This is a genomic window from Pectobacterium sp. IFB5596 (assembly GCF_021432585.1).
GTDB classification, from domain to species: domain Bacteria; phylum Pseudomonadota; class Gammaproteobacteria; order Enterobacterales; family Enterobacteriaceae; genus Pectobacterium; species Pectobacterium punjabense.
In genome coordinates this window covers 115,343-173,013 of sequence record NZ_LXFY01000001.1, presented here as the reverse complement: position 1 = coordinate 173,013, position 57,671 = coordinate 115,343, and the positions used below count along the sequence as shown (strand labels likewise).

At 49.3% G+C, this 57,671-nt stretch carries 58 protein-coding genes (1 of these 58 cut by a window edge); 33 read left to right on the top strand and 25 right to left on the bottom strand.

All coding sequences use genetic code 11. The annotated features are described in order from the left end of the window. Positions 1 to 110 precede the first annotated feature (110 nt). From fadD to A6301_RS00855, 4 genes are all read right to left on the bottom strand, one after another. Positions 111 to 1,796: a long-chain-fatty-acid--CoA ligase FadD gene (fadD, locus tag A6301_RS00870; protein ID WP_234256888.1), complete on the bottom strand. Its 1,686-nt coding sequence runs from the start codon at positions 1,794 to 1,796 to the stop codon at positions 111 to 113. Between the two features lie 246 nt (positions 1,797 to 2,042). Continuing rightward, positions 2,043 to 2,666 carry a Slp family lipoprotein gene (locus A6301_RS00865; protein WP_275900148.1) on the bottom strand — a complete coding sequence of 208 codons (624 nt, stop codon included), beginning with the start codon at positions 2,664 to 2,666 and terminating at the stop codon, positions 2,043 to 2,045. A 101-nt stretch (positions 2,667 to 2,767) separates the two neighbouring features. After that, entirely contained in the window at positions 2,768 to 3,469 is a 702-nt protein-coding gene (gene tsaB / locus A6301_RS00860; protein ID WP_234256887.1) for a tRNA (adenosine(37)-N6)-threonylcarbamoyltransferase complex dimerization subunit type 1 TsaB, read from the bottom strand. A 114-nt stretch (positions 3,470 to 3,583) separates the two neighbouring features. Then, entirely contained in the window at positions 3,584 to 5,503 is a 1,920-nt protein-coding gene (locus tag A6301_RS00855; protein ID WP_234256886.1) for an ATP-dependent DNA helicase, read from the bottom strand. A gap of 186 nt (positions 5,504 to 5,689) precedes the next feature. On the opposite strand from A6301_RS00855, the gene A6301_RS00850 reads away from it, so the two are divergent. Then, positions 5,690 to 6,034, top strand: coding sequence for a RidA family protein (locus A6301_RS00850; RefSeq protein ID WP_234256885.1), 345 nt, complete (start codon positions 5,690 to 5,692; stop codon positions 6,032 to 6,034). A 39-nt stretch (positions 6,035 to 6,073) separates the two neighbouring features. Here A6301_RS00850 and A6301_RS00845 read toward each other — a convergent pair whose 3' ends face one another. Next, positions 6,074 to 6,316, bottom strand: coding sequence for a YoaH family protein (locus A6301_RS00845; protein WP_205542347.1), 243 nt, complete (start codon positions 6,314 to 6,316; stop codon positions 6,074 to 6,076). Between the two features lie 130 nt (positions 6,317 to 6,446). On the opposite strand from A6301_RS00845, the gene pabB reads away from it, so the two are divergent. From pabB to sdaA, 3 genes are all read left to right on the top strand, one after another. Next, positions 6,447 to 7,877, top strand: coding sequence for an aminodeoxychorismate synthase component 1 (gene pabB, locus A6301_RS00840; RefSeq protein ID WP_234256884.1), 1,431 nt, complete (start codon positions 6,447 to 6,449; stop codon positions 7,875 to 7,877). Next, the gene (locus A6301_RS00835; protein WP_107170577.1) at positions 7,874 to 8,467 is read left to right on the top strand and encodes a CoA pyrophosphatase; all 594 of its coding nucleotides are present in this window, start codon (positions 7,874 to 7,876) and stop codon (positions 8,465 to 8,467) included. Before pabB ends, A6301_RS00835 begins: the two co-directional genes overlap by 4 nt. Positions 8,468 to 8,807: 340 nt before the next feature. Beyond that, a complete protein-coding gene (sdaA, locus tag A6301_RS00830) occupies positions 8,808 to 10,172 on the top strand; it encodes an L-serine ammonia-lyase (protein ID WP_107170578.1) in 1,365 nt (454 codons plus the stop codon). A gap of 151 nt (positions 10,173 to 10,323) precedes the next feature. Here the strand turns inward: sdaA and A6301_RS00825 are convergent, their stop codons facing one another. Beyond that, positions 10,324 to 11,265 carry a LysR family transcriptional regulator gene (locus tag A6301_RS00825; protein WP_234256883.1) on the bottom strand — a complete coding sequence of 314 codons (942 nt, stop codon included), beginning with the start codon at positions 11,263 to 11,265 and terminating at the stop codon, positions 10,324 to 10,326. Between the two features lie 102 nt (positions 11,266 to 11,367). Between A6301_RS00825 and A6301_RS00820 the strand changes: the two genes are divergently transcribed. After that, the gene (locus A6301_RS00820) at positions 11,368 to 12,000 is read left to right on the top strand and encodes an NADPH-dependent F420 reductase (RefSeq protein ID WP_234256882.1); all 633 of its coding nucleotides are present in this window, start codon (positions 11,368 to 11,370) and stop codon (positions 11,998 to 12,000) included. A 30-nt stretch (positions 12,001 to 12,030) separates the two neighbouring features. Continuing rightward, positions 12,031 to 12,861: an isochorismatase family protein gene (locus A6301_RS00815; protein WP_234256881.1), complete on the top strand. Its 831-nt coding sequence runs from the start codon at positions 12,031 to 12,033 to the stop codon at positions 12,859 to 12,861. Between the two features lie 200 nt (positions 12,862 to 13,061). Here the strand turns inward: A6301_RS00815 and A6301_RS00810 are convergent, their stop codons facing one another. Continuing rightward, positions 13,062 to 14,618 (bottom strand): TerC family protein, encoded by a 1,557-nt coding sequence (locus A6301_RS00810; RefSeq protein ID WP_205542344.1) that lies wholly within the window; start codon positions 14,616 to 14,618, stop codon positions 13,062 to 13,064. A gap of 568 nt (positions 14,619 to 15,186) precedes the next feature. Between A6301_RS00810 and manX the strand changes: the two genes are divergently transcribed. The 5 genes from manX (at position 15,187) to mntP (ending at position 19,500) form a co-directional block, all read left to right on the top strand. Continuing rightward, a complete protein-coding gene (manX, locus tag A6301_RS00805) occupies positions 15,187 to 16,149 on the top strand; it encodes a PTS mannose transporter subunit IIAB (protein WP_107170580.1) in 963 nt (320 codons plus the stop codon). A gap of 177 nt (positions 16,150 to 16,326) precedes the next feature. Beyond that, entirely contained in the window at positions 16,327 to 17,124 is a 798-nt protein-coding gene (locus tag A6301_RS00800) for a PTS mannose/fructose/sorbose transporter subunit IIC (RefSeq protein ID WP_107170581.1), read from the top strand. A gap of 14 nt (positions 17,125 to 17,138) precedes the next feature. After that, a complete protein-coding gene (locus tag A6301_RS00795; RefSeq protein WP_107170582.1) occupies positions 17,139 to 17,981 on the top strand; it encodes a PTS mannose transporter subunit IID in 843 nt (280 codons plus the stop codon). A gap of 75 nt (positions 17,982 to 18,056) precedes the next feature. Next, a complete protein-coding gene (locus A6301_RS00790; RefSeq protein ID WP_234256880.1) occupies positions 18,057 to 18,515 on the top strand; it encodes a DUF986 family protein in 459 nt (152 codons plus the stop codon). A gap of 412 nt (positions 18,516 to 18,927) precedes the next feature. Next, a complete protein-coding gene (gene mntP, locus A6301_RS00785; RefSeq protein WP_107170584.1) occupies positions 18,928 to 19,500 on the top strand; it encodes a manganese efflux pump MntP in 573 nt (190 codons plus the stop codon). 66 nt (positions 19,501 to 19,566) lie between these two features. Here the strand turns inward: mntP and rlmA are convergent, their stop codons facing one another. The 3 genes from rlmA to A6301_RS00770 form a co-directional block, all read right to left on the bottom strand. Further along, a complete protein-coding gene (rlmA, locus tag A6301_RS00780) occupies positions 19,567 to 20,397 on the bottom strand; it encodes a 23S rRNA (guanine(745)-N(1))-methyltransferase (RefSeq protein ID WP_234256879.1) in 831 nt (276 codons plus the stop codon). A gap of 107 nt (positions 20,398 to 20,504) precedes the next feature. After that, positions 20,505 to 20,714 carry a transcription antiterminator/RNA stability regulator CspE gene (cspE, locus tag A6301_RS00775; protein ID WP_005968829.1) on the bottom strand — a complete coding sequence of 70 codons (210 nt, stop codon included), beginning with the start codon at positions 20,712 to 20,714 and terminating at the stop codon, positions 20,505 to 20,507. A gap of 41 nt (positions 20,715 to 20,755) precedes the next feature. Next, complete coding sequence (locus A6301_RS00770; protein WP_015730422.1) at positions 20,756 to 20,872, bottom strand: DUF2627 domain-containing protein; 117 nt, start codon at positions 20,870 to 20,872, stop codon at positions 20,756 to 20,758. 940 nt (positions 20,873 to 21,812) lie between these two features. Here A6301_RS00770 and A6301_RS00765 point away from each other — a divergent pair. From A6301_RS00765 to A6301_RS00745, 5 genes are all read left to right on the top strand, one after another. After that, entirely contained in the window at positions 21,813 to 22,727 is a 915-nt protein-coding gene (locus tag A6301_RS00765; RefSeq protein ID WP_107170586.1) for a metal ABC transporter substrate-binding protein, read from the top strand. Further along, a complete protein-coding gene (locus tag A6301_RS00760; RefSeq protein WP_107170587.1) occupies positions 22,724 to 23,614 on the top strand; it encodes a manganese/iron ABC transporter ATP-binding protein in 891 nt (296 codons plus the stop codon). The genes A6301_RS00765 and A6301_RS00760 overlap by 4 nt, the downstream gene beginning before the upstream one ends. Next, complete coding sequence (locus tag A6301_RS00755; protein WP_107170588.1) at positions 23,614 to 24,477, top strand: metal ABC transporter permease; 864 nt, start codon at positions 23,614 to 23,616, stop codon at positions 24,475 to 24,477. The genes A6301_RS00760 and A6301_RS00755 overlap by 1 nt, the downstream gene beginning before the upstream one ends. After that, complete coding sequence (locus A6301_RS00750; protein WP_107170589.1) at positions 24,474 to 25,331, top strand: metal ABC transporter permease; 858 nt, start codon at positions 24,474 to 24,476, stop codon at positions 25,329 to 25,331. Before A6301_RS00755 ends, A6301_RS00750 begins: the two co-directional genes overlap by 4 nt. 312 nt (positions 25,332 to 25,643) lie before the next feature. Beyond that, positions 25,644 to 26,504, top strand: coding sequence for a fructosamine kinase family protein (locus tag A6301_RS00745; RefSeq protein ID WP_107170590.1), 861 nt, complete (start codon positions 25,644 to 25,646; stop codon positions 26,502 to 26,504). An 89-nt stretch (positions 26,505 to 26,593) separates the two neighbouring features. Here the strand turns inward: A6301_RS00745 and A6301_RS00740 are convergent, their stop codons facing one another. Continuing rightward, positions 26,594 to 27,142 carry a YniB family protein gene (locus A6301_RS00740; protein ID WP_205542336.1) on the bottom strand — a complete coding sequence of 183 codons (549 nt, stop codon included), beginning with the start codon at positions 27,140 to 27,142 and terminating at the stop codon, positions 26,594 to 26,596. A 285-nt stretch (positions 27,143 to 27,427) separates the two neighbouring features. Here A6301_RS00740 and hxpB point away from each other — a divergent pair, with 285 nt between their 5' ends. Further along, positions 27,428 to 28,093, top strand: a complete 666-nt coding sequence (gene hxpB / locus A6301_RS00735) for a hexitol phosphatase HxpB (protein WP_215483844.1) — start codon at positions 27,428 to 27,430, stop codon at positions 28,091 to 28,093. A gap of 90 nt (positions 28,094 to 28,183) precedes the next feature. On the opposite strand, the gene A6301_RS00730 is transcribed toward hxpB, so the two are convergent. Next, positions 28,184 to 28,516: a cupin domain-containing protein gene (locus A6301_RS00730; RefSeq protein ID WP_005968848.1), complete on the bottom strand. Its 333-nt coding sequence runs from the start codon at positions 28,514 to 28,516 to the stop codon at positions 28,184 to 28,186. 366 nt (positions 28,517 to 28,882) lie between these two features. Between A6301_RS00730 and kduI the strand changes: the two genes are divergently transcribed. The 11 genes from kduI to A6301_RS00675 all read left to right on the top strand — a co-directional run bounded on the left by kduI (position 28,883) and on the right by A6301_RS00675 (position 41,240). Continuing rightward, on the top strand, positions 28,883 to 29,719 hold the full coding sequence (kduI, locus tag A6301_RS00725) for a 5-dehydro-4-deoxy-D-glucuronate isomerase (protein WP_215483845.1): 837 nt from the start codon (positions 28,883 to 28,885) through the stop codon (positions 29,717 to 29,719). An 81-nt stretch (positions 29,720 to 29,800) separates the two neighbouring features. Further along, a complete protein-coding gene (gene kduD / locus A6301_RS00720) occupies positions 29,801 to 30,562 on the top strand; it encodes a 2-dehydro-3-deoxy-D-gluconate 5-dehydrogenase KduD (protein WP_005968850.1) in 762 nt (253 codons plus the stop codon). A 272-nt stretch (positions 30,563 to 30,834) separates the two neighbouring features. Next, on the top strand, positions 30,835 to 32,466 hold the full coding sequence (gene pelW / locus A6301_RS00715; RefSeq protein WP_234256878.1) for a pectate disaccharide-lyase PelW: 1,632 nt from the start codon (positions 30,835 to 30,837) through the stop codon (positions 32,464 to 32,466). Between the two features lie 46 nt (positions 32,467 to 32,512). After that, a complete protein-coding gene (locus A6301_RS00710) occupies positions 32,513 to 33,403 on the top strand; it encodes a carbohydrate ABC transporter permease (protein WP_005968854.1) in 891 nt (296 codons plus the stop codon). Next, positions 33,396 to 34,301, top strand: a complete 906-nt coding sequence (locus A6301_RS00705) for a carbohydrate ABC transporter permease (protein WP_015840146.1) — start codon at positions 33,396 to 33,398, stop codon at positions 34,299 to 34,301. Before A6301_RS00710 ends, A6301_RS00705 begins: the two co-directional genes overlap by 8 nt. Before the next feature lie 13 nt (positions 34,302 to 34,314). After that, entirely contained in the window at positions 34,315 to 35,442 is a 1,128-nt protein-coding gene (locus A6301_RS00700) for an ABC transporter ATP-binding protein (RefSeq protein ID WP_234256877.1), read from the top strand. Positions 35,443 to 35,457: 15 nt separating this feature from the next. After that, positions 35,458 to 36,747 (top strand): ABC transporter substrate-binding protein, encoded by a 1,290-nt coding sequence (locus tag A6301_RS00695; RefSeq protein WP_107170596.1) that lies wholly within the window; start codon positions 35,458 to 35,460, stop codon positions 36,745 to 36,747. A gap of 247 nt (positions 36,748 to 36,994) precedes the next feature. Continuing rightward, positions 36,995 to 37,699, top strand: a complete 705-nt coding sequence (locus tag A6301_RS00690) for an oligogalacturonate-specific porin KdgM family protein (protein ID WP_107170597.1) — start codon at positions 36,995 to 36,997, stop codon at positions 37,697 to 37,699. A 343-nt stretch (positions 37,700 to 38,042) separates the two neighbouring features. Next, positions 38,043 to 38,999: a pectin acetylesterase PaeX gene (gene paeX / locus A6301_RS00685; RefSeq protein WP_205542332.1), complete on the top strand. Its 957-nt coding sequence runs from the start codon at positions 38,043 to 38,045 to the stop codon at positions 38,997 to 38,999. Positions 39,000 to 39,098: 99 nt separating this feature from the next. Further along, positions 39,099 to 39,674 (top strand): metal-dependent hydrolase, encoded by a 576-nt coding sequence (locus tag A6301_RS00680; RefSeq protein ID WP_234256876.1) that lies wholly within the window; start codon positions 39,099 to 39,101, stop codon positions 39,672 to 39,674. A gap of 171 nt (positions 39,675 to 39,845) precedes the next feature. Beyond that, a complete protein-coding gene (locus A6301_RS00675) occupies positions 39,846 to 41,240 on the top strand; it encodes an L-cystine transporter (protein WP_234256875.1) in 1,395 nt (464 codons plus the stop codon). 228 nt (positions 41,241 to 41,468) lie between these two features. On the opposite strand, the gene osmE is transcribed toward A6301_RS00675, so the two are convergent. Next, positions 41,469 to 41,798: an osmotically-inducible lipoprotein OsmE gene (gene osmE / locus A6301_RS00670; RefSeq protein ID WP_048260337.1), complete on the bottom strand. Its 330-nt coding sequence runs from the start codon at positions 41,796 to 41,798 to the stop codon at positions 41,469 to 41,471. 226 nt (positions 41,799 to 42,024) lie between these two features. Here osmE and nadE point away from each other — a divergent pair, with 226 nt between their 5' ends. From nadE to A6301_RS00645, 5 genes are all read left to right on the top strand, one after another. After that, the gene (nadE, locus tag A6301_RS00665) at positions 42,025 to 42,849 is read left to right on the top strand and encodes an ammonia-dependent NAD(+) synthetase (RefSeq protein ID WP_107170600.1); all 825 of its coding nucleotides are present in this window, start codon (positions 42,025 to 42,027) and stop codon (positions 42,847 to 42,849) included. A gap of 216 nt (positions 42,850 to 43,065) precedes the next feature. Continuing rightward, entirely contained in the window at positions 43,066 to 43,953 is an 888-nt protein-coding gene (gene yddG / locus A6301_RS00660) for an aromatic amino acid DMT transporter YddG (protein ID WP_205542326.1), read from the top strand. A 113-nt stretch (positions 43,954 to 44,066) separates the two neighbouring features. Continuing rightward, positions 44,067 to 45,785, top strand: coding sequence for an ABC transporter ATP-binding protein (locus A6301_RS00655; RefSeq protein ID WP_107170602.1), 1,719 nt, complete (start codon positions 44,067 to 44,069; stop codon positions 45,783 to 45,785). Positions 45,786 to 45,923: 138 nt separating this feature from the next. Then, entirely contained in the window at positions 45,924 to 46,301 is a 378-nt protein-coding gene (locus A6301_RS00650) for a nitrous oxide-stimulated promoter family protein (protein ID WP_205542324.1), read from the top strand. A gap of 47 nt (positions 46,302 to 46,348) precedes the next feature. Then, positions 46,349 to 46,795, top strand: coding sequence for a GNAT family N-acetyltransferase (locus tag A6301_RS00645; protein ID WP_234256874.1), 447 nt, complete (start codon positions 46,349 to 46,351; stop codon positions 46,793 to 46,795). A gap of 137 nt (positions 46,796 to 46,932) precedes the next feature. On the opposite strand, the gene A6301_RS00640 is transcribed toward A6301_RS00645, so the two are convergent. The 12 genes from A6301_RS00640 to A6301_RS00585 all read right to left on the bottom strand — a co-directional run. After that, complete coding sequence (locus tag A6301_RS00640) at positions 46,933 to 47,373, bottom strand: hypothetical protein (RefSeq protein WP_234256873.1); 441 nt, start codon at positions 47,371 to 47,373, stop codon at positions 46,933 to 46,935. A 1,129-nt stretch (positions 47,374 to 48,502) separates the two neighbouring features. After that, on the bottom strand, positions 48,503 to 50,155 hold the full coding sequence (locus tag A6301_RS00635) for a hypothetical protein (protein ID WP_234256872.1): 1,653 nt from the start codon (positions 50,153 to 50,155) through the stop codon (positions 48,503 to 48,505). Further along, positions 50,152 to 50,700 (bottom strand): hypothetical protein, encoded by a 549-nt coding sequence (locus A6301_RS00630; protein WP_234256871.1) that lies wholly within the window; start codon positions 50,698 to 50,700, stop codon positions 50,152 to 50,154. The genes A6301_RS00635 and A6301_RS00630 overlap by 4 nt, the downstream gene beginning before the upstream one ends. Continuing rightward, a complete protein-coding gene (locus A6301_RS00625) occupies positions 50,672 to 51,394 on the bottom strand; it encodes a hypothetical protein (protein WP_234257171.1) in 723 nt (240 codons plus the stop codon). Before A6301_RS00625 ends, A6301_RS00630 begins: the two co-directional genes overlap by 29 nt. Positions 51,395 to 51,407: 13 nt before the next feature. Further along, a complete protein-coding gene (locus tag A6301_RS00620; protein WP_234256870.1) occupies positions 51,408 to 52,484 on the bottom strand; it encodes a hypothetical protein in 1,077 nt (358 codons plus the stop codon). Between the two features lie 3 nt (positions 52,485 to 52,487). Continuing rightward, positions 52,488 to 52,793 (bottom strand): hypothetical protein, encoded by a 306-nt coding sequence (locus tag A6301_RS00615; RefSeq protein WP_234256869.1) that lies wholly within the window; start codon positions 52,791 to 52,793, stop codon positions 52,488 to 52,490. An 8-nt stretch (positions 52,794 to 52,801) separates the two neighbouring features. Continuing rightward, positions 52,802 to 53,029, bottom strand: a complete 228-nt coding sequence (locus A6301_RS00610) for a hypothetical protein (protein WP_234256868.1) — start codon at positions 53,027 to 53,029, stop codon at positions 52,802 to 52,804. A gap of 23 nt (positions 53,030 to 53,052) precedes the next feature. Then, complete coding sequence (locus tag A6301_RS00605; protein ID WP_234256867.1) at positions 53,053 to 54,345, bottom strand: phage tail protein; 1,293 nt, start codon at positions 54,343 to 54,345, stop codon at positions 53,053 to 53,055. Positions 54,346 to 54,354: 9 nt separating this feature from the next. Further along, positions 54,355 to 54,987: a phage tail protein gene (locus A6301_RS00600; protein WP_234256866.1), complete on the bottom strand. Its 633-nt coding sequence runs from the start codon at positions 54,985 to 54,987 to the stop codon at positions 54,355 to 54,357. Further along, complete coding sequence (locus tag A6301_RS00595) at positions 54,980 to 56,164, bottom strand: baseplate J/gp47 family protein (RefSeq protein ID WP_234256865.1); 1,185 nt, start codon at positions 56,162 to 56,164, stop codon at positions 54,980 to 54,982. The genes A6301_RS00600 and A6301_RS00595 overlap by 8 nt, the downstream gene beginning before the upstream one ends. Then, positions 56,154 to 56,489: a DUF2590 family protein gene (locus A6301_RS00590; RefSeq protein WP_234257170.1), complete on the bottom strand. Its 336-nt coding sequence runs from the start codon at positions 56,487 to 56,489 to the stop codon at positions 56,154 to 56,156. The genes A6301_RS00595 and A6301_RS00590 overlap by 11 nt, the downstream gene beginning before the upstream one ends. Further along, positions 56,489 to 57,671: the 3' portion of a phage tail tape measure protein gene (locus tag A6301_RS00585; protein ID WP_234256864.1), read on the bottom strand. It continues 830 nt past the right edge of the window; the window shows 1,183 of its 2,013 coding nt (coding positions 831–2,013); its start codon lies off the right edge, out of view; the stop codon is at positions 56,489 to 56,491. The genes A6301_RS00590 and A6301_RS00585 overlap by 1 nt, the downstream gene beginning before the upstream one ends.

Here is a 57,671-nt window from a genome sequence, read left to right as displayed (position 1 = left end):
TGGGGTAACGACGAATAAATCCGTCATAAAAAAGAACGCCGGATAAACCGGCGTGAAAACATCATATCGCGTCCTGCCTCTCTCTGGCAGTCGTTTTTCGCGGAAAATCGTCAAGCGGCAGCGTCTTTCTTCGCCTTCTTATCTTCACGTAATTCGCGGCGCAGGATTTTCCCGACGTTGGATTTCGGCAAATCCTCACAAAATTCGATCTCTTTCGGCACTTTATAGCCCGTAAGATTACGGCGACAGTGGGTGATGAGTTCTTCTTTCGTTAACGTGCGATCGCGCCTTACCACAAAGGCTTTAACTGCCTCACCGGATACTTCATTTTCGACCCCAATCACTGCCGACTCGGAGACTTTGGGATGACGACTAATGACGTCTTCAATCTCCGTAGGATAGACGTTAAAACCGGAAACCAGAATCATATCCTTCTTGCGATCGATCACCCGCAGGAATCCTTCGTCATCAGCCGTGACAATGTCACCTGTCGCCAGCCAGCCGTCTTTTAATACGTCATCCGTGGCAGCAGGCTGCTGCCAGTATCCTAACATCACCTGCGGCCCGCGCACCCACAGTTCACCGGATTCGCCCGGCCCCACATCGTTGCCGTTATCGTCAATGATTCTGACATCCGTTGATGCGACTGGCAGCCCGATACTGCCGCTGTAATGCTTGAGATCGTAGGGATTCACGGCCACCAGAGGGGAACTTTCTGTTAAGCCATATCCTTCAAGCAGATGTTTACCCGTGAGTTTCTCCCAGCGTTCTGCCACTGCCCGTTGCACTGACGCGCCTCCGCCAACGGATAACCGCAGTGTCGAGAAATCAAGCTCATGGAATTCTTTATTATTGAGCAACGCATTAAACAGCGTATTGACGCCAGTAATCGCAGTAAAAGGATATTGCTTCAGTTCTTTTACCACCGCGGGGATATCTCGGGGGTTGGTGATCAATAAATTCTGTCCGCCCAACTCAAAGAAAAGCAGACAGTTAGCCGTCAACGCAAAAATGTGGTACAGCGGCAACGCCGTGACCACCCATTCATTTCCTTCCCTCAACACCGGGCCATAAGCCGCAAGACACTGTGCCACATTCGCCTGCATATTGCGGTGCGTGAGCATCGCGCCTTTGGCGACGCCCGTCGTACCACCAGTATATTGCAGAAAGGCCAGATCGCTATTGATGATATCAGGCCGCACATATTGCTGACGCCGTCCTTCTTGCAAAACACGACGAAACGAGATGGCATCCGGCAGATGGTACTTGGGCACCAGCCGCTTAATGTATTTCACTACGAAGTTAACCAGCGTGCCTTTTGCCGTGGATAGCTGGTCGCCCATGCGGGTCAGGATAACGTGCTTCACCGCCGTGTTATGGACAATTTTTTCCAGCGTATGCGCAAAGTTCGAGACGATCACAATCGTGCTGGCACCGCTATCTTTTAGCTGGTGTTCCAGTTCCCGTGGCGTGTACAGCGGGTTGACGTTGACGACCACCATACCCGCACGCAGCACACCAAACAGTGCAACAGGGTATTGCAGCAGATTGGGCATCATCAGCGCCACGCGATCGCCTTTCTGCAATTTAAGCTGATTTTGAAGATAGGCCGCAAACGCCCGGCTCCGCTCTTCCAACTTGCGAAACGTCATCACCTCACCCATGTTGATGAATGCAGGTCGATCGGCATAACGCCTTACGTTATTTTCAAACATTTCAACCAACGACGAATAGCGTTCTGGATCGATTTCCGCCGGTACGTCCGCCGGATAACGTGATAACCAAATTTTTTCCAAGACGTCACTCCCGAGATATTTTTTTAGTGGCATCGTCGTCGCCCTCATAGGCATATAGTTATTAACATTATTTTAACTCAGCCTACCAGTTAGCTAACAAACAATGTTAAGGTTGCGAGAACGATCACTAATTTATTCTTTATTCAAAAAAAATCAGGCGACCTGCGTCGCCTGATCTCTTTACGTCGAACGAAATAATTTTAGAGCCTACCCAGGTTCAAAATGACAAGTAAAATAGCCCTACGCTTATTCTGTCACGATATTCTCAATCCGCGCCGGACCGGGCCAACCGCCGTCAAATCCCCATCCTGGCCCCCAGCCATAACGGTAACCTGCACGCCATCCCCACGGGCCATAACCACCGGGCGGCACCATCAGACGCTGCACGACATTCCAGCGTTTGTAGCCTTGCGCATCGACCACGACATAGCGATAAGGTTTATCACCAATCGCGCCCTGTTCGGTACCAACAATCGGCCCAACCACGGTCACCAGTTGATCTTTAAAATCGACAGGTTCCAGAAAGCGATTCACATAAGCAATAAAGCGGCCTTCTGACGGCATATCCAACAGCGGTTTCGCCCCGCTATCCAGCGGCATACTGGCAATTTCCAGACGCGTTTTATTCGCTTCATTGCGGATGCTGACCACTCGCCCACCAAAGCGTGACTCCTGACCAACATAAATCTGCGGCGCATTCATCACGCGCACCAGATCATCCTGCGGCGTTGGCGACGTGCCTTTAATGGCATCCGGCACTGTGACACAGCCTGACAGCAGCAGCGCTGTAGCCGCCACTATACAGAGGCGTGCTTTTTTCTGATTCAGATACAGACTTTTCATTTGCATACTTTTTATCTGTACACGCATGGCACAACCCCCTCTACCAGACATCTGATAATTAGACTGCTCGGCATCGAATAAGTTGCTGTTTATTCCCGTTATACGTCACGCAAAAATGTACGCGCTACCTACTCGCGGCCCGGCAGCTTTTTCCAGGTCACTTCATTGCGCAGGTAGCGAGGTTGCGCATTCTCGACGCTGACCGCTTTTCCTGCCTGCCATAGCTGACAGGCCAACGGCAGCATGTCCTGTGCCTGCGGCAACAGCACACCCCCCGTCGTTAATACCAACGATGGATGCTTGACCAATTCTGGATAGGTTTCCCATCCGGTTCCTACCGTGGTCCATTCGCCTGACAGCGCAACCGTTAACGCCTGCACCTGTTCAGGTTTCAATACCGCTTCTTCGGACTCGCCCTGCCAACAGCCGTCAGCATCGCGCTGATAACAGCCCCAGTAGACTTCTCCCATCCGCGCATCGATGGCAGCCAGCACGTGGGTCGCCTGTCTCTGGCGAAAAGCGCCCTGCGCCATCGCCGCCAGTGACGATACGCCGAGCAGCGGTAAATCTGCGCCCAGCGCCAACCCTTGTGCAATGCCGATACCAATCCGCACACCGGTAAAACTTCCCGGCCCCTGACCAAAGGCCAGCGCATCAAGATCCTTGAGCGTCAGGCCGCTGTCGGCCAGCACCTGCTGAACCATCGGCAGAATACGTTGTGTGTGTTCACGGGGACAAATTTCAAACAGGGAATGAATTTCACCGTCATTCCAGAGTGCGACGGAACAGGCTTCCGTTGCGGTATCAAGCGCTAGAATTCGCGTAGACATGCCAACCTCAGGCAGGATAAATAAATCTTAATAACCCGCATCATAGCATAAGCCCCTGTCGTGCCGCAGCCCTTCCCGCCACCGGTCAGGCCATACGGCAATCATCAACGGAGATTAGGTGCTACTCGTCAGGAAAGTAATCGCTTGCTGAATATCGCGGGTACGTGGTGTCGGCGGTAAGCTGTTAAGAAATACGGCACCATACGGCCGCATCACCAGTCGATTATCACAAATCACAATCACACCGCGATCCTCAACATCACGGATGAGGCGGCCTACGCCCTGTTTCAACGTAATCACCGCATCGGGAACCTGTACATCGTCGAACGGTTCACCGCCGCGCAGGCGACAGTCTTCTATACGCGCTTTCAGCAGCGGGTCATCCGGTGAAGTAAACGGCAGTTTATCGATAATAACGCAGGAGAGCGTATCACCGCGCACATCCACCCCTTCCCAGAAGCTGCTGGTCGCCACCAGCAACGCATTTCCCGCCGACACAAACTGCGACAGCAACTGCGCCTTGCCCGTTTCACCCTGCAACAGCACCGGTAGCGTCAGCGTAGCACGGAACTCGGCGGCTAAATCGCGCATCATCTGATGCGAGGTGCATAGCATAAAGCAGCGCCCCTGATTCGCTTCAATCAGCGGCCGCAGCATCGTCACCAGCCTTTTCGCCGCACCGGGGCGATTGGTTTCCGGCAAGTTACGAGGGACACAGAGCAGTGCCTGATTGGCATAATCAAACGGGCTAGGTAACAGGAGCGTGTTCGCGTTATCCAACCCCAGTCTATCCGTGAAGTGAAAGAGTTGATCGTTAACAGACAAGGTCGCAGAGGTAAACACCCAGGCCGCAGGCTTCTCTTTTATCAATTCACGAAAACGATCGGCGACGGACAACGGCGTCAGTGCCAACACAAAATGGCGCGAATTACATTCATACCAGTAGCTGTATCCCGGTAACTGGACGTCTTTCAGCCGTTTTAGTCGATTGCGGTAAAGCGTGGCACGTTCAAAGGCGGCATCCAGCAGCGCAGAACGCCCCAGTGATAGTTTCGCGACGTCGTAACACAGCTCCAGCGCATCATCCAGCAGTACCAAAGCACGCTGAAGCGACGGCTGTTCGAGCACATCGCGTAAGTTACCGCGAAACCCCGGATCGCCCAGCGCCAACCGAAAATCCTGCGTACTTTGCGTCAGGCGATCGGCACTTTTCTGTAGCTGAGAGGCGTCGCGTACTTCGGTGCGGTATGCAATGATGATGTCTTTTGCCAAATCCAGCAGTTGACGGCTGGAAAGTTGCTGACCGAAATATTGACTGGCGATATCAGGAATTTGATGGGCTTCATCGAAAATCACGACGTCACTTTCTGGGATCAGCTCCGCAAAACCGGTTTCCTTCACCACCATGTCTGCCAAATAAAGATGATGGTTAACCACCACGATATCGGCATCCATCGCTTTGCGTCGTGCTTTCACCACGAAGCACTCTTTATAATGCGGGCAGTCGCTACCCAGACAGTTATCGTTGGTGCTGGTCACTAATGGCCAAATCACGCTGTCTTCCGCTACGCCCGAACAGGTCGTGACATCACCTTCCGTTGTTTCCGACGACCATCCTCGCAGCCTGACCAGTTCGCTCAATGTTTCGGCGGGTAAATCACCGCCCCCCAGCGACTGCTGTTCGAGCCGTTCCAGACAGAGATAATTCGAGCGGCCTTTCAGTAGCGCTAACTTGCCTTTGTACTTCAGCGCCTGCGCAATCGTCGGCAAATCGCGGCTATAGAGTTGATCCTGTAACGCTTTAGACCCGGTTGAAATGATGACTTTTTTATCTGATCGCAAGGCGGGCGCGAGGTAAGCATAGGTTTTACCCGTTCCGGTTCCCGCTTCCACCACCAGTGCCGTTTTATCATCGATGGCCCGCATGACGGCATGCGCCATCTGTCGCTGTGGTTCACGAGGCCTGAAGCCAGTGATCGCTTTCGCCAGCGCGCCGTCATTAGCAAAATCATCGATTACCCGATCGTTCGTCACGCCAACTCTCTTTCTCAAAGGAATACGTTCTCTGTCGCCCCTAACCGTTTCTGGTCGCGGCAAAAATATCGCGCTGATTATGCCAATAGTCGCTCGGCGCTACCACCTTAAATCAGGAAAGCGGGCCGACGCCCGCTGTGTTAGGCTTGGCAATTCGCTTTTATTACGTTAGGAGAAACTTCACCCATGGCGATCACACGAATTCATCCTGAAGCACGCTGGTCAGACGCCGTTATCTATAACAACACGCTCTATTACACCAGCGTGCCAGAGAATCTGGATGACGACGCTCAGTCACAGACGGAAAACGCGCTGGGCGCGTTGGATGCGATCCTGGCACACGCGGGAACAGATAAGAGCAAACTGCTGGATGTGACGATTTTTCTCGCCGACGCCGATGATTTCGCCGCGATGAACGCAGCGTGGGATGCCTGGATCGTGGCTGGCAGCGCGCCGGTGCGCTGCACCGTGCAGGCGAAGTTGATGCATCCGAAATTTAAAGTCGAAATAAAAGCGATTGCCGCGGTATAAACCGCCCTATCATTAATACCCTAACGAAGAGGATGGCAGTTACTGCTCATCCTCCTCTTCACCATCGTCAAAATGATGTTCATCATCGTTGTCATTAACTGTGTCGTCATCGTCTTCGTCAAACATCACCGCGACGCTGCCACCCTGATGATTTTCGCGGATTTCGGCTGCAACGAGCGCGATAGCCTGACCACTGCTCATGCCCTCAGACATCAGTTCCTGAATGCGCTCTACGGCATCTTGCTGTTGTTTATGTGTCAGCGCGGGCATACCTGCAATCATGATTATTTCCTGATTAATAAATTCACGCATATCATCGCACGCCCGCTTTGAGATACACCAGTATTTCTGCTTTATGGTACGCTGTAGGCAGTAAAATCGACACGACACTCTATAGATACCACACGAAAACATGATTGCCGCCAACACGATTCACGAGATCAATACCAGCGATTCGGGCTCCGCCGTTCTCTATCACGCGCTGCCATATTACCCGAATGTGCTGCTCGATCGCTTTGCCCCTTTTTCCCAACAACCGTGGGCTATGCTACTGCATTCTGGGTTTGCCGATCATCCGCACAATCGCTTTGACATCATGGTCGCTGACCCGCGCATCACGCTGTGTACGCGCGGAGACAAAACGGAAATTATAAGTGACAGTGTAACGAAAACCATCGAGGGTGATCCGTTTATCCTGCTGCAACAGCAGTTGGATACGCTGTCGTTACCCGTCGAATCACACCCTGATTTTCCCTTTCAGGGCGGCGCGTTAGGTCTGTTCGGCTATGATTTGGGACGCCAGATTGAAACGCTGCCCGTACAGGCCGAACGGGACATTGATTTGCCAGATATGGCTGTGGGTCTATATGACTGGGCGCTGGTTGCCGACCATCATCGGAAAACGTTAACGCTGATCGTACATCATTCCCTTCAGACACGGCTCGACTGGCTAGCTAACCCGCCAGTTAACGCCCCGAAAGCCGATTTCAAACTCACCGACGCCTGGCAGTCGAATATGTCACGCAGCGCGTACGGAGAGAAATTCCGCAAAATACAGGACTATCTTCTGGCGGGGGATTGTTATCAGGTTAATCTGGCACAGCGTTTTTCTACAGCTTACGAAGGCGATGAATGGCAGGCATTTTTACAGCTATCCGCAGGAAATAAAGCGCCCTTCTCTGCCTTTCTACGCTTGCCAGAGAATACCGTGATCAGCGTGTCGCCGGAACGCTTTCTCTGGCTTGAAAACAACCATATTCAAACGCGTCCGATTAAAGGCACATTACCGCGTCTCGCAGATTCAGACGCTGATAAACAGCAGGCGGCGCGGCTTGCCAATTCAGAGAAAGATCGCGCAGAAAACCTGATGATTGTCGATCTCCTGCGTAATGATATCGGTCGCGTGGCGGTTCCGGGCAGCGTTCGCGTACCTGAGTTGTTCGTCGTCGAGCCTTTTCCCGCAGTACACCATCTGGTCAGCACGATTGAAGCACAACTACCCGAAAATTGCCCCGCAACCACGTTGCTACGCGCCTGTTTCCCCGGAGGGTCGATCACTGGCGCACCAAAAATCCGCGCCATGCAGGTTATTGAGGAGCTAGAGCCTCAGCGACGCAATGCCTACTGCGGCAGTATCGGCTACATTAGCCAGTGCGGAACGATGGATACCAACATCACCATCAGGACGTTATTGACAGAACGCGGCAAAATCTACTGCTGGGCGGGCGGCGGTATTGTTGCCGACAGTCAGGAACAGGCGGAATATCAGGAAACGTTTGATAAAGTGGGCCGTATTCTTCCGTTGCTGGAGGATTCCCAGATAATTCAGGTACTAAACAAATGAGTGAGATCGCCTTGCCGCCTGCGGCGTTTGCGTTGAATGACTTTATTACGCGCTTTCAGTTACAGCTTCCTCCACCGCTACGGCCAGTGCATCAACAGCGTCAGGCGGCGGTTCTGGTGCCGATTATCTGTCACCCTGCACCCACTCTGCTCTTGACCCGGCGGTCTGTCGACCTGCGTAAGCATGCCGGGCAAGTGGCGTTCCCCGGCGGTGCGGCAGATAAAACGGATCGTTCGATCATCGAAACCGCGCTGCGTGAAGCGCAGGAAGAAGTGGCAATCCCACCGGAGAATGTTCAGGTGTTGGGCGTCTTACCGCCGTTGGACAGCGTCAGTGGCTTTCAGGTCACGCCAGTCATCGGGTTGATCACAGCACAAACTCGCTTTCACCCTAATGAAGATGAAGTCTCCGAGCTGTTTGAAATGCCACTGGACGAAGCTTTCGCGCTAACGCGCTATTACCCGTTGGATATCGAGCGTAAACAGCAACGGCATCGGGTTTATCTCTCCTGGTATCAGCAGCAGTTTGTCTGGGGATTGACCGCCGCCATCATCCACCAGCTTGCGTTACAAATTTCCGACAGCCCCTAAGTCCAAGGCCGCCGCTGGCGGCTTTTAGCGCAACACTTCTTTTCCCCCACTAATTATCCCTACTTTAAAAACATTTTCGCCGGACAAAAACCATTCATGTATAGACTTTACAATGACTTACCTCACATTTGAGATAAGTTAAATTATGTATTGGCATAAGTTTATTTCATGCGAAAAAGAAAGCCACACGACATATTCCACACTACAATAGCGCGATTTGACGAGTTTTATTCTAATCTTTGGGTATATATCCACTACAATTCAGATCATGTTTCGCCAGAGCCAAAAACTGGCAACCAGAGAATTGTGGATACTGCCCTGACTCTTTGAGGAGTTTGGTGTGATAAGTGTTTTCGACATGTTTAAGATCGGTATTGGCCCCTCTAGCTCTCATACGGTTGGACCTATGAAAGCCGGTAAGCAATTTGTCGATGAATTGATCAACCAAAATTTACTGACCGCGACCACGCGCATTGCCGTTGACGTTTATGGATCGCTGTCGCTGACGGGTAAAGGCCACCATACGGATATCGCTATCATCATGGGTCTGGCGGGTAACATGCCAGATACCGTTGATATTGATGCCATCCCCGGCTTTATCCGCGATGTTGAGCAACGCGAACGTCTGCTGCTGGCTAACGGGCAGCACGAGGTGGATTTCCCTCGTGAAGGCGGCATGGTTTTTCGCAGCGAGAATTTGCCGCTGCACGAAAATGGCATGACGATCACCGCCTTTGCCAGCAATAAAGAAATTTATAGCAAAACCTATTACTCCATCGGTGGCGGTTTCATCGTCGATGCAGAGAATTTTGGTAAAGACGCCACCACCGACGTCTCCGTGCCTTATACCTTCCATTCTGCCAAAGAGATGTTGGAACACTGCAAGCAGAGCGGCCTGTCACTTTCCGGCATGGTAATGCGTAACGAGCTGGCGTTGCACAGCCGCCAGGATATTGATGCGTACTTTGCCGATATTTGGCAAACAATGCGTGCCTGTATCGATCGCGGTATCAACACCGAAGGCGTTTTGCCCGGGCCACTGCGCGTACCACGCCGCGCCTCTGCGCTGCGTCGTATGCTGGTGTCTTCCGATAAGTTGTCCAACGATCCGATGAACGTCGTCGACTGGGTTAATATGTTCGCGCTAGCAGTGAACGAAGAAAACGCCGCAGGTGGCCGAGTGGTTACCGCACCAACAAACGGCGCGTGCGGTATCGTTCCTGCTGTTCTTGCCTATTACGATCACTTCATCGAACCCGTTAGCCCGACCATTTATATTCGTTATTTCCTCGCTGCTGGTGCGGTCGGCATTTTGTACAAAATGAACGCCTCTATCTCCGGTGCCGAAGTGGGTTGTCAAGGCGAAGTGGGCGTGGCCTGCTCCATGGCCGCGGCTGGGCTGGCAGAGCTGATGGGCGCGAGTCCTGAACAGGTTTGCATCGCCGCCGAGATCGGTATGGAACACAACTTAGGCTTAACCTGCGATCCTGTTGCAGGTCAGGTACAGGTTCCGTGCATCGAACGTAACGCGATTGCTTCCGTTAAGGCGATTAACGCCGCACGTATGGCCACCCGACGCACCAGTGAACCACGCGTTTCGCTAGATAAGGTGATTGAAACCATGTACGAAACAGGGAAAGACATGAACGCCAAATACCGCGAAACTTCACGAGGCGGGTTGGCGATCAAAGTACAGTGCGATTAAAAGAATTAGGCGATCAAACAGGAGGCGGGGTATCCCCGCTATCCTTTCCCACACCTTCTGGCTACCTCTGAAAATTCAATTTATTTAATAAAGCCTTCTTAATCATAAAGCGCTATTTGTCGTAATAGGCAGATATTCAATGATTGAACATTCAGTTTCCTGTTAACAATTTTTCCCACGGGTCATAAGCGGGCGATAACCATGGCTTGGGACGTAAAGAGTCAGATAAAAAATCACGTAAAAGCTGCACTTTGAGGGGCAATAGGACACGTGTAGGGTAAAGGGCATGTATTTCCAGTGTTTGCGCTTGCCATTCCGGGATAATTTCGACTAATTTCCCTTTTATAATATCACTGTGTACCAGAAAATCTGGTTGCAAGATTATCCCTTGGCTCTCGATAGCGAGAAGTCGGCATGTTGCGCCACTATTAACATTGAGACGCGGATGGGTGCTAACTTTTATCTGTTCTCTTTTTTCTTTGCAGAATAGCCATTCGTTGCCACTGGCGTTATAACTATAAGCAATGACTACATGTTCATCTAAGTCTGTCGGGTGTGTTGGTGTCCCCCGTAAGCGAAGGTATTCGGGTGAGGCGCACAATATCAGACGCGTTGTTGCCAACAGAGAGGATACCAGCGTTGAATCAGGTAAATTGCCGATGCGAACCACTAAGTCGTAGCCTTCTTCCACTGGATCGACGTTACGATCAGAAAGAACAATATCAAGCTCAACTTTCGGATTTCTATCCATAAACTGTCCCCATAGCGGAGCCAATTGAAGTACACCGAAATCCTGCGGTACACCGATTCGCAAACGCCCATGTGCTTGACTGGCTCGTGCGCAAACTTGGTTTTCGGCCTCCTCGATAACCGATAACACCTCTTTACAGCGTTGATAATAAGTCTGACCCTCACTCGTCAAAGAAATACGCCGGGTGGTACGGTGAAGTAATCTCACGCCCAAAAACTTCTCAAGTTCAATAACCTGCCGTGATACTGCCGGTTTAGAAAACCCCGTACTTTCTACCGCTTTGACAAAACTTCCTGCTTTAACTACCGCCACAAAAGTCGTCATCGCTTGCAATTTATCCATAGTCTCCTCCAGAGAGACAATATATCTATTTATCCCTTATTTATCATTATCAACATTACTAATAAAGTGTCTTGGATACTTTTATTATACGAGGATTACACAATGAGAATTGCCGTTATAGGTACTGGAAATATGGGACAGGGGTTCGTCAAGCAACTTACCTTGGCTGGGCATGAAGTCCGTGTAACCGCGCGCGATCTCACAAAAGCCAGAGCGCTTGCAGCTCAATATCCGGGGGCTGTGGCAGTCGAGTCTGGTAACGCGTTGCAGGATTCAGACATAGCGATTTTGGCGGTAGGTTACAACGATACGCACTCCGCATTACGCTCGCTTGGCGATCTAAAAGGGAAAGTGATTGTGGATATAACCAACCCACTCACAGCCGATTACATGGGACTAACCCTTGGGCATAACACCTCGGCAGGAGAAGAAATCGCAAAAATGGTTCCGGAGGCTATTGTTGTTAAAGCATTTAACACCATTTTTGCTCAAGTTTTGTCAGAAGGGGCAAAATTCGCCCAAAATGCCACTGTCCCTGCTTTTTATGCCACAGATAGCGAATCCGCAAAAGAATCTGTCCGCGAATTAATCGAAAGTATAGGGTTCTCTCCTATATATTCCGGTGGCCTAAAAAATTCACGTTATCTGGAGCCGCTTGGCGGACTCAATATTTATTTTGGGTACGGTGCAAATAAAGGCACTCAAATTGCGCCGACTTGGATTAGTCGTATTTAAATCACTATTTATTATTTTCTCGGGATAACTATGCCACGTACAAAATTGACTCAACTCTCTCTCGCTTTAACAATACTTTGTGTTTCTTCATTTTCTTTTGCGGAACAGAAATCAACCGATATTGTTAGTCCTATTACGAACAAAGTTTTACCATATAAAACAAGCCCTTCAGACGCACGTAAAGCAGGTCGCGTGGCTTATGATAAACCGACGCCTGAAAATAGCATTATGTTATTTGTCGATCACCAGGTGGGGTTGATGGCTAGCGTTCGAGATTTTCAACAGGCATCAGGCTATAAAAATAATGTTATTGCCTTAGCGCAGATGGCGAAGGCATTAAATATTCCCGTATTAATTACAAGTTCCAATGCGCAATGGCAAAATGGCGATACGCTGCCGGAATTGAAGGAAATATTCAAAGATCAGCCGATTTATCGCCGTACTGGTATTATCAATGCTTATGAAGATCCGACGTTCCGTAAAGCTTTAGAAGATTTAGTGGCTAAAACTGGGCGTCGACACATTATCATTTCCGGTGTCACATTGGGAACGTGTGTAACCTTACCGACGTTGGCAATGATAAATGATGGGTACCAAGTGTATCCCGTTGTTGATGCATCTGGCGCATGGAGCAAATACGAAGCAGATGCCGCAATGCAGAGAATGACAGCGGCAGGCGCTGAGCTTGAAAGCGTGTTTGCACTTGGTGCAGAGTTGCAGGCAGACTGGAAAAACCCAACCGCTGACGCGATGCTTCCTCCATTTATCAATGGATTGCCAGAATATGGCTGGGTATTACAGAACTATTGGAACAATGCTAACCAACATACCGTTCCAGACCCGTTCAACGTGGTGAAGTAATATACATCAGAACCAAGCGAATAAACACCCTGTCAGCGCACCGCTCACAGGGTGTAATCATCACGCCGTTCATCTGGAATCAGAGACCTGATTCCAGATTGTTTATGACTCGCAGAAACGTACCAATACACTCAACCGACTGGTATTACACCAAATCATTGGCGGGGCTTTCTTTTGCAAATCAACTCACAACACGCTAATTACGCGTCTTTATCCTCTTCCCGATCGACAATGCGTTCTACACGCACCAGTTCAATACGGTATTCGGAAACATCGATGATATGGAAACGCAGGCGGTGCAACTCGATGATCTCACCGACTTTCGGGAATTCATCGCTGTGCGCCAACAGCATGCCTGCCAACGACGCATACTCTTCCTTTGGATCAACCAGATCGCTACTATCCACTACCTGTTGCAGAGCGTGCAGATCTGTTCCGCCTTTCACTAACCACCCTTCGCCATCTGGGATGATATCCAGCGTTTCGTCTTCATCCGGGAACTCACCCGCGATGGCTTCCAGCACGTCCAGCGGCGTAACCAGCCCTTGTACCACGCCAAACTCGTTGGTGATGATAACCAGACTGCCTTTCGCACGACGCAAAACTGGCAGCAGGTTAATGACATCCAGCGTTTCGGGTACGACAATCGGCGGATTAGCCGCGGCAAAGCTTTCCACATCGGTTTGCGTTTCCAGCGCTACCAGCAGATCTTTGGCACGGACGACACCGATAATTTCATCCAGAGAACCGCGACATATTGGGAACAGGCTGTGAGGCGTATCTAGCAATTGCATACGGATCTGTTCGACAGAACTCGCGCTATCCACCCAGGAAATTTCAGTACGCGGCGTCATCACGCTACGCAGCGAACGTGAGGCTAACGTCAGCACACCGCTGATCATATTGCGCTCTTCTTCGGCGAATTCCTCTGTCGTGAGTTTCTTCTGCGGTTCATCCGCATCCACATCGTCCGTATTTTTCCGTGAGCCCATCAAGCGCAGAATGGCCTCTGCGGTACGTTCACGCAAAGGGCGGTGCGACTGATGCTTCATAAAGTTATGACGGGCAATTTGGTTAAACAGTTCGATCAGGATAGAGAAACCAATCGCTGCATACAGATAGCCTTTCGGTATGTGGAAGCCAAAACCTTCCGCCATTAGGCTCAGACCAATCATCAGCAAGAAGCTGAGGCACAGGACAACCACCGTTGGGTGCTCGTTGACGAAGTTGGTCAGTGGCTTAGAGGCAATCAGCATGACACCCATCGCAATGATCACCGCCGTCATCATGACGCCCAGGTGATCCACCATCCCCACGGCGGTAATGACGGCATCCAGCGAGAACACGGCGTCCAGCACGACAATCTGCGCTACCACAGCCCAGAAGCTGGCATGCGCGCGATTACCATTGCCGTCGTGCGTTTTATTCTCTAGCCGTTCATGCAATTCCATCGTGGCTTTGAACAAGAGGAACATACCGCCGAATAGCAGAATCAGGTCTCGACCTGAGAAGCTAAAATCGCCAACGCTAAACAGTGGACGCGTCAGGGTGACCATCCAGGAAATCAAAGACAACAGGCCCAGACGCATTAATAACGCCAGGCTTAAACCGATAATGCGGGCTTTATCTCGCTGCTTAGGAGGTAATTTATCCGCCAAAATGGCGATAAACACCAAATTGTCGATACCCAGAACAATTTCAAGTACCACCAGCGTCAATAGGCCTGCCCAGATTGAAGGATCTAGCAAAAATTCCATGTCAGACTCCAGAAAATGAACGAGCAAATGACATCAATGCATGAACCGCATTGAATGGTAATAAAAAGAGTGGGTGTGAATCAGAGAGATTCTGAATGTGGTCTGAGTGACCAACTGAGTGCAGAAAACCGCCAGCATTAGCGGGGAAACAGAGAACGTTTTGTCGGTGACAGTCCATGGGAAGGGCTGATGCCCGGTGCTCCTAAGCAATTTAAGGGATGTTTACTCTAACAGGTTGTTACCATTTTTCACAAAGAATTTCTTAGACTGGCTTCGCATTGATAACGCGCTCAAATTTTGTGATTCCACACCGTTTTGCCCCCCTGCTTAACTGGTCAGCATTAGAGCATCATCACACTATTTATTTTTTCGATAACTAAAATAAATCTGTCAGTCACGATTTCTCGCCTGACAACCTGGAGGAACACAGTGAAATGTCATGAATCCACGGTAAAAATTTTTCTTGCAGCCATACTAATACCGCGACGGTTAACGTTGAACGACTAAGCGTTGACCCTGTTTCCTGACACATTGACTCTTTTTGATCGTGAACGTGAGGAGGTAGCAAGTGAGTATTGCCATACTGTTATGCACTCACGGCGCCACTGCGGGACCGCTGTTAAAGACAGCAGAAATGATTCTTGGTGAACAACGTAATGTCGCCTGGATTGATTTCGTTCCTGGAGAAAACGCCGAAACATTGATAGAAAAATATCAGGAAAAACTCACGCAGTTAGATACATCGCAAGGCGTGCTGTTTCTCGTTGATACCTGGGGCGGCAGCCCGTTCAACGCCGCCAGCCGCCTCGTCACCGACAAAGAAAACCATGATGTTATCGCCGGCGTGAATATTCCCATGCTAGCGGAAACCTTTATGGCTAGGGATGATAATCCATCCTTTTCCGATCTGGTTGCTATCGCTCTGGAAACTGGCAGAGAGGGTGTAAAAGCGTTAAAACATCAGGAGAAAGCCAAAGCTCCCCTTTCCTCTCCAATACCAAAAGCCAACACGGTTCCCACACCGGCAGGACCCGGTGAACATATGAATATCGGGTTGGCACGTATAGATGATCGTCTGATTCATGGTCAGGTCGCCACCCGCTGGACGAAAGAAACCAATGTTTCGCGCATTATTGTTGTCAGCGATGAAGTCGCCGCCGATCACGTGCGTAAAACGTTGCTGACTCAGGTTGCGCCACCGGGCGTTACCGCACACGTCGTGGATGTGGCAAAAGCCGTTCGCGTTTATGACAACCCGAAATATGCCGCCGATCGCGTAATGTTGCTATTCACTAATCCAACCGATGTATTAACGCTGATCGAGAATGGCGTAAAGATCACTTCAGTCAATATTGGTGGGATGGCATTTAAACAGGGGAAAACACAGGTCAATAATGCTGTCTCTATTGATGAAAAAGATATTGCGGCATTCCGTGAATTAGATAAACGCGGTATTGAACTGGAGGTTCGGAAAGTATCAACCGATTCCCGGATTAAAATGATGGATTTGATTAACAAAATGCCGCGTTGATACCTGTCGCAATGTGAAAGGTATTAACACTAACATCACCATCAATAATAGCTTTATAGACCTGACGATTTTCAAGATATGCCTTTATGTCGATATTGAAAAGCTTTATGTCGACATAGGAAATCAACGGGTATGCCGATTTATTTTTACTCAGACACATTTTATAGGAGAAGTACGATGGAGATTACCACACTTCAAATTGTGCTGATATTTCTCGTCGCGTGTGTTTCGGGGATGGGTTCGATTCTCGATGAATTCCAGTTCCACCGTCCACTCGTCGCTTGTACGCTAATTGGCGCAGTATTAGGTGATTTAAAAACCGGGATCATTATTGGCGGTACGCTGGAGATGATCGCATTAGGCTGGATGAACATTGGTGCGGCAGTCGCACCCGATGCGGCGCTGGCCTCCATTATTTCAACCATTCTGGTTATTGCTGGTGGTCAGGGAATTGGTGCCGGGATTGCCCTGGCGATTCCGCTCGCTGCCGCCGGGCAAGTATTAACCATCATTGTTCGTACCATCACGGTCGCGTTTCAGCATGCGGCAGACAGTGCGGCAGAGCGAGGTAACCTGACGGCCATCAGTTGGATTCACGTCTCCGCGCTACTGCTTCAAGCCATGCGTATTGCGATTCCTGCGGTTATTGTCGCGGTCTCCGTCGGTACTGACGCCGTTCACGCCCTGCTCAACTCCATCCCAGAGGTGGTCACCAACGGCCTGAATATCGCCGGTGGGATGATTGTCGTCGTCGGTTACGCGATGGTCATCAACATGATGCGCGCAGGCTACCTGATGCCATTCTTCTATCTCGGCTTCGTTACCGCCGCGTTCACTGAGTTCAATCTGGTGGCGCTGGGCGTAATTGGTATTGTGATGGCGGTGCTGTATATCCAGCTCAGCCCGAAATATAACAAGGTTCAAGGCCAGTCTGTTGCATCAGGCAATAACAGCCTTGATAACGAACTGGATTAACAGGAGTGAGAAAAATGGTCGAAAATACGAATGTTAAAAAACTCACTGACAGCGACATCCGCGCGGTGTTTATCCGTTCCAACCTGTTTCAAGGCTCCTGGAACTTTGAACGTATGCAGGCACTCGGCTTCTGTTTTTCCATGGTGCCGGTAATTCGCCGTCTTTATCCTGAAAACTCAGAAGAGCGTAAACAGGCGATCAAGCGCCATCTGGAGTTCTTCAATACACAGCCCTTTGTTGCAGCTCCGATACTCGGCGTAACGATGGCAATGGAAGAGCAACGCGCTAATGGCGCGCCTATTGATGACGCGGCAATAAACGGCCTGAAAGTCGGGTTGATGGGGCCACTGGCTGGCGTCGGCGACCCGATATTCTGGGGTACCGCCCGTCCGGTGTTCGCTGCGCTGGGTGCCGGGATCGCCATGAGCGGCAGCCTGTTAGGGCCTGTCCTCTTCTTCCTCCTGTTCAATTTGGTTCGCCTGCTGGTGCGCTACTATGGCGTCGCTTACGGCTACCGTAAAGGGATCGATATCGTTAGCGATATGGGCGGCGGCTTCCTGCAAAAAATGACCGAGGCGGCGTCTATCCTCGGTTTGTTCGTTATGGGAGCCTTGGTCAATAAATGGACTCACGTCAACATTCCGATGGTGGTGTCGACAGTGACGAACCAGAATGGGGAAACCACGGTAACCACCGTTCAATCCATCCTCGATCAGCTCATGCCTGGGCTCGTTCCGCTACTGCTGACGTTTGGCTGCATGTGGCTATTGCGGCGTAAGGTGAACGCGCTGTGGTTGATTATGGGCTTCTTTGCCATCGGTATCTTCGGATATTGGATCGGTCTGCTCGGCGTGTAATGTTTATACTAGTCGGGCACAATGTGTGCCCGACTAGTCTTTATCAACGGAGACACAACGGACAGGGGAATACGGATGACGATGACAGATATCACGCTGGTGGGATTGATTGCTTTAGCACTGATTTATGCCATCTATGACGAATTCATCATGGATAAACTTAAAGGGAAAACACAACTTCTCATCCCCCTGAAGCGGATCAATCGACTCGACACGCTGATTTTTATCGGCTTAGTGGGTATTCTTATTTATCAAAATGTAGTGAGTAATGGCACTGTTATCACAACCTATCTTTTGATTTCGCTGGCCTTCATGGCATGCTATCTGGCCTATATTCGCCGCCCCAAACTGGTTTTTAAACCAACCGGTTTCTTTTATGCAAATATATTCATTCCTTATACCAAAATTAAGAATATGAATTTATCTGAGGATGGCGTATTGGTCATCGAGCTTGAAAAACGTCGCTTATTGATACAGGTTACACAGCTCGATGATTTAGAAAAAATATATAAATTTATGATTAACAATCAATGAAATGAAATTATCATTCAAATTATTTAAATAGTTCTCAATATACTCTCCCTATCTCGATGATAATTTAACCACAACAATCTTGACGTTATTTTATACGATTTTCATCCCTCACGAGTAAATGAAAATAATTATCAATTGCATTATTAACACTTAAAACTTTTGGTGTTGTTTGCAACCTAAATAATATGGTAAGGTTGCGCCGTCATTGGGGAGTAGCCGATTTCTGATTAGTAAACATTCAGAAATGCTCGTATCAACATACTCGTTCTATCTCCATATTATCGGAGCATAAAACGTGGTGCGGGCGGCCAAGCATGATTGGCAGGCGAGACCATAGACACGTAGTATCGTCATTCGGGTTGGGGATGATCTGCGTGTATATGGTTAATCGTCCAGCCGAGGCTATTTTACAATGAATACGTCAGCAACACTTATCCTAGCATTTGGCATGTCAATGGATGCCTTCGCCGCGTCAATCGGTAAAGGTGCCGTCCTGCATAATCCCCGTTTTCGTGATGCGATACGCACAGGCCTCATTTTTGGCGTTATTGAAGCAATTACTCCACTCATCGGTTGGGCGCTCGGTTTTTTTGCCAGCCAGTATATTCTCGAATGGGATCATTGGGTTGCTTTTACGCTGTTATTGATTCTCGGTGGCCGCATGGTCATTGAGGGGTTCAAGGGTTCTTCAGATTGTCGCTGCGAAAAAGTCAAAAACCATAGCCTTGCCCTGTTAATCTGCACAGCGATTGCCACAAGTCTGGATGCCATGGCAATTGGTGTCGGTTTAGCGTTTCTTCAGGTTAATATTTTCCATACCGCGATGGTCATTGGCTGTGCCACCATGATTATGGTTACGCTTGGGATGATGATTGGCCGCTATATCGGTCCGATTCTCGGTAAAAAAGCAGAAATTATGGGTGGATTGGTTCTGATTGGTATCGGCTGTAATATCTTGTATGAACACCTCGGCTACTCTGCTTGATAAAAACACATCGATAGCAACGGGCAGCCCGGCTATCATCACGCTGCCCGTTTTTACTCTTCCTGGTCACATGCCAGCATCGATCTCAACGCGCTGATGCAAACGGATAATAAAATCCGTTTCACAACTAAACTGCGTAGTTGCCTGCAACCGTTCGCTCACGTCAGGCGTGGCTCGCCAGGCAAAAGGCGTCATTTGCAATAATGCAGATGCCTCGTTTCCGGATAACTGCATCGGATACGCCAGCGTTTGCTGATCTATAAGTTGAAAGCCCGCGAGCACTTCATCTTTGCTTGGATGCAATAGCACCTCATCGTAGACTTCCGCCTTTAACTGATAAAGATGTCGTGGTCCTGGGGACACCGTCACCACCCAGCCGCCAATCTTAACCGTACGCTGTAATTCGGCGTCATTACATGGCGCATAGATTTTCACCACAGCATCAAGGGATGCGTCGTGAAAAGGTAGCCGCTGGCTGGATGCAACGCAAAACTCAACGTGATCATACCGCTTTGCAGCACGTTGAATCGCTGCTTTGGAAACATCCAGTCCGTATATCGCCATCGCCTTGCGCGATATGAGACGATGGGCCAATTCTGCGGTGTAATACCCTTCGCCACAGCCGATATCCAGCAGTGCTGACGCGTCATCCGGCACAAGATTATCAATATGCTGTGCAACAGCATCGCGTAGCGGTTGATAGTGACCGGCTTCCAGAAAACTGCGCCTGGCTTGCATCATTTCAGCGCTATCACCGGGCTGTTTTGAGCGCTTAAACTGTACTGGCAACAGGTTAACGTACCCTTCTTTCGCACAGTCAAAGCTATGTTTACCACACGTCCATTGCCGCGGGTGTCGCTCCAGAGGTAACTGGCATAGCGGACACTGATAACTCATCGGCACATTTTCCTCATTAAACACGTCTTCATTGCATTACAGGTGCAGATAAAACGCAGACAACAAAAAACCCGCACCATGGCGGGTTTTGCAACAGAGCTGTAAAATTACAGCGCAGTGACGTTTACTGCAGAAGGACCTTTCTGGCCATCCTGAATTTCGAACTCTACGTTCTGGCCTTCAGCCAGAGTTTTGAAGCCGTTGCCTTGAATTGCAGAGAAGTGTACGAATACATCTTTGCTGCCGTCAGCAGGAGTGATGAAACCAAAGCCTTTAGACTCGTTGAACCACTTAACCTGACCTTTAATCTTTGCCATTTCAAATATTTCCTTTAATTGTTTAAACCGCCCAAAAGGCGTTATACAGACAAACCAAAGTCGTTACTGCTTGAGGCACTAAGATAAGGATCGGCAGAGAAGTAGCATGCAACGCTAAAGGTTGTACCTAAGTCTTCTTTACTGAAAATGCCATTCATATACAGAACTGTACCTCGTTTTACCCAGAAGCGTTATTACACACTATGCAAACGATGGCAAGGCCTTTTTTACCAGTCATGGACACGCCGCACAAATTCACATCATCACTGATTCATTAATACACGATAGCGCACATTGACGCCTATATTAACAAGCCAGTTCTGACATTACACAATAAGTACATTTCAGATTTTATTACGCACAAAATACGCGACAAACGTCGCATTTCTGGCACAGCAGACCAACAGTCATAACAAAAAGCTATAATTAGCCTTCTACCATCAAGAGAGATTGAACATTAACGAGAAGCGTGACTCACATCAGTTACGCTTATATCAATGTTTAAAATCAATTATCATTTTTATGCTATCTATATCCTTTGCATTAATTCATTACATAATAGATATTATCTAGTTTCTCGTTGTACCAGAAATTAACTTGTTTGAACCAGCAGAACTAATAATGCCACCAGGAAAGTCAATAAAAATACACTCGCCAATTTCCAGCGTCGCTCTGATTTTGTGCTCATACAATTCACAGTCCTTTCATATAAAAATAGAGACATCTTTCACATTCTTTATGGTTTATCGGCAGCCACCACGATATTTTTAAGGTTACTTCAGATTTTTCCCTTTTTCTGGCGTAAATTTAACCATGTGTATATCTATGTATAGCCACACGACAGTTCGCCCTCGTTACCGTTAGACTTTCATTGTAACCTTAAGTACGATTCATTAAATTAAAGCAACAGTTTTGTTACAAAAGGAGCATAATGCGTTCCTTATCTGCACAAGTACATACGACAAGCCAGCGAACAGCGATTGCTTGTCTCATGAGCCCCCCTCGATTACTAACCCTCCGCGCTTTTTTGCCCCTTGACTTAAATGATATTGATAATTATTCTCAAATAACATTTTCACGGTTTGTAAGGATATCTGCATGATTGGTTTTCACGCCCCTTTATCTGCCTTGTTCCGCCGCATTGCGCTACCGTGCGCCTTACTGCTTTTAGCCAGCACATCCGCGCAGGCGGCTGAAAAACTAAAAGTAATCACTACCTTTACCATTATTCAGGATATCGCACAAAACATAGCAGGTGATGCCGCAACCGTCGAATCCATCACCAAACCGGGTGCAGAGATTCATGATTATCAACCGACGCCACGCGATATTGTTAAAACACAGTCTGCACAGTTGGTGCTGTGGAATGGTATGAACCTTGAGCGCTGGTTCACGCGCTTTTTCGAAAATGTAAAAAACGTGCCCGCCGTCGTAGTGACGGAAGGTATCACCCCCCTCCCTATTCGCGAGGGTGCCTATAATGGCAATCCAAATCCGCATGCCTGGATGTCCCCTTCCAATGCGTTAATCTATATTGAGAATATCCGCAAAGGTCTGGTTCAAGCCGATCCTGCCAATGCGGAGACATATAACCGTAACGCCAAGGCCTATGCTGAAAAAATTAAGGCTCTCGATGCACCACTGCGTGAACGCCTCTCCCGTATCCCTGAGCAGCAGCGGTGGTTAGTCACCAGCGAAGGCGCATTCAGCTATTTGGCGAAAGATTATCAATTTAGTGAAGTCTATCTCTGGCCAATCAACGCTGATGAACAAGGTTCACCACAACAGGTGCGCCGAGTGATTGATACCGTACGTGAAAAGGCGATTCCTGTTGTGTTCAGTGAAAGCACCATTTCCGATAAGCCAGCAAAACAGGTCAGCAAAGAAACGGGCGCGAAATATGGCGGCGTGCTGTATGTTGATTCACTGTCGACAGAAAAAGGTCCTGTGCCAACTTACATCGACCTGTTACAAGTGACGGTGGAAACCATCGCGAAAGGATTTAATCAATGAGTGGTGATCGAGCAGGACAATCATTAGAAGTCAATGATGTTTCGGTTACTTACAGCAACGGGCATCAGGCTATTCGCCACGCCTCTTTTTCTCTGACAGGCGGTACGATTTGCGCCTTAGTCGGCGTAAATGGCAGTGGGAAATCCACGTTGTTCAAAAGTATCATGGGATTAGTCAAGCCAACCTCAGGACAGGTTCTGCTCAATCAGCAGCCCATCTACCAGGCACTGAAACAAAATCTGGTGGCCTACGTTCCGCAAACAGAAGACGTCGACTGGAATTTTCCCGTTCTGGTTGCCGACGTGGTCATGATGGGACGCTACGGACGGATGAACTTCCTACGTATACCCAGTAAACAAGATCGCGCCATTGTAGCAGAGTCATTGGAGCGCGTCGGGCTGTCGACGCTGCAACATCGCCAAATTGGGGAGTTGTCCGGCGGCCAGAAAAAACGGGTCTTTCTGGCCCGTGCGCTGGCTCAACAAGGCAGTGTTTTACTGCTGGATGAGCCTTTTACGGGGGTAGACGTCAAAACAGAGAATGCCATCATCGAGCTACTTCGCACTCTGCGCGATGAAGGGCATTTGATTCTGGTGGCAACCCATAACCTCGGCAGCGTTCCAGAATTTTGCGACAATGTTATTTTGGTCAATCGCACTGTGTTAGCCGCTGGACCGACGCACAGCACCTTTACCCAAAGTAATTTGGAGAAAACGTTCGGGGGCGTCCTGCGGCATATCAACCTCGGGGGATCTCATCTTCACGATGACGATGACGTTCGCTCAGTGACCGTATTGACTGACGATGAACGTCCGGCAGTGTTCTATGGTTCGACTAAAAGTGACCCTCCTGCATCACGCACGATACCGGAGGAGAAAAAGCCCTGATGATCGATATCCTGCTACAGCCATTCAGCTATAACTACATGGTCAAAGCGATCTGGGTCAGCGCCATTGTCGGTGGCGTGTGCGCTTTTCTTTCGGCGTACCTGATGCTGAAAGGTTGGTCGCTGATGGGGGATGCACTCTCACATTCCGTCGTCCCAGGCGTCGCAGGTGCCTATGCCTTGGGCCTGCCCTACGCTGCCGGCGCATTTTTTACTGGTATGCTAGCCGCGCTGGCGATGACCCTGATTCGTCACATTACCCGATTGCGCGAAGATGCGATTATCGGCTTTATTTTCTCAACGTTTTTCGCTGTCGGTCTGCTGATTATTTCCCTCAATCCAACATCCGTTAACGTGCAATCCATCATTTTCGGTAATATTTTGGGGATTGCCGACGAAGATATTCTGCAAGTTGAGATCATCATTGGCGTGACGTTCGTGATTCTCTGTTTACTGTGGAAGGATTTACTGGCCGTGTTTTTTGATGAGAACCATGCGCGTTCGATTGGCCTTTCTCCGCTGAAGCTGAAAATCCTCTTTTTTACGCTGCTAAGCGCCTGTACTGTCGCCGCATTGCAAACCGTCGGCGCGATTTTGGTTATCGCGATGGTGATTACGCCGGGGGCCACGGCTTACCTGCTTACTGACCGGTTTGGTCGTCTGGTTGTGATTTCCATTGTGCTCGGCGCACTAACCAGTGCGGTGGGAGCCTATTTGAGCTTTTTCCTTGATGGCGCGACGGGCGGTGTGATTGTCACGTTGCAAACCGTTGTCTTCCTGTTGGCGTTTGTCTTTGCTCCTAAGCATGGGTTGCTGGCATCACGCCGTCTGCGATTACGCGATCAATCAGGAGATGCTTTATGATGCTAATTAGCTGGCTAACCGACCCCCTCTCTTATCCGTTCATGCAGCGAGCATTACTCGCCGCCGTCGTCACGGGTACGGTTTGCGCAGTATTATCCTGCTATCTGGTGTTGAAAGGCTGGTCGCTAATGGGTGATGCCATTTCGCACGCCGTGTTGCCTGGTATCGTTGTCGCGTTTCTACTGGGGATTCCGCTGGTCATCGGCGCTTTTGTTTCCGGTATTTTCTGTGCGATAGCGACGGGATATGTAAAAGAGCACAGCCGAGTCAAAGAAGATACGGTAATGGGGATCATTTTTTCCGGCATGTTTGCGCTGGGGCTCGTCATGTTTGCGCGTATCGATACCGATCAGCACCTGAACCATATTTTGTTTGGTAACGTGCTAGGCATCACTCAGCAAGAACTGACGCAAATATTACTGATTGCAGGGGTGACATTGGCCGTCATCTTGTTAAAACGGCGAGATTTCATGCTGTACTGCTTCGATCCCAATCATGCCCGCGTCATTGGCCTACCCGTTAAGCTACTGCACTACGGATTACTGAGCCTGCTGGCAATGACCATCGTCGCATCATTACAGGCCGTCGGCGTTATTTTGGTGATCGCGATGCTGATTGCGCCTGGAATCATTGCTTTTATGGTCTGCAAGCGCTTCGATTATATGGTTCTTGTTGCCACACTGGTTTCCGTCATTTCCTGTATTGCTGGCACCCTGATCAGTTTTTACATCGATGGAGCGACCGGTCCTTGCATCGTCATCGTTCAAGCGCTGTTCTTCACATTAGCCCTAACTTACCACCAGCTCAAACTACGCCGTCAGGCAGCATCCCAGATTGTCACTAATGCGCTGTAGTGCTTTGCTTCTCTGCCCCAACCTGGCGTAACCGGAACGCAACTGCCGGTTACGCCATTATCTAACGGATTGTTCGTCATCCTAACGTCGTTATTTTTAATTCCGACTATACTTGTCTCTCGCATCTCTACCTATCGGTTATCACTGTGCTGTATACCTGTAATACTGCAAGCTGCATGTGCGTTGGCTGCGTTCACTCACCCGAATTATTTGAGGTATAGATTCCATTTTTATTGTGCTCAATGGGTTACCGTAAACGAATCACCCCAGTGAACAGCAGGGTATCGGCAACATCAACGGGAGGATGACCTTATGTGGCAAGCTATCAGCCGACTTTTGGAAGAGCATCACGGTGCAGCGGAGATTCAGGAACATCGCGAATTGTCCGGCGGTGAAATACATCCAGCCTGGTACGTCCGCTACGGCGAGCATGACGTCTTCGTAAAATGCGATAGCCGTGAAATGCTAGCCAAGTTCACCGCTGAAGCCGATCAGCTTCACTTACTGAGCCGCAGTAATACCGTGCGCGTACCCGCCGTCTACGGTGTCGGCAGTTCACGCGATCACAGCTTCCTGCTTCTACAATATCTGCCTGTCAAACCGTTGGATGCCCACAGCGCGTGGTGTCTGGGCGAACAGTTAGCACGCCTGCACCAGTGGAGCGATCAACCGCAGTTTGGGCTGGATTTTGATAATGACCTCTCGACAACGCCGCAACCAAACAGCTGGCAGCGGCGCTGGGCGACCTTTTTTGCCGAACAGCGTATTGGGTGGCAGTTACAACTGGCGGCAGAAAAAGGAATGCATTTTGGTCACGTTGAAACGCTGATCGCGCGCGTTGAGGAACGTCTGGCTGGGCACCAGCCCCAACCATCACTCTTGCACGGCGACCTGTGGCCAGATAATTGTGCAAATAGCCAGGATGGTAGTTATTTGTTCGATCCGGCCTGCTATTGGGGGGACAGAGAGTGTGATTTAGCGATGCTGCCACGCTATCCCGCGCTACCGGCGCAGATTTATGATGGCTACCAGAGTGTATGGCCGCTGGATAAAGGCTTTATCGAGCGCCAACCCATTTACCAGATTTACTATCTGCTTAACCGCGCCAATCTTTTCGGTGGCAAACATATTGTTGAAGCGCAGCAGCTCATCGAACGGCAGCTTTTGATTTAAGGCGAGGTGTTTACTCAAAGCCTGAATGTTTAATCTAAGCCAGGAAAGAGGTTTCAGCGTCTGGCGCACTCTCTGCGCCAGAGCGTTACTCAGACTGGCAATCCTAATAAACGCAACGCCAGGTAACCAATACCCGCGATAATGAGCGGCAGAACATAAAGCGGGAAAAATTGCACAAATATTGTATGCGTAGGAACAATGACACGTGACTCCAGAGTCTCACGCGTGTTCCCCCCCTCTCCCTTCATTTTTTCCAGAATGAGTTGATCCTCAATGCCTTCCTTAATTGCCTTCGCCTGACGAGACATCCTGGCACCCGAAACCTGCAACGCAAGACCAATAAAAATCAGGATGTAGATCAACCAAAACATCAGCGTAGCTGCACTGAAAAAGCGCGTAAAATCCGGAATTGGCGAGTTGAACCAAAAAATGTTCAGGAAAGGCGTATTAAAGCGCACCATATCGATCATTAAATGCAGAAAATCCAGCAGTACAGCATCGATACCCTGTTTTTTCTGGGTATAGGCGTAGAGATAGTTAGCCAGCGAGACGAAAGTTGAAAGCAGCGCGGGGATAAAAAGTATCCATCCAGCAAGGCGTTTAACCACGGCAATACGGCCAGCCTGTTGATACGTCATGAGAACCCCTTCTTAGCGACGCAACATCGATAATATATCGTTTTAGTACGACGGGTAGCCTACTGTAAGTTTACGTGCAGTCAATACTTTATCTCCCACACCGCCAGATAAGCCACAATAGCAATTTGTCACCCACTCTGCTTCAAGTTACCTGTGCTGGCGATGACTCAGCCCTTGCATGAACCGCGCCTTGTTCAAAGGGCTAGTGTTTTATCCTGCCACTCGACTTATTAGGGTATAGTTTATCACTAAACACTCTTTTTCTTTGCTGACGGAGCCCGTGGTATGTCCTTTGATTCTTCTATACGAGCGGCGATTTTCGATATGGATGGCCTGCTGATTGATTCAGAACCACTGTGGGATAAAGCAGAGCTGGAGGTTATCGCTTCGCTAGGCGTCGATATCTCACTACGAGAGTCAATGAAAGATACGCTGGGCTTACGCATCGATATGGTGGTCGAACTTTGGTATCAACGCTCTCCCTGGGCGGCACCTGGTCGAGATGAAGTTGTTCGTCGCATTATTGATCGCGCCATCGAACTCGTTGCTGAGCAGCGACCTCTCCTGCCCGGCGTAGAACATGCTCTGCAACTGTGTCGTAGGCTGGATCTTAAAATTGGACTGGCTTCCGCTTCACCGCTCCACATGCAACAGCAGGTGCTGCGCATGTTTAACCTGGATCACTACTTTGATGTACTGATGTCAGCCGAGACACTGCCTTATAGCAAACCTCATCCCGAAGTGTATTTAAATGCAGCACACGGACTCGGCGTTTCTCCCGCACAATGCGTTACGCTGGAAGATTCGGTGAATGGCATGATTGCAACCAAAGCGGCGCGTATGCGCTCCATCGTTATTCCACAGACTGAATTTCGTGCTGACGCACGCTGGGTGTTGGCCGACTATAAGCTGGACTCACTGAATCAACTGACTGCTGAGCATTTGGTATAGGGGCAGCAAAGTAGAAGAGTAGAACGGTAGGAATCGCGGGATATTGCGAAAGCGTGGCCGACTATATAATACCGGCCACGCGTTGAGGCATTACAGGAAATCAGCTCGCTTAGGCGAGAAAGCATCGATCAGAACGCTGCCGTCTTCCAGCGCAACTACGCCATGCATTTCGGGTTTCACCGCCAGATAAGCGTCGCCTGCTTTCAGGATACGTTTATCACCTTCGATCTCCACTTCAAAGCTGCCAGCAGCAACATAAGCAATCTGATCGTGAATTTCATGGAAGTGCGGCGTACCAATCGCACCTTTATCAAAGTGCACGTAAACCATCATCAGCTCATCGCTCCACGTCATGATTTTACGTTTAATGCCACCGCCCAGCTCTTCCCATGGCGTTTCATCATCAATAAAGTATCTTCTCATCATCATCTCTCCTCTAACGCTTTTATTGCCCATACCTTCTATTGCGCCAACAAACTATGCACGACAACGAGTGTATGACTATGGATTGCGACATTTTAGCCACATCAGTACCAGAAGAAACATAAAATAAGCAAAACCATGACGGCCCTCAAGAAATAAATAAAACATTATTTCATTTTTATTGAATTCACATCCCATCCAAACTATCATCCCGCATAACAAGAAAGAACCGGGCATGTTGAGGAATAGGTGACGTTGTCACTGCCACGCAACATCATCTGTTTCGCCCGGCGCTTTCGCCAGGAACGATTCCTGTTTCAGGAACAACGCCTGATTTTTGTTTTTCTCTGAAAGAGAGGCTAAGAAATGCAAGTTCGTCAAAGCATTCACAGCGATCATGCGAAGCAGCTAGATACCGCTGGCCTGCGTCGTGAATTTCTTATCGAACAGATTTTTTCTGCCGATGCCTACACGATGACCTATAGCCACATCGACCGGATCATCGTCGGTGGCATCATGCCTGTACACAGTGCTGTGGCAATTGGCACTGAAGTAGGCAAGCAACTCGGCGTCAGCTATTTCCTTGAGCGTCGCGAACTCGGTGCCATCAACATTGGTGGGGCGGGCATCGTAACTATCGATGGGAAACGCTACGACGTAGGTAATGAAGAAGCCATCTATGTGGGTATGGGTGTGCAAAATGTGCAGTTCACCAGCGTCGATGCGGCTAACCCAGCCAAATTCTACTACAACAGTGCGCCAGCACATACCGCATACCCTACTCGCAAGATTACCCAAGCTGACGCATCGCCACAAACCGTGGGAGAGGATGCCAGCTGTAATCGTCGCACAATTAACAAATACATTGTTCCTGATGTATTGCCGACCTGCCAGCTCACAATGGGGTTAACCAAGCTGGCTGAAGGCAGCCTGTGGAATACCATGCCTTGTCATACGCATGAGCGCCGGATGGAAGTCTATTTCTATTTCGATATGGATGAAGAAACGGCCGTTTTTCACATGATGGGGCAGCCACAGGAAACCCGTCACATAGTTATAAAAAACGAGCAGGCGGTGATTTCACCGAGCTGGTCAATTCATTCCGGTGTTGGCACCAGACGCTACACCTTTATCTGGGGCATGGTTGGCGAAAATCAAGTTTTCGATGACATGGATCACGTCAAGGTTAGCGAGTTACGTTAATCGCTTTCAACCGGAATTACCGGCGTTCCCTACAGTAACAGCTAACGACTAAGTATTGTCGCTTACAGAGAGATTATAGATATGATTTTAAATTCTTTTGATTTGCAAGGTAAAGTTGCTCTTATCACTGGTTGTGATACCGGTTTGGGTCAGGGTATGGCTATCGGTCTGGCACAAGCAGGCTGTGATATCGTCGGCGTCAACATCGTTGAACCGAAAGACACCATCGAAAAAGTCACAGCACTGGGACGTCGTTTCCTCAGCCTGACTGCTGACATGAGCAATGTATCTGGCCATGCCGAACTGGTAGAAAAAGCCGTTGCTGAATTTGGCCACGTTGACATTCTGGTCAACAACGCCGGTATCATTCGTCGCGAAGATGCTATCGAGTTCAGCGAGAAAAACTGGGACGACGTCATGAACCTGAACATTAAGAGCGTTTTCTTTATGTCTCAGACCGTTGCGCGCCAGTTCATCAAACAAGGTAAAGGCGGCAAGATCATCAACATCGCTTCTATGCTGTCCTTCCAGGGCGGTATCCGCGTGCCTTCTTACACCGCATCAAAAAGCGCCGTTATGGGTGTGACCCGTCTGTTGGCTAACGAATGGGCAAAACACGGCATCAACGTCAACGCGATTGCTCCAGGATACATGGCTACCAACAATACCCAGCAACTGCGCGCCGATGAAGACCGCAGCAAAGAAATTCTGGATCGTATCCCCGCTGGCCGTTGGGGTTTACCACAGGATCTGATGGGTCCATCCGTCTTCCTGGCATCCAGCGCATCTGACTACATCAATGGCTACACGATTGCCGTTGACGGTGGCTGGTTGGCTCGCTAAGTGTAATTTTTCTTAGCGGCATTTCGCCAATCTGCGATAAAAAGCACAATTTCGGTTGTGCTTTTTATTTATTTTTCAATTTGTTATTTCGTTTTTCATCATTCTTTTTCCTGCCAAAATCCTTTCTTAAAAAAAATCAAAACAACGTTCCGACTTTGATCACACTTTCGAGATTGCGTGCATGACGACAAGGTTAATAGCGCAATATAATCAATCAAAACAGTGTTTCTATTTATAAGGAACTGTTCCACGGTTCCATAAGAAGGTACTCCATGAGTATTTTTGAAAACTTATACACCAGCAGGAAATCGCAGCTCGACGAATGGGTTGCAGCACTTGATAGCCACATAGCTTGCGTACGGGATAAAGGTCGCAGCCAGAGTCAACCTACGCCGTTATTGGCAGATGGCTTTGATGTGGAAAATTATGCGCCTGTAGTCTGGCAATTCCCTGATGGACATAGCGCACCTATTTCTAATTTTGCCAGCCAGCAGAATTGGCTAAGAACGCTGTGCGCTATGAGCGTCGTTACCGATGATGATAGTTATCAACAATACGCTATCGCACAAAGCGAATATTTTCTGGAACACTTTGTTGATAATAATAGCGGCCTGTTCTACTGGGGCGGCCATCGTTTTATTAATCTGGATACATTAGACGGCGAAGGCCCAGAATCCAAAGCTCAGGTGCATGAATTAAAGCATCACCTGCCTTATTATTCGCTATTGCATCGTGTTAATGCGGAAAAGACGCTGAATTTCTTTCAGGGCTTCTGGAACGCGCACGTTGAAAACTGGGAATCATTGGACTTGGGTCGCCATGGCGATTACAGCAAAAAACGCGATCCTAATGTGTTCCTGCATAACCGTCATGACGTCGTCGATCCAGCAAAGTGGCCTGCTCTGCCATTAACGAAAGGGTTGACGTTTGTTAACGCTGGCACTGATCTGATTTACGCCGCATTCAAATACGCAGAATACACGGGTGATAACCATGCCGCGGCTTGGGGTAAACACCTTTATCGCCAATATGTTCTGGCTCGCAACCCAGAAACCGGTATGCCGGTGTATCAGTTCAGCTCACCACAGCAACGCCAGCCCGTGCCGGAAGATGATAACCAGACACAATCCTGGTTTGGCGATCGTGCGCAACGCCAGTTTGGCCCAGAGTTCGGCGAAATTGCGCGTGAAGCCAATGTGCTGTTCCGTGATATGCGCCCACTGCTGATTGATAACCCACTGGCAATGCTGGATATCCTCCGTACCCAGCCTGATGCTGAAATGCTGGATTGGGTGATTTCTGGGTTAAAAAATTATTATCAGTATGCCTACGATGTCACTAGCAATACGCTGCGTCCAATGTGGAACAACGGTCAAGACATGACAGGTTACCGTTTTCAACGCGATGGCTATTACGGCAAAGCGGGAACAGAATTAAAACCGTTTGCATTAGAAGGCGATTATTTATTACCGCTGGTTCGTGCTTATCGTCTAAGCGGCGATGAAGACCTGTATGCACTGGTTAACACAATGCTGACGCGGCTGAACAAAGAAAATATTCAGCACATCGCCAGTCCAATGCTGTTGTTGACCGTTATTGAACTGGCCGATCACAAACAATCAGAATCCTGGGCACATTACGCCGCGCAGTTGGCGAGCGTTCTGTTTGAACAACACTTCCATCATGGCTTGTTTGTTCGCTCTGCACAGCATCGTTATGTTCGTCTGGATGATACTTATCCGCTGGCTTTACTGACTTTCGTTGCCGCTTGTCGCAACAAATTAAACGCTATTCCACCGTTCTTGACGCAAGGTGGATATGTTCACGGTGATTTTTGCGTTAACGGGGAAAATAGAATTGTTTATGACGTGGAGTTAATTTATCCAGAGTTATTAACGGCTTGATTTTATATTTTTTTTAATGATTCACAATTACAAATAGGTAAGCATTATGAATGAAAACAGAATGCTGGGGTTAGCCTATATCTCCCCCTATATTATAGGGCTGATAGTTTTTACCGCTTTCCCCTTTGTTTCGTCATTTATCCTCAGTTTTACTGAGTATGATTTGATAAATCCGCCTGAATTTACGGGGCTAGAAAACTATCACCGCATGTTCCTGGAGGATGATCTCTTTTGGAAATCAATGGGCGTCACCTTTGCCTATGTATTTCTGACCATTCCATTGAAATTAATCTTTGCGCTGTTAATTGCGTTTGTACTTAATTTCAAATTACGTGGTATCGGCTTCTTCCGTACTGCTTACTATGTGCCTTCTATTCTGGGCAGCAGCGTGGCAATTGCCGTATTGTGGCGTGCACTGTTCGCCATCGATGGTTTGTTAAACAGCTTCCTCGGCGTGTTTGGCTTTGACGCCATCAACTGGCTGGGCGAACCGTCTCTGGCACTGATGTCGGTCACCCTGCTGCGCGTATGGCAGTTCGGTTCCGCGATGGTTATCTTCCTGGCTGCATTGCAGAACGTTCCGCAATCACAGTATGAAGCAGCCATGATCGACGGCGCATCCAAATGGCAAATGTTCCTGAAAGTAACGGTACCGCTGATTACACCAGTTATCTTCTTTAACTTTATCATGCAGACAACCCAAGCATTCCAGGAGTTTACGGCACCTTACGTCATCACTGGCGGTGGACCAACACACTACACCTACCTGTTCTCGCTCTATATCTACGATACGGCGTTCAAGTATTTCGATATGGGTTACGGTGCTGCGTTGGCATGGGTTCTGTTCTTGGTTGTTGCAGTATTTGCGTCTATCTCCTTTAAGTCGTCGAAATACTGGGTGTTCTACTCCGCTGATAAAGGAGGAAAAAATGGCTGACATGCATTCAAACCTGACTACAGCACAAGAAATTGCTGCTGCAGAAGTACGCCGCACGCTGCGTAAAGAAAAAATCAGTGCCGTTATCCGTTACGTGATACTGCTGTTCGTTGGTTTACTGATGCTTTACCCACTGGCGTGGATGTTCTCAGCCTCGTTCAAACCGAACCATGAGATCTTCACGACACTGGGCCTGTGGCCAGAACACGCCACATGGGACGGTTTCGTTAACGGTTGGAAAACCGGTACGGAATACAATTTCGGTCACTACATGATTAACACTTTCCAGTACGTGATTCCGAAAGTGGTTCTGACCGTTATTTCCTCAGTGATTGTGGCTTATGGCTTCGCTCGCTTTGATATTCCGTGGAAAGGCTTCTGGTTCGCGACACTGATCACCACCATGCTGCTGCCAAGCACCGTACTGTTGATTCCTCAGTACCTTATGTTCCGCGAAATGGGCATGCTGAACAGCTATCTGCCACTGTACTTACCGCTGGCGTTTGCAACACAAGGGTTCTTTGTGTTCATGCTGATCCAGTTCCTGCGTGGTGTACCACGTGATATGGAAGAAGCCGCTCAGATCGATGGCTGTAACTCCTTCCAGGTTCTGTGGTATGTGGTCGTACCGATTTTGAAACCAGCCATCATCTCTGTTGCGCTGTTCCAGTTCATGTGGTCAATGAACGACTTCATCGGTCCGCTGATTTATGTTTATAGCGTGGATAAATATCCGATTGCGCTGGCGCTGAAAATGTCTATCGACGTTACTGAAGGCGCTCCGTGGAATGAAATTCTGGCCATGTCCAGCATCTCCATTCTGCCATCCATTATTGTTTTCTTCCTGGCACAGCGCTACTTCGTACAAGGCGTGACCAGCAGCGGAATTAAAGGTTAATAGAGGATTTATCATGGCTGAAGTTATTTTCAATAAACTGGAAAAAGTATACTCCAACGGTTTCAAAGCTGTTCACGGCATCGACCTGACGATTAAAGATGGCGAGTTCATGGTTATCGTCGGCCCGTCTGGCTGTGCGAAATCCACCACGCTGCGCATGCTGGCAGGCCTGGAAACCATTAGCGGCGGTGAAGTTCGCATCGGTGAGCGCGTTGTTAACAATCTGGCGCCAAAAGAGCGTGGGATTGCAATGGTGTTCCAGAACTATGCCCTCTACCCGCACATGACGGTAAAAGAGAACCTGGCGTTTGGTCTGAAACTGAGCAAAATTCCTAAAGAGCAAATCGAAGCGCAGGTAGCAGAAGCGGCCAAAATTCTGGAGCTGGAAGAACTGATGGATCGTCTGCCGCGCCAGCTGTCTGGTGGTCAGGCACAGCGTGTGGCCGTAGGCCGCGCCATCGTTAAAAAACCAGATGTGTTCCTGTTTGACGAACCGTTGTCAAACCTGGATGCCAAACTGCGTGCTTCCATGCGTATCCGTATTTCCGACTTGCACAAGCAGTTGAAGAAAAGCGGTAAAGCGGCGACAAGCGTATATGCTACCCACGATCAGACTGAAGCAATGACCATGGGTGACCGTATCTGCGTGATGAAACTCGGTCACATCATGCAGGTCGATACGCCGGATAACCTGTACCATTTCCCTGTCAACATGTTCGTTGCTGGCTTCATTGGCTCACCAGAAATGAACATTAAGCCGTGCAAACTGGTCGAGAAAGACGGTCAGGTTGGCGTTGTTGTGGGTAATAACGCGCTGGTGTTAAATGCTGAAAAACAAGATAAAGTGCGCGGCTATATCGGACAAGACGTATTCTTCGGTGTTCGCCCAGACTATGTTTCCGTGTCAGATACGCCATTTGAAGGCAGCCACTCACAGGGTGAGCTGGTTCGCGTAGAAAACATGGGTCATGAATTCTTTATGTACATTAAAGTCGATGGCTTTGAATTAACCAGCCGCATTCCTTATGACGAAGGTCGGCTGATTATCGAGAAGGGACTGCATCGTCCGGTATATTTCCAGTTCGACATGGAAAAATGCCATATTTTTGATGCAAAAACAGAAAAAAATATCTCTCTTTAACAGGAGTAGTAACCGATGAAAAAAGCGATCCTACACACGTTAATAGCTTCATCTCTGGCGTTAGTGGCAATGCCGTCTCTGGCAGCCGATCAGGTTGAATTGAGAATGTCCTGGTGGGGCGGCAACAGCCGTCACCAGCAGACGCTCAAGGCAATTGAAGAGTTCCATAAGCAGCATCCAAATATCACCGTGAAAGCGGAATACACAGGTTGGGATGGTCACTTGTCTCGTCTGACAACGCAGATTGCCGGTAATACCGAGCCAGATGTGATGCAGACCAACTGGAACTGGCTGCCGATTTTCTCTAAAAACGGCGACGGTTTTTACGATCTGAACAAGGTTAAAGATTCTCTGGATCTGACCCAGTTCGAATCCAAAGAACTGCAAAACACCACGGTCAACGGCAAACTGAACGGTATTCCGATTTCCGTTACTGCTCGCGTGTTCTATTTCAACACCGAAAGCTGGAAAAAAGCCGGTCTGGAATATCCGAAAACGTGGGACGAGCTGCTGAACGCCGGTAAAGTGTTCAAAGAAAAACTGGGCGACCAATACTACCCTATCGTATTGGAACACCAGGATTCTCTGGCGCTGCTGAACTCTTATATGGTTCAGAAGTACAACATTCCAGCGATTGATGTAAAAGGTCAGAAATTCGCCTATACCGATGCACAATGGGCTGAATTCTTTGGCATGTATAAAAAGCTGATCGACAGCCATGTCATGCCTGATGCGAAGTACTATGCCTCTTTCGGCAAGAGCAACATGTATGAAATGAAGCCATGGATCAATGGTGAATGGTCTGGTACTTACATGTGGAACTCCACCATTACCAAGTACTCTGACAACCTGCAACCACCAGCGAAACTGGAATTGGGTAACTACCCAATGCTGCCAAGTGCGAAAGACGCCGGCCTGTTCTTCAAGCCTGCACAGATGCTGTCTATCGGTAAGTCAACCAAGCATCCTAAAGAGTCTGCTCAGTTGATCAACTTCCTGCTGAACAGCAAAGAAGGCGCTCAGGCGCTGGGTCTGGAGCGTGGTGTACCGTTGAGTAAAGCCGCTGTGGCTCAGTTGACTGCTGATGGCGTCATCAAAGATGATGCACCAGCGGTTGCCGGGTTGAAGCTGGCGCTGTCTCTGCCGCATGACGTTGCCGTTTCTCCTTATTTCGACGATCCGCAAATCGTTTCTCTGTTTGGTGATACCATCCAGTCTATCGATTACGGTCAGAAATCTGTTGAAGACGCAGCGAAATATTTCCAGCGTCAATCTGAGCGTATTCTGAAACGCGCAATGAAATAATGTTGCACCCGTTTTAGACTGTAATTCATCCCTGCCGCACCGCCGGCAGGGATTTTTCATTTAAATTAAAACATCCGCTATATTCAATTCGATCTCCCTCACAATTTGAAACCCTATTTTACTTTTTGTTACCCAAGACGATCTCGATCACAGAACGTAATTTAATAATAAATAGAATAGAACTTGTCCCAAAAATCATAATGCGTGTTTTTATTAAGCGACTTCCTAACCAGTAGGGAATATAACAATGAAAGTTAAATTACTAGCTCTGGCAGTTACCTCATTAATTAGTGTAAATGCAATGGCCGTAACCATCGATTACCGTCATGAAATGCAAGACACTGCTAAAGGTGATCATAAAGATCGTCTTTCAATGTCTCACCGTTTTGATAATGGCTTTGGTATTTCCGTCGAAGCTAAATGGAAAAATGGTGACACAACACCAGATAAACCGCTTAATGAGCCCGTAAGTAACGGCACAGAAGTAAAAGCTAGCTATGCCTACAAAATCAATGACACATTCTCTGTTGAACCAGGTTTAACGTTTGAGTCAAACAACACGAGCAGCACCTACAAACCGTACTTAACCGGTAAAGTTAACATCATTAAAGATTTGTCTTACTCATTACGTTATCGCCCTTACTATACTCGTACCAGCGGAAACATTGGCAAGGCTAATACATCCGAGAATGGTTATAACCTCACAGGTACATTAAGTTATAAATTCCTGAAAGATTTTGGTATCAGTTATGAAACTGATTATAAAAAATCAAACAGAGCTAATAACTACCAGGCCGATAATGAAACATGGAAAATCGATCACAACGTAAAACTTTCCTACAAGTGGGATAAAAACTGGACTCCTTATGTAGAAGTCGGAAACATTGCTGCTGATAAACTCAGCGATGAGCGTCAGACTCGTTACCGTGTTGGTGTGCAATACAACTTCTAATAACGGCCTTGTTATTTAAATAAGCGTTATTAGTTAGAAAAAGGGATGTTATTGTTAATTGTTTACTTGGTTTTTCTTTTATCATTAACATCCCTTTATTACGATATCTGTTGTTGGTTAAGCAAGTTAGTTACGTTTCTTTGTTACATACGATCGAGTTAATATTTTTAGTTGCATGCGTTTTAGCTGTTGGAATTGCTGTGTCTGATTTACCCTCTTCGTGTATGAATGTTACTTCTTTATTAAATTTTGCGGTTCAGGGTAGTCATTTTTTCTCCGATGTAATGGCTACCCTATTTTTTTATCATCGCCCACCCCCTTTCCCTTTGTCAGGTGATCTATCATGATTGTTCGTTCTCTGCTTGTCGGGGCCATTATGATGTCTGTAAATGGATTAAGTTACGCCCAACCTGTTTTTCCTGTCTGGCCACACGGTGATGCACCAGGAGCTTCTTCTTCAACGGTACAGCCGCAAGTCGTCGAACGAAGTAAAGATGCTTCACTCCCCGACCGAGCGGCGATGGGTATTCGCAGCCCCGAAATTACCGTTTATCAGGCAGAGAAACCCAATGGCATGGCATTGCTCATTACGCCCGGCGGTTCTTATCAACGTGTCGTACTGGATAAAGAAGGCAGCGATTTAGCCCCGTTCTTTAACCAGCAGGGTTACACCCTTTTCGTCATGACCTATCGCATGCCCGGCGAGGGCCATAAAGAAGGCGCAGATGCCCCACTGGCTGATGCACAGCGAGCAATAAGGACACTGAGAGCCAATGCTGAGAAGTGGCACATTAACCCACAGCGCATCGGTATTATGGGGTTCTCTGCTGGTGGTCATGTTGCCGCTAGCCTCGGAACCCGATTCGCACAATCCGTTTATCCTGCGATGGATGCCATCGATAGCGTAAGCGCACGTCCTGACTTCATGGTGCTGATGTATCCCGTGATTTCTATGCAAGCCGATATTGCGCACGCCGGTTCACGCAAACAATTAATCGGTGAACAGCCAACGGAAGCGCAGGTGGCTCGTTATTCTCCAGAGAAACAGGTTACGGCTCAAACGCCCCCTACGTTTCTGGTACATGCCGTTGACGATCCGTCAGTCTCTGTTGATAACAGTCTGGTCATGTTCAGTGCACTGAGAGGGGAAAAAATTCCGGTTGAAATGCATCTCTTTGAGAAAGGTAAACACGGCTTCGGCCTACGCGGTACCAAGGGACTTCCCGCAGCAGCATGGCCTCAACTGCTGGACAATTGGCTGCAAGCTTTACCCGTAGAACAACCCAAAGCCGTACCATGATAGAGATGTAGCGTAATAAATCGTTACGCTGTCACCGCTTCCGCAGACAGAGATAATCTCTTATACTGTATAAAATAACAGTTTTATTTGAGAAGTTTCATGACTGCGGAAGGACACCTGCTTTTTTCTGTTGCCTGCGCGATTCTGGCTAAAAAAGTTGAGTTATCGCCAGCGCTGGCTACCGGAGATTGGTGGCATATTATCCCTGGAGCACTCCTTACCGCGCTGCTACCCGATATCGATCACCCCAAATCCATTCTTGGACAGCGCCTCAAGTGGCTTTCTACACCTATTGCACGGCTTTTTGGTCATAGGGGGTTTACTCACAGCCTCCTTGCTATCGCTACGGGTATTTTCTTTATTCAGACGCGCCTACCACCGAGTTGGCCGATTCCGACTGATGCCTATCATGCCATGATCGTCGGTTACCTTAGCCATATTCTCGCCGACATGTTGACCCCCTCCGGTGTCCCCCTACTCTGGCCATGCCGCTGGCGTTTCCGCTTACCGATTTTAAACAGCCAAAAAGGTAATCAATTGGAGCGTTTCCTGTGTCTTGCTTGCATCGGTTTTTCACTGTATCAACCGCAAAAAAATTTGGATTGTTGTACCTACGAGCAGTCATTTCGCTTTTTACAGTCAGCCCAAACGTACCTCTTTCAATACGTGAAATAGCCGCGTTACCTACCGTCAGACATATCTCTGTAACATGATGGCAAAAGACCTGTTATCCTGTGCGCGTTTGTTATTTTTTATCGCAAAAAATCACACCGCCTCCGCCATTCTGCACTACTGAGCGGGATCGTGGGCAATGTGTTGCGATTCACTGATAGGGAGCAAAGTCGGATGAATTTTCCGCTACTCATAAATATTCTGCTATTTGTCGCATTACTGCTCGGATTAGGCTATACCAACCGCAATCCATCCTGGAGCCTGGCAAAGAAGGTATTGCTGGGTTTGGTTGTTGGGGTGTTATTTGGTCTGGCACTGCATCTGATTTATGGCGGCGACAACCCGATAGTTAAGCAGTCCATCTCATGGTTTAACATCGTCGGTAATGGTTATGTACAGCTGCTACAAATGATCGTGATGCCGCTGGTATTTATCTCCATTCTCAATTCCGTTGCCAAACTGCATAATGCCTCATCATTAGGGAAAATCAGCGTTTTGACGCTTTCCACTTTGTTGATCACCACGCTGATTTCTGCGCTGGTCGGCGTTTTTGTCACCAATTTGTTTGGCCTGACGGCAACCGGACTGGTACAGGGTGCGCAAGAAACCGCACGATTAACGGCAATTGAAAGCAACTACGCAGGCAAAGTTGCTGATCTTAACGTTCCTCAGCTTATCCTGTCATTCATCCCTAAAAACCCGTTTGCGGAACTGACTGGCGCTAACCCAACATCGATCATCAGTGTCGTCGTTTTCGCGGCTTTCCTTGGCGTTGCCGCGTTACAACTGTTGAAAGATGATGCAGTGAAAGGCGAACGTGTATTAACCGCCATCGACACACTGCAATCCTGGGTAATGAAGCTTGTTCGTCTGGTGATGAAGTTAACCCCTTACGGCGTCATGGCGCTCATGACCAAAATGGTTGCTAGCTCCAACCTGCAAGACATCCTCAAACTGGGTAGCTTCGTTGTTGCGTCCTATCTGGGGTTGGCAATAATGTTCGGCGTCCATGCGCTGATTTTGTCTTTTACCGGTATCAATCCGGCGCGTTTTTATCGCAAAGTCTGGCCGGTACTGACATTCGCGTTTACCAGTCGATCCAGTGCGGCAACCATTCCACTTAGCATCGAAGCACAAACGCGCCGCATCGGTGTGCCGCAATCTATCGCCAGCTTCGCGGCGTCTTTTGGTACGACAATCGGTCAAAACGGCTGTGCCGGTCTTTATCCAGCGATGCTGGCCGTGATGGTCGCACCAACGGTCGGAATTAACCCGCTCGATCCCGTCTGGATCGCGACGCTGGTCGGTATCGTCACAATCAGTTCCGCTGGCGTAGCTGGCGTAGGCGGCGGTGCCACCTTTGCCGCGTTAATCGTTTTGCCCGCGATGGGGCTGCCAGTAACGCTCGTGGCTTTGCTAATCTCCATTGAACCGCTTATCGATATGGGACGTACCGCACTCAACGTTAGCGGTTCGATGACGGCAGGAACCGTCACCAGCCAACTGATGAAGCAGACGGATAAAACGGTTTTCAACGCGCAGGATGATGCGGAATTGACACACCGCTAAGCCATATTGCTGCACAAAAGAAAACGCCGACGGCTCATGCTGTCGGCGTTTTTTTATGACGGACATCCTTGTCCGTCACCCTGCGGGCCGTTGCTGCGCAACGTTGAAAAACGTTCCCTACGTTTTTTTATGACGGCATCCTTGTCCGTCACCCTGCGGGCCGTTGCTACGCAACGTTGAAAAACGTTCCCTACGTTTTTTTATGACGATATCGTGCAATCAGGTTACTTAGCGCTGTGGGTTTGTGTCATAAGCCTGACAGGTTTGGAAACCTTTGTTGAGGACATGCCCCGTATCGTTGTAGCTCACAAAATAGTTCTGCGCAGTCCCATCACGGTTTTTCAGCAGATAATCACTACAGGTTCCCTTGGCATTTACCAGCCGTTTCTCCATTCCGCTGCCTGCAAGTTGGTGGACCTGCTGCTTCGTCATTCCCACCTTCACATCTTTCACCACGGGCTCATTAACATAGCTTTCTGCTTTGTTATAAGCCGAACATCCCGCCAGCATGACAGCACCCGCTGCCGCAATACACATCAGTAATCTGTTATTCTTCATCTCATCACCTCATTATTAATGGGTCCCCCTAAGGCTAGTCGGCGGCGACCACTTTTTCAAATCATAACGTGGATATGTAACATATTGGCCGATAGTCAAAAACGGTGTATCTATAGGGAAAATGACTACCTGACAGCTTGCTCTTTTTCTTCACGTCGATTCGTTTTACACTCAAGTAATCGTAATAATTCTTTTTCAGTATCAATAAGTTCAGGAGGGAGATGGCATGTCATTACAAAACGACATTATCGCTGCGCTGGGAGTGAAAAGTCGCATCGATCCAGCACAGGAAATCCGTGTTAGCGTTGATTTTTTAAAGAATTATCTGAATGCTCACCCGTTTGTTACGTCGTTAGTGTTGGGCATCAGCGGCGGTCAGGATTCTACCTTGACAGGCAAACTCTGCCAGACGGCTATCACGGAATTGCGCAATGAAACGGGAAATTCTCGCTATCAATTCATCGCGGTCCGACTACCTTACGGCGTACAGGCTGATGAAGCTGACTGTCAGGATGCCATCGCCTTTATCCAACCCGATCGCGTACTCACCGTAAATATCAAGCCTGCAATCGAAGCCAGTGAAGCCACATTACGCGCCATTGGCGTAGCGCTTTCTGATTTTGTCAAAGGTAATGAAAAAGCCAGAGAACGCATGAAAGCACAGTACAGCATCGCAGGCATGAATGCAGGTCTTGTCGTTGGCACCGATCATGCAGCAGAAGCAGTAACGGGCTTTTTCACCAAATACGGAGATGGGGGTACCGATATCAACCCTATTTTCCGGCTGAATAAGCGTCAGGGTAAAGCGCTGTTGCGCGAACTGGGCTGCCCTTCTCATCTTTATACAAAAGCCCCAACGGCCGATTTGGAAGAAGATCGTCCTTCCCTTCCCGATGAAGTCGCACTGGGCGTGACCTATGAAAAAATCGACGATTATCTGGAAGGTAAGCAGATCGACGCTAAAGATGCGGCTACGATCGAGAACTGGTATCGGAAAACAGAGCACAAGCGTCGTCCACCTATTACCGTGTTTGATGACTTCTGGCAGTAAACCATCACTATAAACACCACCGGACGCTAACAATAACGTCCGGTTCGAACTTGATTCCTTCTGTACGCACTTTACGACGCCGTCACGCATTCAAGTGGCAGGACAAAATATTAGCGTTTTGAATAACGTGAAGCGTTGGTTCATCAGGCTACAGCCATGGAAAGACCAGGCAATGCAACCAACGTACAGGTAATTTGAAGGATGGCAGGGATAAACATGACACCACAGCGCGCCACGCTCACAGGCTTACTCGCCATCATTCTATGGAGTACATCCGTTGGGCTTATCCGTAGCCTGACAGAGGCGCTCGGCCCGATTGGGGGAGCGGCAATGATTTACTCCACCAGCACGCTATGCTTACTGGCGTTTTATGGTCTTCCACGCATTAACACGCTACCCAGAATCTATTTGTTCGCGGGCGGTGCGCTATTTGTCTGCTATGAAATATTTCTGTCTCTGTCTATCGGATTAGCCGATAGCCGCATGCAAGCGATGGAAATCGGGATGATTAACTATCTGTGGCCCAGTCTGACCATCCTTTTTTCTCTTTTTATCAATCAGCAGAAAAGCCGTTTTCTACTCTGGCCAGGCCTCGCACTCGCGCTGGGTGGTATCGTCTGGATTATGAAAGGAGAAAGTGACTGGACACCCGAGCTCCTGTGGAACAACATTCTTGCTAACCCGCTGGCCTACAGTTTGGCATTTTCTGCGGCTTTGACCTGGGCGCTATACTGCAATATCACCAAGCGTTACGGGCAGGGAAAAAGCGGTGTATCGTTGTTCTTCTTCATCGCTTCGCTCGTGCTATGGATTCAGTATGCCTTCAGTGCCGAAGGGCCGATTTCATTAACGTTGCCGAGTTCGCTGGAATTGCTCTTTATGGGGGCCTCAGCCGCGTTGGCTTATTCAGCATGGAATGCCGGTATTCAATACGGCAATCTGACGCTGCTGGCAACCGCCTCTTACTTCACACCCGTGCTTTCGACATTGCTGGCGGCGATCTGGCTCAATATCACGCCCGCCATTTCGTTTTGGCAAGGCGTCGCAATGGTCACAGCAGGCTCATTACTCTGCTGGTATGCGACACGGTCACCCTCGAGCTAATTCGTTTCCGGTTAGACTTTCTGACCAATAAAACCTTAATCTGCTCGCGGTCACATTATTCTCGCTAACCTGTTATAGTCACCTTCACATTTCGTTACCTAAAAAAGTCACACATGTTAAGCCGTTTCTTTTCGTACTATTCTCCCTATAAAGGGTTATTCGTCCTCGATTTTGGCTGTGCCATTATCGCAGGCCTGCTTGAATTAGGGTTTCCGATGGCGATTAAAGCGTTCATCGACAAACTGTTACCGGCGCAGGATTGGTCACTGATCCTGTTAGCGTCGGTGGCGCTATTGGCAGTCTATCTGCTGAATACCGCGCTGATGGCCATCGTCAACTATTGGGGACATGCCCTGGGCGTGGGGATTGAAACCGACATGCGCCGGCAGGCATTTGAGCACCTGCAAAATTTGCCGTTCCGTTACTACGATAATATGAAGACCGGGCATATCATCACGCACGTCACCAAAGATCTGGAAGAAGTGGGTGAAATCGCCCACCACGGCCCGGAAGACTTGTTCCTCGCTATTATGACGTTTATTGGCGCATTTATTCTGATGGCGACGGTTCACCTGAATCTGGCGCTGCTAACGATTGTTATCGTGCCTTTCATGGGATATCTCGTCAGCCGCTATGGCGCACGAATGACGGAAACCTGGCGTCAGCTCTTTGGTCAAGTGGGCAACTTCAACGCCCGCATTGAAGAGAGCGTGGGCGGTATCCGTGTCGTTAAAGCTTTCGCTAATGAAGCCCATGAGAAGAAACTGTTCTCTAACGACAACGAAAACTATCGCCGTACCAAATTGCAGGCCTACCGCATCATGACCGCCAGCATGACGCTCAGTTACCTCAGCACGCGCCTGATACAGCTTATCGTGATGCTGGCAGGTATCTGGTATGTCATTCAGGGAGAGCTCACCTACGGCGGTTTTATCGGTTTTCTGCTGCTGATTGAGGTTTTCTTCCGCCCTGTTGCCAAAATTACCTCTGTGCTGGAGAGTTATCCCAAGGGCATTGCGGGATTCAAGCGCTTTACTCAACTGATCGATACGGTTCCCGAGATTGCCGATGCCCCTGATGCACATGATGCAGGGCCTTTGAAAGGTAATATCGAGTTTAAACAGGTAGGCTTTGGTTATTCCGCCGAACGCCCAATTCTGCGCAATATCAACCTGTCAATTCGCGCGGGAGAAACCGTAGCGTTTGTTGGCCCGTCCGGTGCAGGTAAAACCACACTTTGCTCTCTATTGCCCCGCTTCTACGATTTAACTAGCGGAGCCATCACTATTGACGGCATGGACATCCGCCAGATGACGCAGGCGTCACTGCGCAGCCAAATTGGCATCGTACAGCAGGATGTTTTCCTATTCGGCGGCACCATTCGAGAAAACATCGCCTACGGCAAACTTGGTGCCAGCGATGACGAAATCATGGAAGCTGCGCGACGGGCCAGATTAGATGAACTGATCGAAAATCTGCCTGAAGGGCTGGATACCGTAGTCGGCGAACGCGGTGTTAAGCTGTCGGGTGGGCAAAAGCAGCGTTTGTCTATCGCGCGAATCTTCCTGAAAAATCCGCCGATTCTGATTCTTGACGAAGCAACGTCCGCACTAGATACGGCGACGGAGCAGGCGATACAGCAATCGCTTAGCGAACTATCCGCAGGACGCACCACGTTGGTTATCGCGCATCGACTGGCAACCATACAGAACGCGGGGCGCATTGTGGTAGTGGATAATGGCAGCATCATTGAGCAAGGCAGTCATCAAGCGTTGCTGGAACAAAGTGGCATTTATGCGACGTTGCATCAGGCACAATTCGGTCAGGCCTGATACCTTCTTTTCTTCGGCGAGGGTTCTCCTCGCCTTTTTCTCTCCGCCTTTTGCACGTTCATGTGACGTAAGAGGTTTCCCTTGCCATAAATTGCATTTAAAATACATCTATTATAATTTCATCAGGACATGACGCACATGGCGAGAAAACCCCTGGGAAAATACCGACAGCGGGAGATTCGTACCGTCGGGTTGATGATCGAACTGTATGAAAAGCACCACCCAGAAACCAACGACAGCACACAGTATAAAGACCTATTTAGCTACGCCATCAAACGTCTGGAGCGCTGTCATTTTGGTGAAGAGAAGCCCGCGTGTAAGCATTGCCCTATCCACTGCTATCAGCCAGCCAGGCGTGAAGCAATTAAAGCAATTATGCGCTGGTCTGGGCCACGGATGCTGCTACGTCACCCTATTTTGGCAATACGCCACTTAATTGACGATCATCGCCCCGTGCCGGACTATCCACGACCAAAAAGTGTAACATCGGAAAGTATTAAAAAATCGTCTAAATAACCTATTTTTCCGCATTAACTCAGCAACAGAGAGTACCATTATTATTCATGAGCATGATTGAATCGGCCACACCAGCAGACTTTCCCACATTAACCGCACTCTGGGAGTCATCCGTTCGCGCCACACATACTTTTCTCGGTGAGGAGGACATCCATTTTTTTCGTCCACGTATTCTGAACGATTATCTACCCGCATTGAATGTGTTGGTTATAAGAGCACATAAAAGTGAAATAAACGGCTTTATTGGCCTGTCAGATGACACCATCGAGATGCTATTTGTAGCACCCCACAGGAGCGGTAACGGCATTGGCAGTGAACTGGTCACATTCGTGCTCACACACTTTCCGATAACAAAAGTTGATGTTAATGAGCAAAATGGAAGAGCCAGAAAATTTTACGAAAAAATGGGATTTATCGTAAAGCACCGTTCGGAGCAAGATTCGTATGGCAAGCCTTTTCCCATTCTTCACATGGAACACCTAACTTCCTCATAGGAAGCGTGTTATCAGTCAAGGCTCAAAGAGGAAAAGGCCGCTTGCGCGGCCTTAAAAACGACATCAATCATATTGAAATAAAAGGATTTATTTCAAGTGGCGTCCACATATCGACCACATCACAGACAAAGCCCCGTTTATCGGGGTTTTGTCCTATGGTGCTGCTGGTAATTATCCGTAAGTTCATTCATTACATACGATGCAACAACATCATATAAAGCTGTTGCCAGTGAAGGGGCGGCATCATTTGGCACTGATTTAATCGTGGTGATCATCCCTGCATTAATACACACCATTTTTGACGGAAAACGCGTGACATAATCAGCAAAAAGATTAAGTACCGCTTTCTGCAATTTCTGCTCTGGCTCTCCAACAAAAAGCTCATCCAGTTCAGCGTCAAACATTATGTAGTCAAAATGCACCGTTGATGTACTGCCCTGCGGTTTTATACAGACACAGGGGATCTGCTTTTCTCCACAGTGACGTTCCCAGTCAGACCGCTTTTCAACGCCAGCAATTCCCGCTTTCACCAGGTGATACTTAATGCCTTCGTACCGCTTAGCGTCGCTTTCATTCATTGTCGTCATTCCAGAATTGAATTGTTAAATAAATTAACATTCTCACAAAATCATTAACTGCTGATTTTGATTTTAGTATGGGGGGTGGTGCGCAAAACGGTTACATTCAAAAACAGCCTAAATTCAAGTCGTATTATCATGATTTAATTAAATAATTCATGTAACCAAAAAAAGTTACATCGGGTTACAGGGTCGGTTACAAAAACAAGTAATTCATACAAAACAGATGGTTATAGTTTTTCGTTTGTAACCGCTCTGACGGTTACATTGTAACCCCGTTGTAACCGTTTGCGGTTACAGATTTTTATTATAAATATCATATATCTATATAGTAAAAATATCATTTGTAACCATGTAACCATTTTTTCAGATCCCCCCCATACATCAGAAAATTTTCTCAGCAGGTCGTTTGGTAGCCAGTTTTGTAATGTTTCTGTATGCATTTATGTATGTTTCTTTGTTGTGACTACCTGAGTCCTACTATGCCGCATGACCAGTGCAATAGATTTCAGTTCCAGAAATAGCTAACCATCTGTAATTAAAAGATTCATATCGTCAGCCCAGCCCTGAACGATTACGCCAAAAGTCACGTAATCGTTACTCACCCCGCGTGGAGCCTGGCTCCAACAAACAGTTAGGCCACCATTCCATCGAGCCAAAACTGAAATCCCTGAAATCTGTTTCACACATTTCAGTTGGCGATCGACAACCATAACCCCAGCACTGGCGCGTTCTGGCCGTATGCTTTGTACCACCCGAAAAACTGAAATCATTTTCAAAACGAAAACCGCAGGCGGGTGCGGTGTAGCGCCGTTTCCGTCACTTCCGCCGTTATTTCGTGACGAACAAGGCACGCAATGACAGCGCAGTGAATCGTTATGAATTAGGGTTAAACCTTCACATGATGATTGAGTTTGTACAACGTGGCACGTTTGAGGGCGTTTTAGGTAGGGGCAGTTAGAGTGATTTTCTACAGATGTGAAAAAGCCTGCGCGAAGCAGGCTTAGTTTTCCATGGTGCTATCATTATTATTTGAAATACAAGCATATAATGGCATTGCACATGTTTACTTTATAGACGTTTGTACAGATCGATTATGCGTTATCGATCGATTGCAACAATCAATTAATTAGCCTATCACTGGCCTGTATTTCGTCTGTAACGCGCCCGACCTTGTACCGGTTGCAGCGATAGCGGCGGCGTTAAGCGGCGTGCCGGTGTTCACATGACTGTGCGCAGCGGTCTGTGCTGCCAGCTCCTGTACTACGTCCAGCGTGTCCAACATCAGTTGCATCACGTTAATCTGCTGGCTGCCCACCCATACCACAGGCGCGATGATATCCTGCCGCGCACCGGCTATGCTGCTGCGGATTTGCCCGATTTTCTCCATCAGGCTCTGGCCAATGTTGATCGATGCCGATTTGCTGACGCTGGCCACATAGCCCGCCTGCGTCGCCAGGCTGTAATCCCCCGTTGCTATCTGCACAATCGCACCGGCCAGTAACGTGGACGTGCCCAACACGCGGGTTTTGTCCGTGGCCTGGATCGTCGTTTCCCTGGTCACAATGGTGCGCTGCTCGTCGTCAGCCTTCACCACGCGGCGCATAGAGGATTCATTTATTGCCTGGTCTGTCTGCCGCACCCAGTCCCCTGCCACCGTCACGCGCTGCGAGACTTCCGCCCGTTGCTGCTGTAGCTGTTCGCCTGGCGCGATATCCGGCAGATTATGCCCTTGCGCCAGCGTCTGCCGCACAAACGGCTTATCAGGACGCCCCTCGGTAAACCCGATTTCGACCAACGTACCCGCAGGCGGAAACTGAAACATGCCCGATTCACCGCCCGCCATTGGCACTGGCAGCGGCACAGCGGGGTAAATGGGCGTGTCTTTGGCCGGATTGCCGTCAGCGTCCAGTAGTTGCACATCCACGGCATAGCGTGGACGGAACGGATCGGCAATATCGCCACGGGTGACCGATTCGGCAGGCGCTTCCACGCGGGCGAACTTCGGCAGATGCAGCCCTGCGGATAGCTCAGGGTACGCCGCATCAATCTGCCGCTGGGCGGGGGTTGTCGTTGCACGTTTGCCGGTTGCCACACTGAGCGGCTCCCACGCAATGGCCATATCGTCATTTTCCAGCCTGACCGATTTCAGGCGCTGGCCATTGACCACCGCGCCGGGACGCACAGACGGAACCAGTGGTAACGTCATGCTATTGCCCGCCGCCTGGCTTTTACTGAATTCGGCGGGAATATCAACGAGCTTGTTGGCAAACATCGAATGCGCCCAACTCCCGACGTATAGCCCGCCATCCGGCAGCGGTTGCCAGACGTAATCGTCAATACCAAACGCCGCGCCAATGTTGGCCAGCAACTGATAGCCTGTGCCACTGTGCGTGAAATGGGGGATCGGCGTCGTCACATAGGGCGCATCCGGCAAATGCACCGTTAGCCCGCTGTTTTCTTCCAGCCAGGCAGCAAGCTGTTTTAACGTAGGATGCTGAAACGAGCATGGCCACATTCGTTCAAATATGCCCACCAGTTCACGTACGAACAGCCGTTGATAGCCGTTCTCTGCTGGCTGCGAGCGCTCAACGTACCCCGTAAACCAGCGAAATACACTGTCTGTATATCCCGCATCCAGCCGTACCAGTTTGCCGGTGTAGTCCGTGTCGGTTTCTGCGGTGATGAATCCCCGCCCGCAGGCGTTCAGCTCCAGTACCATATTGACGCTGACCAGGTGAACTACGTCACCGGATAGCATCAGTCGTTTAACGGGCTTCATCCCTCGCTACTCCCCAGCGAATCATTGACCGGCTTCAGCACGTTGCGTTCAAACCAGCTCAATTGCTCGTCGCTTTCTGCGGCTGAACCACTGCCACCCTTTACGCCTGGCGTTTGTTTTTTGGCGTCGGTTTTACCACCGGCGCGGGCATCGCGCTTTTCTGCCACGCTGACATGTTCACGCAACGTAAAGGTGACCAGCCATGCCTGTTTGCCGTCCTGTTTGGGCGCGTCAATCGAACCGGTGAACGTGGCCAGGCGGAAATTAATCGCCTGTGCCGTGTGGTTGGCCACACGATAGCGTTTCAGCTTGCCGCCCTCCTTTGCCTCTGCCAGCGCCCACAGCCGCGTTAAGACTTTCGCCTCAGTGAACGGAATAATGCCGGATACGCGCAATTCTTTGGGCTTAATCCCCTGCTCGGCGTTGGCCGTGCTCGACGTCTGGCCGGACTGGTCTTGATCCTGAAACTGCATAGAGGGGGTGACGGTGAGGCTTTTTAGCGGAATGGCTTCGCCATCAAGGGCGAGTGTAATTATCTGGCTCATGGATCATGCCTTCCAGTGCATCCAGTGAATCCCCGACAAACATCATTGCCGCCGTGTATACGGCAGACGGCTGCGGGATATCTTTCACCAGTTCAGCAGCGATCACGCTGCTGTGTCCTTTTCCTGTAAACACCCAGGCACGGGCGCTTCCCTGCTGTAGAGCGTTTAATCCCTGGCTGATTGTCGCCAGCATCGCGCCGCGTTCGGCGGCAAAGTTGGCCAGCTGGCTTTTGATGCCGTCAGCGCTGGCCGACACGGCCGCTTCTGTCTGTGCTTCAGCAATGCGTTGCGCGTTCAGCGCCTGGCGACTGGTTGACACTGACAGTGGCACAGCGGCGGGTAGCGCCTGGCTTTTGGCAGGCAACTGCATTTTTACCGTATCCAGCGCTGCCGCCGCTTTGGCCATCCGGGCAACCTGCGTAAAGGCCGGTGCGGGAAAAATGCCGGTTAGCCGTTCCAGTTGCTGCATAAAATCCGCCTGCGCCGTGCTGCTGACCATCAACACCGTGACGGCCGTTTCACCGGCTGCGGCCTGCAACCGGCTGGCCAAATATGCCACCGCGTTGGCGGGGCTGAGATAATTCCCCGCGCCCGCTTTCTGGCCAACGCCGTACACCCACGGATGCACCGGCACGATCGCGCAGTTGATTGCGGTCATGTCAGTTGGGAAGCGGATATCAGCGATACGCCACATTGGGTAACGGATGCTATACGATGTCATAAACAATAATGGTTGCCATGTCCGTTGTCGTTGTTGCAATAACATCTGTATCTGAGATAGCAAATGAAACCGCAGCATTGCCCATCATTTCGACACTAATCGCAACAGGCTGATTATCAACTAAGTTAGTCACCATACCCAACGAATCGTCAAACCCATATACATTTGTTGATGCCGTCCCCATCACAGGCATATTTGGTGATGATAACGGCGTTTTCAGAGACATGTAATATGTATTCATTGATGCACCAGATGTGCTGACATGTCCCATCCACGCACAACCGACCTCACGATAGATAAAACCTGCAACTCTAAATGTTTTGCTGCTCCCAATCTGGATGCCATGATTTTGATAGCGGATACGAACGGTTGCCGCATTATTATTTCCGGCTGGAAATGTCATTGATACAACAACAAATTTTCCAACAGGATTGCACCGACTAGTCGATTTCCCCGGTATAGCGACTGCATTATTTTCTAGCAGAAATAACAGAGTCTTCCCTACTTCAACAAAACGGCCGTGCGATTTAATTTCAAATGCCACTTCAAGGGTATCGTTGCTGATTGCCGTAAAATTTAGGCTTTGCATCAAATGCGATGAAAATTGTAATAATGCAACAGGAACCAGCCCAATATTCCCTAATCCTATCTGCTGTGGTGTTAAGTTGATATCCGACGTACCATCGAACGCCACACCATTAATCTTACGGGGCGTGGCTAACTTAGTTGCCGCCGCCGCCGTTGCCGCTTTCATCAGATAACGGCTATCGGCCTCTGTCTTATTCCACGCATTCACATCACCGGCCAATAAATTGACATCAGAAGAAAGTGACTGACCGTTGATTTTGATAGAGCGCAGCGCATATTTTTGCGCGGCTTGCGCATCCGTCAACGCCCCAATACCGGCTGGCGTTAACGTAATATCAGCCGAACCATCGAACGCCACACCGTTGATTTTTCGCGCGATGGCCAACTTACTTGCCGCCATCGCCGTTCCGCCAGACGGTAACGCGCCAATCGATTCCGGCGTCGTGCGGATTAACTTCCCTGTAGGCTTCGCCATTGATTACCTCACAAACTCAATTGATACCACATCCGTGCTTTTTACCGCTTCGGCCAGATACACCACATTGGCTTCAACGGTATAGGCATAGCCCAGCGGTTGACTGACACCATTAAGGTGCACAGAAATCACGTTGACATTGCCCACCGCAAAAGACGTTTCACCGCCTTTGACGGCTGGGCGTAAATTCTCAATCACCAGCGTGGCGTTATCGCCCTTTGCGCCATCGTTAACGTTGAAAGAAACGGCGGGTAACGATTTGCCATCACTGGTTTTAAAAATAAGTGAAACAGTACGGCCTGCGGCCATGTATTACCTCACGTGTTTTCTTTAACTGTTACCTCAACGCCGGTAATGCTGACGCCGTTATTGCCTGGCAGACCTTTTAAGTCGGCTAAATATTGCGCTTCGGTTTTATTCGCATTACCGGCCTGTGCTTTATAGACTTCGTAGGCGCTAGCGCCGTCTGATACAGAAAAAGAAGCGGGTAATGTTTTCCCGTCTGAGGTTTTAAAATTTAATGTGACTGTGCGTGTATTCGGCATACTTCCCTTCCTTGATTAAAAACTTAATGACTGACGTCAATCCCAGTGATTTTCTGTAACGCACTTTCCGGCAAAAAAAGCCCCGCATCCGTTCCGGATGCAATCAGGTTATTTTTATCACTGCTGAGAAAGTCAGCTCCGGTTAATCCTCTGACCTCTGTCCGTAACTTGTCGATTTCATATAACAGCGCATTGGTTTCGGGATCGTTGGTTAATGCTCCTTGCGTTGACAGCGGCACATTGAAAACCACATTCACAAAATCCCCTTTTAACAAGGCTTCGGCAAACGTGATGGTGTTTTCTTCCAGCGAATACGAGTAATTCATCGCCTGCTCTATGCCGTTAATAAAAACCATGCACGCATTGAGCGTATACGGCGGGGATAGCGTTAACTCGCCCCCTTTGGCCGTGTATTGCCAGGCTGACAAATCCGTCTTGATGGCATAGCGCGCTTTAATGTCGTCGATATCCCGATCATAACGTGCCCCCAATACCCGCAAGTCGGTAACATTCCCTGCTGCGTCAACACTGGCAATCGGCGCGACATAATGCGCAAACCCTGCCGCATCGGCATAATTTTTCAGGTCACCGGCGACAGTCAATTTAACTGCTGTCTGCCACTTACCGACCACGCTGCCCTGATAGCTGAAATCTGCATAGATTTTCGTTGAACGTAATCCAGTCAGCATCTGCTCTTGCGTTAGTTCACCACGCAGCCCGCCGATATAACCGATCCCTTTCCTGACCGTGTATTTATCGCCCATGCGCACCACCTCAAACCCTGCGGACAAAAAGGCCGCGTTGCCGAACGTGTCCAGGGTAATCAAGCGCTGCATTTCATCAATTCCTGCCAGGCGGGCAGAGAAATCAATCTGCCACGTCTGCGCCGACACATTGATTTGTGTTGCATCGGCCGCGCCATCAAACTGCATGGCCAGATTGCGCGTAAGGCTATTGCCCTGCTGGCCGCTCGTCGTCTTGATTTTCTGCTGAGTGCGTACATGGACAATCATCAGCACCGTATTCGTCTTGCTATCAACCAGGCCAATCCAGTTGTAATCCCAATTGCCCACACTGGTATCGAGCACCACCGAATACACCACCGCGTTATCGTTCAGAACGCCATACTGCGTAATATCCGCCGCGTGTTTAATCGTTGCGGCAGCGGGCATCCCTTCATCGCGGCTCACCGGCGCGGTTTCGTCCTGATTCGGGATCAGCGCAAAAACAATTTTGTCCGGCACGGCAGGCAAGCCATCCAAGACTTTGTTCACGTTCCACGCTTCAAAGGCGCGGGTCACTACATTCTTCGCCATAGCATTTCCTTATAAGCTGGCAGTGTCATATTCCGTCAATGCGGAGAAATCCGGTGCAGCAACCTGCTGCGAGTGCATCACCAGTCCGTGCCGCACGTCCGTGTCTGCTGAATAATACTCAGCGCAGTGTGAAAAGGTTCCGCCGTATACGCTGGCAGTTACATCATTGAGTACGTCAAAGCTATAACGGCGGCACGTCCTGCCGTACTGCCTGACCAGATTCATCATCAGCGCGTTGTACGTGCTCAGTTGCTCATCATTGATGCGCACCAGGATCACATCCCACTCATAACCGGTTTGGCGTTCTTTCAGTTCAACCGCGCCCACATCCAGCCGGGCAAATATGCGGATAAAACCGGCCACGCTGCCCGCATCCTGTGCGTTGATAAACGCCCACTTCACCCGCTTGCGGTACAGGCTCAACGGCTCACCGTTAAACCGCTCAATATCCCGCTGGTAGGCCAGCACGTTAAGCAGCGACACAGGGCAGGTTTCGGCGTCCAACTGCTGCAACGGCCAGCGCATCCAGTCATTCACCTGCTGCCAGTAACGTTTGCTGGCACGCAGTAATTTGGCTGGCTCGCCTTTGTCCATCCACGACGGCAGGCGCAGGCTTTCCAGTTGCTGACGGAAATCAGGCATTTTCAATCACCACAGTTAGCTCGCTCAGGCGCGGTACGCTCAGATCGCTGACGATATCGCCCTGGGAAAACGTCACGGAATCAATCAGCGCAAACTCGCGATGCAGTTCACGCCCCAGATTGGAAAATGAAAAACGGTCATACGGCCACGTCCGCTTAACGTCATACTCGCTGTTTTCCCGAAACGCGCAGCGCACCAGATTTTCACAACCGTTACGCAAGGCGCTTAACTCGTCGACGGTCACATTGGCCAGGTTGTTCACATACAGCGTAACCGTCAGATCATGTACGGTTTCCGGCATCGCCATGCACTGCATATCATCGCCGTGGCCGTGGTTGCCCTGCGTCGTGATGTAGTCATTCACCGCCGTGATAAACGGCGCGGAAATCACGCCCGAATCCAGCAATAAATACGCATTGGCTGTACCCGCTCCACGTGGGGCATCATGCAGAAAGAAAATCCGGTCAATGCTCAGCCCTGCCACAGCCGCAATCATGCTGCGGTAAATGGCGTCGGTGTGGTAATTACCGACCAGGTTGTACTGGTTGCGGCAGCGATCGCGCAGGTCGTCATCAGATTCCTGATCGGCACCAGGACGGATTAACCAGCCTTCCTCGTTTTCTGCTCGCTCAATACCATCAACCCCAACCGGCAAAATGCGGTAATAGCCTGGTGCCAGATTGAACGCCCCGCCCTCATCCGTCGCAGTCACCGGCACCAGCCCGCTGGCGCTGCCTGCGGGAATGGCCGTATCGACAGTGACGCGCACGCTGTACACCTGGCTGTTAATGCGCTCGGTCTGAATAACCGTGCCGGCCGGAATCAATACCGCCTGGCCAGAGTTCAACTTGAAGAAACGAACCGCCCCGCCCGCCGCCGTAGCTGGCTTGCGGCTCACATTGACGCCCCAGGCGAACACGTCCAGAAATGTGCCGGACGCCGTGGCCAAAAACATATTGGCCATTACGACGTTAATCATGACGTCTTTGAGCCACAAAACCGGCGTCGTGACAATGACGTTAATCAGCCGCCAGAACGGCGACATGCGAGACGTATTGGTTACCAGCCCTTCGGCATTGACCTGCGTCTGAAACTGTTCCGTGATGGCCTCAGATGTGACCGGCATACCGGCATCTATCATCGCCTGTTCATAATTAATCTGCGGTTTAGTGGTCATAATCAGCCGTCACCTGAATGCGGCCAAAATCATAGGTTTCAGCCGTTACCCATAAGCGTGTTTGCGTTTCTTCACTTAATTCAACCGTACCTGGAATAATGCGCTCATCGTCTTCAACCAGAATAATGATTTGCGTCATGATATCGGCGCGTAATGTCGGGCTACGTTCAGCAATTAGCTTTGTGGTTAATCCACTTTCAATAATGGCGTGTACACAGTCCTGCCCGATACTGACGCGGTTATTACATAAAACAGGTTCGTTACCGGCATTAAGATTAAAATCACGTCCTGTAATTAATAAATCAATAAACTTCGCCTCATCCATTAGCGTAATTCTTCCCATTCCTGTAATTGTTCCGGCGTCATGCCTTTATCTGCATTAATTGTGATATTGCCAAAGTTCTTACTGTTATCCGTGTAGGATTTATTGTTGTTATTGATCTCTTTATTTAACCCGCCGCGCTCAATGACTTTTACCTGCCCACCGGTTAATAACGTATTATTTCCCGTGCTCAGATTGTCCGGTGGTTTGGCAATATCAACGGGCATGGATGGCACTGGCAATGTAGCCGCCGCAGGCATATCAATGTTTACGCCTGGGATGTGATTCAACTTTTCAACAATCCAGCCGTAGGTACTGGAAAACGAACTCAGCAGCGCATCCCATAGCCCACTGAATAATTTACCGATGCCAGAAACCATATTCCCCATCGTCTCCATCAGCGAGAAATCGCTGATAGCGCCAACAACCTTTTCCCAACCGGCAACAATCAGTATCCATGCGGCTTTAAAGATTAGCGCCACCATCTGGATTACCGCCGCCAGTGTCTTAAAGGTCTCCGTCTGTGAAACGGCCGCAACGATCTGATCCCAATACTGGTACAGCAGATAGCAGCCTGCTGTCAGCGCGACCACCGCGGCGATAACCAGCAAAACCGGCCACAGCGCGAAATTAAACGCGATGCCCGCCGATACCGTAGCCAGGCGCACAGCCAGCAGCACGCCGCGCAATATCCGCATCGTTGCCGACCACGCCAGCACCGCCTTGTTATATAGCCAGATGACGCCGACATGGATTTTCATTACCGCCGTTAACCCAGCCCACAAACCACGTAACCCCATCATGACAAAGGCCGACACCCCCATCACAATATTGGCCACCGCTCCCGCCGCCGCGAGACTGAGCACGGCCAGCACGGCATAACCGATCACGCGGGTGATATTGGGAAACAGCGTTTGCCACCTGACCAGCGTTTGTCCCGCATCGGCCAACTTGTTGATCAGCGGATACAGCACCGGCAAGAGCGTAGCGCCCATCGCTGCCCGCATCGCGTACCAGACAGCCACCAGGCGATCCCACGGACTGGCCATTTTTTCCGCCATTTCCGTGGCACGTTTCATGCCGTCGCTGCTGCCCAGTTCTGTAATGTGCCGTTGCAATACACCGACGTTGCCATAAAGCTGTTTGATGACCGCTGACCCACCGCCAAACGCCTCGTCCAGCTCT

Coding starts and splice junctions, on each gene's coding strand:
- A6301_RS00865 (WP_275900148.1), bottom strand. CDS start 2,666: ATGCGTGTACAGATAAAAAGTATGCAAATGAAAAGTCTGTATCTGAAT.
- tsaB (WP_234256887.1), bottom strand. CDS start 3,469: ATGTCTACGCGAATTCTAGCGCTTGATACCGCAACGGAAGCCTGTTCC.
- A6301_RS00850 (WP_234256885.1), top strand. CDS start 5,690: ATGGCGATCACACGAATTCATCCTGAAGCACGCTGGTCAGACGCCGTT.
- A6301_RS00845 (WP_205542347.1), bottom strand. CDS start 6,316: ATGATTGCAGGTATGCCCGCGCTGACACATAAACAACAGCAAGATGCC.
- pabB (WP_234256884.1), top strand. CDS start 6,447: ATGATTGCCGCCAACACGATTCACGAGATCAATACCAGCGATTCGGGC.
- A6301_RS00835 (WP_107170577.1), top strand. CDS start 7,874: ATGAGTGAGATCGCCTTGCCGCCTGCGGCGTTTGCGTTGAATGACTTT.
- A6301_RS00825 (WP_234256883.1), bottom strand. CDS start 11,265: ATGGATAAATTGCAAGCGATGACGACTTTTGTGGCGGTAGTTAAAGCA.
- A6301_RS00820 (WP_234256882.1), top strand. CDS start 11,368: ATGAGAATTGCCGTTATAGGTACTGGAAATATGGGACAGGGGTTCGTC.
- A6301_RS00815 (WP_234256881.1), top strand. CDS start 12,031: ATGCCACGTACAAAATTGACTCAACTCTCTCTCGCTTTAACAATACTT.
- A6301_RS00810 (WP_205542344.1), bottom strand. CDS start 14,618: ATGGAATTTTTGCTAGATCCTTCAATCTGGGCAGGCCTATTGACGCTG.
- A6301_RS00800 (WP_107170581.1), top strand. CDS start 16,327: ATGGAGATTACCACACTTCAAATTGTGCTGATATTTCTCGTCGCGTGT.
- A6301_RS00795 (WP_107170582.1), top strand. CDS start 17,139: ATGGTCGAAAATACGAATGTTAAAAAACTCACTGACAGCGACATCCGC.
- A6301_RS00790 (WP_234256880.1), top strand. CDS start 18,057: ATGACGATGACAGATATCACGCTGGTGGGATTGATTGCTTTAGCACTG.
- mntP (WP_107170584.1), top strand. CDS start 18,928: ATGAATACGTCAGCAACACTTATCCTAGCATTTGGCATGTCAATGGAT.
- rlmA (WP_234256879.1), bottom strand. CDS start 20,397: ATGAGTTATCAGTGTCCGCTATGCCAGTTACCTCTGGAGCGACACCCG.
- cspE (WP_005968829.1), bottom strand. CDS start 20,714: ATGGCAAAGATTAAAGGTCAGGTTAAGTGGTTCAACGAGTCTAAAGGC.
- A6301_RS00770 (WP_015730422.1), bottom strand. CDS start 20,872: ATGAATGGCATTTTCAGTAAAGAAGACTTAGGTACAACCTTTAGCGTT.
- A6301_RS00765 (WP_107170586.1), top strand. CDS start 21,813: ATGATTGGTTTTCACGCCCCTTTATCTGCCTTGTTCCGCCGCATTGCG.
- A6301_RS00760 (WP_107170587.1), top strand. CDS start 22,724: ATGAGTGGTGATCGAGCAGGACAATCATTAGAAGTCAATGATGTTTCG.
- A6301_RS00755 (WP_107170588.1), top strand. CDS start 23,614: ATGATCGATATCCTGCTACAGCCATTCAGCTATAACTACATGGTCAAA.
- A6301_RS00750 (WP_107170589.1), top strand. CDS start 24,474: ATGATGCTAATTAGCTGGCTAACCGACCCCCTCTCTTATCCGTTCATG.
- A6301_RS00745 (WP_107170590.1), top strand. CDS start 25,644: ATGTGGCAAGCTATCAGCCGACTTTTGGAAGAGCATCACGGTGCAGCG.
- A6301_RS00740 (WP_205542336.1), bottom strand. CDS start 27,142: ATGACGTATCAACAGGCTGGCCGTATTGCCGTGGTTAAACGCCTTGCT.
- hxpB (WP_215483844.1), top strand. CDS start 27,428: ATGTCCTTTGATTCTTCTATACGAGCGGCGATTTTCGATATGGATGGC.
- A6301_RS00730 (WP_005968848.1), bottom strand. CDS start 28,516: ATGAGAAGATACTTTATTGATGATGAAACGCCATGGGAAGAGCTGGGC.
- kduI (WP_215483845.1), top strand. CDS start 28,883: ATGCAAGTTCGTCAAAGCATTCACAGCGATCATGCGAAGCAGCTAGAT.
- kduD (WP_005968850.1), top strand. CDS start 29,801: ATGATTTTAAATTCTTTTGATTTGCAAGGTAAAGTTGCTCTTATCACT.
- pelW (WP_234256878.1), top strand. CDS start 30,835: ATGAGTATTTTTGAAAACTTATACACCAGCAGGAAATCGCAGCTCGAC.
- A6301_RS00710 (WP_005968854.1), top strand. CDS start 32,513: ATGAATGAAAACAGAATGCTGGGGTTAGCCTATATCTCCCCCTATATT.
- A6301_RS00705 (WP_015840146.1), top strand. CDS start 33,396: ATGGCTGACATGCATTCAAACCTGACTACAGCACAAGAAATTGCTGCT.
- A6301_RS00700 (WP_234256877.1), top strand. CDS start 34,315: ATGGCTGAAGTTATTTTCAATAAACTGGAAAAAGTATACTCCAACGGT.
- A6301_RS00695 (WP_107170596.1), top strand. CDS start 35,458: ATGAAAAAAGCGATCCTACACACGTTAATAGCTTCATCTCTGGCGTTA.
- A6301_RS00690 (WP_107170597.1), top strand. CDS start 36,995: ATGAAAGTTAAATTACTAGCTCTGGCAGTTACCTCATTAATTAGTGTA.
- paeX (WP_205542332.1), top strand. CDS start 38,043: ATGATTGTTCGTTCTCTGCTTGTCGGGGCCATTATGATGTCTGTAAAT.
- A6301_RS00680 (WP_234256876.1), top strand. CDS start 39,099: ATGACTGCGGAAGGACACCTGCTTTTTTCTGTTGCCTGCGCGATTCTG.
- A6301_RS00675 (WP_234256875.1), top strand. CDS start 39,846: ATGAATTTTCCGCTACTCATAAATATTCTGCTATTTGTCGCATTACTG.
- osmE (WP_048260337.1), bottom strand. CDS start 41,798: ATGAAGAATAACAGATTACTGATGTGTATTGCGGCAGCGGGTGCTGTC.
- nadE (WP_107170600.1), top strand. CDS start 42,025: ATGTCATTACAAAACGACATTATCGCTGCGCTGGGAGTGAAAAGTCGC.
- yddG (WP_205542326.1), top strand. CDS start 43,066: ATGACACCACAGCGCGCCACGCTCACAGGCTTACTCGCCATCATTCTA.
- A6301_RS00655 (WP_107170602.1), top strand. CDS start 44,067: ATGTTAAGCCGTTTCTTTTCGTACTATTCTCCCTATAAAGGGTTATTC.
- A6301_RS00650 (WP_205542324.1), top strand. CDS start 45,924: ATGGCGAGAAAACCCCTGGGAAAATACCGACAGCGGGAGATTCGTACC.
- A6301_RS00645 (WP_234256874.1), top strand. CDS start 46,349: ATGAGCATGATTGAATCGGCCACACCAGCAGACTTTCCCACATTAACC.
- A6301_RS00640 (WP_234256873.1), bottom strand. CDS start 47,373: ATGAATGAAAGCGACGCTAAGCGGTACGAAGGCATTAAGTATCACCTG.
- A6301_RS00635 (WP_234256872.1), bottom strand. CDS start 50,155: ATGAAGCCCGTTAAACGACTGATGCTATCCGGTGACGTAGTTCACCTG.
- A6301_RS00630 (WP_234256871.1), bottom strand. CDS start 50,700: ATGAGCCAGATAATTACACTCGCCCTTGATGGCGAAGCCATTCCGCTA.
- A6301_RS00625 (WP_234257171.1), bottom strand. CDS start 51,394: ATGTGGCGTATCGCTGATATCCGCTTCCCAACTGACATGACCGCAATC.
- A6301_RS00620 (WP_234256870.1), bottom strand. CDS start 52,484: ATGGCGAAGCCTACAGGGAAGTTAATCCGCACGACGCCGGAATCGATT.
- A6301_RS00615 (WP_234256869.1), bottom strand. CDS start 52,793: ATGGCCGCAGGCCGTACTGTTTCACTTATTTTTAAAACCAGTGATGGC.
- A6301_RS00610 (WP_234256868.1), bottom strand. CDS start 53,029: ATGCCGAATACACGCACAGTCACATTAAATTTTAAAACCTCAGACGGG.
- A6301_RS00605 (WP_234256867.1), bottom strand. CDS start 54,345: ATGGCGAAGAATGTAGTGACCCGCGCCTTTGAAGCGTGGAACGTGAAC.
- A6301_RS00600 (WP_234256866.1), bottom strand. CDS start 54,987: ATGCCTGATTTCCGTCAGCAACTGGAAAGCCTGCGCCTGCCGTCGTGG.
- A6301_RS00595 (WP_234256865.1), bottom strand. CDS start 56,164: ATGACCACTAAACCGCAGATTAATTATGAACAGGCGATGATAGATGCC.
- A6301_RS00590 (WP_234257170.1), bottom strand. CDS start 56,489: ATGGATGAGGCGAAGTTTATTGATTTATTAATTACAGGACGTGATTTT.